This is a genomic window from Brevundimonas sp. SL130, from assembly GCF_026625805.1.
Lineage (GTDB): Bacteria > Pseudomonadota > Alphaproteobacteria > Caulobacterales > Caulobacteraceae > Brevundimonas.
The window spans coordinates 1,736,655-1,794,325 of sequence record NZ_CP113064.1; the positions used below are offsets into that span (position 1 = coordinate 1,736,655).

A 57,671-nucleotide genomic window follows, 5' to 3' on the forward strand; every position below is an offset into this window, starting at 1 on the left:
GCCGTCCTCCAGCCAGCGGTCGGGGGTGAAGGGCCGCGCGTCTGGCAGGCCGTACATTCGGCCGCTCTCGACGATCCGGTCGATCCAGAACTGATCGGCCTTCTGCGGCCCGGTGATCTGGACCCCGGTCTTCTCCTGCATCTCGGCCGCGCCGCCGGCGTGGTCCAGGTGGCCGTGGGTGATCCAGATCTGGTCCAGGGTCAGGCCGCGTCGGGCCACCTCGCCCAGAACCGCATCCACCGACCCGCCAGGATCAATCACGGCGGCCTTGTTCGTCGCAGTGCACCAGACGGTGGTGCAGTTCTGCTGAAGCGGGGTGACGGGCGTGACGAAGACGCCGATGGGGGAGGCGGGCTGGCTCATTCAGCTAACATAACCCCCGATGCGGCGCGAAACCACCGTCCGAGGCCACGCTCACGTTGACCTTTGGAGCCCTTCTCGACATAAGGGCGGGCTTCGAGGCGCCGCTCCTAACGGGGCGGCCTTCTTGCTTTATCCATTCCGCGCCGACCGTTTCGACGGTCCATGCGCCCCAGAGCGTCAGAAATCCCGACCATGCAAGTCGTCGAAAAGTCGAACGAAGGCCTCAGCCGCGTGTTCGCGGTCACCATTCCCGTCGCGGAGCTGAACCAGAAGCTCGAAGCCCGCGTCAAGGAAGTCGCCCCCCAGGTGAAGCTGAAGGGCTTCCGTCCTGGCAAGGTGCCGGTCGCCCACGTCAAGAAGACCTTCGGCCGCGAGTTCATGGGCGAGATCATCAACGCCGAACTGAACGAGACCAGCCAGAAGGCCCTCGACGAGGCCAAGATCCGTCCGGCCGCCCCGGCCGAGATGAAGCTGACCTCCGACATGGACAAGGTCATGGCCGGTCAGGAAGACCTGGCCTATGAAATGGCCCTGGAAATCATGCCGGACTTCACCCCGGTCGATCCCAAGACCCTGAAGCTGGACCGCCCGACCTATGAAGCCTCGGACGCCGATCTGGACGAGGCTCTGACCGAGCTGGCCGGCCAGGCCAAGTCCTACGAGGACAAGAAGGGCAAGACCGTCAAGGCCGCCGAGGGCGACCAACTGACCATCGACTTCCTGGGCAAGCTGGACGGCGAACCCTTCGACGGCGGCGCCGCCGAGGACGCGGACCTGGTCATCGGCTCGGGCCGTTTCATCCCCGGCTTCGAAGAACAACTGACCGGCGCCAAGGTCGGTGAAGAGAAGACCATCGAGGTCACCTTCCCCGAGAACTACCAAGCCGCCCACCTGGCCGGCAAACTGGCCACCTTCGACGTCAAGGTGAAGGCCATCAAGGCCGAGGTCGAAGCCAAGGTGGACGACGAGTTCGCCAAGCGCATCGGCTTGGAGTCGCTGGACAAGCTGAAGGAACTGCTGAGCCAGAACCTGAACCAGCAATACGCCGGCGCCGCCCGCTTCAAGCTGAAGCGCGCCCTGCTGGACCAGCTGGACACGGCCCATGACTTCCTGCTGCCGCCGAAGATGGTCGAGGCCGAGTTCGACGGCATCTGGCAACAGGTCGAGGCCGACAAGGCCGCCGGCCGCCTGCCGGAAGAGGACGCCGCCAAGTCCGACGAAGACCTGAAGACCGAATACCGCAAGATCGCCGAGCGTCGCGTGCGCCTGGGTCTGGTCCTGGCCGAGATCGGCCGCGCCAACAACGTCCAGGTCACCGACCAGGAGCTGAACGCCGCCCTGCTCCAGGAAGCCCGCAACTATCCGGGCCAGGAACAGGCCGTCCTGAACTTCTACCGCCAGAACCCCAACGCCGCCGCCCAGATGCGCGCGCCGATCTACGAGGAAAAGGTCGTCGACCTGATCGTCGGCCTGGCCGAAGTCACCGACACCCCGATCAGCAAGGAAGAGCTGCTGAAGGAAGACGAAGAGGGCTGATCGCCCTCCGTCCTCTCAGGACGAAGACGGACGGTTTCAAGGGGTTCGCGCTTGCGCGAGCCCCTTTCTTCGTTGGAATGGACGACGACGCGTCGTCATTGCCGACCCTCGTCTCCGATCCTTCCGTTGTGTTCCGTCCGATTTGAGGTAGCGTCGCCTCGGAAAAAGCGGAGGGATGCGGATGTCGTCGGCCTTGTTAGCCCTGTCTCTCGCACTTGCGATTCAGGAACCGTCCGCCGTTCTCGATGATGTGGTGGTGACGGCGGCTCCCCTGACGCCGGAGGTCGCTCGATCCTATGTCGATCACGTCGCCAATCCTCCCCTTCGCGCCTTGAGTCTGGCCACTTGGCGGACGCCCGTGTGTCTTCTGGTCGAAAACCTGGCCCCTGAGGCGAAGTCGATCGTCTCAGCGCGGATCGTCGCCCGGGCGCAGACCCTCGGAATCGAGGTCCGCGAGGGATGCCGCCCGAATCTGGTCGTGATTTTCACGTCGGACGGTGCTGCAACCGCGTCCGATCTCGTCTCTGCCATGCCGTCCCTCTTTCGGTTGAAAGCCGGCGAGCCGCAGGGCGACCGCGGTGAGCTAAGACAGTTCGAAACCACCACCGCGCCCGTCCGCTGGTGGACCATGTCCGGCGACTTCAGCACGCAGCGCGGCGCCTTTTTGACTCCGACGCAAGGCGACGGCGGTCAATTCGGTTTGGACAGCGCGCGCAGCGGCAGCGCGCCTATGGTGGCGGCTGATCCGGGAGAGATCTACCTGAACCAGAATCAGGTCCGGGCGATCATCCGGTCCACTGTCGTCGTCGATGCGCGTCAGACCGACGGCGTTTCGACTGAAGCTCTCGCCGATTACATTTCCCTGGTCGCCTTGGCGGAAGTGGACCCCGACGCAGACACGCAGAAATTTCCGACCATCCTCAATCTTTGGCGCGGACAGGCTGACCTGCCGGCTATGACGACTTGGGACTGGGCCTATCTGAAAGGGCTTTATAAGGCGGAGCTTCGGATCTCGGGCAGCATCTCCCCCGTCCGCTCGCGGTTTCAGCTCAACGAGATCGCCCGGTCCATGGCGCGCGTAGACCCGCCGTCGCCCTAGACCAGCATCCTGACCGAGATCGGTTGCGCCAATCCCGCCCAGACGCGGGCGCCGATCTACGAGGAAAAAGGTCGTCGGCCTGATCGTCGGCCTGGCCGAAGTCACCGACATGTCGATCAGCAAGGAAGAGCGGCTGAAGGAAGACGAAGAGGGGAGGCCAGTCCGACCAGTCTTACGGAAGCGTAACTGTTCTATGCTGCTGGTCTGTCTTAGGTTGTGGGCCCCGCATCCACGCGGCCCGTTTTCTTGGCACATGCGCGAGTGAGTTATGGTCAGTTCTTCCGTTATGGCGCTGGCGCTGTTGCTGGGCGGGCAAGCTTCGCCTCCTCAAACCACCCAGCTTCAGCCTGACCCTCAGCCGACTGAGGCTCAGGCCGACCTCGGCGAAGTAACGGTGCTGGGGCGGAGCCTGGACTCGCGTGTGGAGTCCTTCATCGAAGAAGTGGCGGCTCCCCCGAAAGGGGTCGGTCTGGCGCGCTGGCATAGGGATGTCTGCATAGGCGTGGCCAATCTCGCCCAGCCCTATGCTCAGTTCGTCGTGGACCGCGTATCCGAGGTCGCGCTTGACCTTGGGCTCAACACGGGCGAGCCCGGTTGCAAGGCGAACGTCATGATAATTTTCGCCAATGACGCGTCGGATGTCGCCCGTCGGATCGTTTCGGAAGATCCAGATGGATTTCGCCCAGCGCTTCAGCATACGGACCTCGGACGGGATGCGCTTGATCGCTTTCAGAACAGCGACGCTCCCGTGCGTTGGTGGCATGTGAGTCTTCCCGTGAGCGCTGACACGGGGGATCTGGCCATCGCACTCAGCAGTGATGATGAGCCGCCGTCCCTTACTGTGAGGGGAAGCAGCCGGCTTCGGAGTGGTATTCGCAACGACTTGGCTCGCGTGATCATCATTGTGGACATGACGCAGCTGGGCGAGACCAGATTTTCTGCCTTGGCGGACTATTTGGCGCTCTTGTCGATGGCGCAGATCAATCCGGATGCAGAGGTTTCGAGCGAAGCCAGTATCCTCTCCCTCTTTAATTCCGGGACGCTTCAGGACGCCATGACGGACTGGGATATGAACTATCTTCGTTCGCTCTATGAGGCGCCAGGCGATCGTCCAAATCCCGCGTATCAGGCACGCGAGATAGGCCGCGTCATGGTGCGCAGCAAACAGGCTGCATCGGACGCAGGAGGCGATTGAGTCTCCACATCTATTAACGGCGTCCGCAATGACCTTGGTCGTGTCGTCGTCATTGTGGATGTCGCTCGCTTAGGGCCTTCCGGTCGAGCCAGAATATTTCTGGCCGCGTCGGCTTAGGTCGAGCCCGCACGAACAAGGCGAGCGATTAGCGATCCTCTACTCTTTCCGAGGGGGGCAAGTGGACGCCGTAACCGGTTGAATATCAGATATTTTCGGCCACTCGGTTTTGCCCTCTTTGATCGCCCCGTTCTAAAGCTCAGAGGTGTAAAAACTTGCGGCATGATTTGTGAAATTCTGACCGCAGAACGGCTTCCCAGACCCCGCCTTGCGCCAACCCTCAGGGGACGCGATATGCTAGTCACGAAGGTCGCGATCTGAATCGCGTCCACGGCATCCCTAGAAGGCCCATATGCGCGATCCGATCGAACTGATGAACATGAACCTCGTCCCCATGGTGGTCGAGCAGTCCAGCCGGGGCGAGCGCTCCTTCGACATCTTCTCGCGTCTGTTGCGCGAGCGGATCATCTTCCTGACGGGGCCGTTCGAGGACGGCATGGCCTCGCTGATCTGCGCCCAGCTGCTGTTCCTGGAGTCGGAGAATCCCAAGAAGGAGATCTCCATGTATATCAACAGCCCCGGCGGACAGGTGTCCTCGGCGCTCGCGATCTACGACACCATGCAATATATCAAGAGCCCGGTTTCGACCGTGGTCATGGGCATGGCGGCCTCGGCCGGCTCGCTGATCCTGACGGCCGGCGCTGCGGGCCAGCGCATCGCCCTGCCGAACGCGCGCATCATGGTGCACCAGCCCTCGGGCGGTTTCCGCGGCCAGGCCTCGGACATCGAGCTGCACGCCGCCGACATCCGCTACACCAAGAAGCGTCTGAACGAGATCTACGTCCACCACACCGGCCGGACCTACGAGGAAGTCGAAAAGACCCTGGACCGCGACCACTTCATGTCGGCCGAAGACGCCAAGAGCTGGGGCATCGTCGATCACGTCTATGACCGCCGCGAACAGGCCGACGCCGACGGCGTCAAGACCCCCGGCCACTAAGGCCTTATCCAAACAAGGCGAAGGGGGCGCGTCCTGGCGGCGCGCCCTTTTCCATTTTCGACGATCGGAACCGTCATGCAGTTCACACGCGATCCCAGCGGCACGGTCGAGGTCGACGGCGAGACCTATGTGTGGGAGCTCCGCCGCCAGCCTCAGCCCAAGGGCGGCAATGTCTGGGAGGGCATGGCCGTGTCCCTGCGCCACGCCGACTTCAAACGCGAGGCCATCGTCCAGTTTCCGCCGCCCCTGCGGCCGAACGGCCGGCCCGACGTCGAGAAGCAGCGGGTCAACGTCGACGCCGTGCGCAATGCGGTGACGGCGGCCATTGAGGCGGGCTGGGATCCGACCTCGCGCGGCAAGGCCGTGGTCTTCGACGTCGACGCCGACGGCCGCTGACCCCGGCTGACGCCCAGGTTGGGCCCTGGTTGAGACTCAGGGCCGGGCCTTGAACACCCGGAACCCGGCCTCCTGCGCCATGGCCAGCATTTCGCGGTCGCCCGAGGTGTCGCCATAGGCGGCCCGCAGCGCCATGTCCTCGCCATAGGCGGTCTTCAGCCGGCGCACCTTCTCCTCGCCGCGACAATTGGGTCCGGCGAAACCGCCCGTGACCCGGTCTTGCGAATCAAACGCCAGGCCGGTGCCCAGCAGGGCGTCGGCCCCCAGTTTCCGCGCAAAGGGCGCCACGGTCGTCTCGGGCGAGGCGGTCACGATTACGCGATGGGCGCCGCGCCGGCCCCAGTCGTCCCAGACCGCCAGGGCGTCGGGCCGCATGAACCGCGGCCAGGCCTCGTCCGCGAACCGCGCCGCCTCGGCCTCCAGCCGTTCGCGGGCCTCGCCGGCCAGGAATTCCTTCACCGAGGCGGCCTTGATCCGTCCCCGGTCGCGATGCCGCCCATAGGCCGCCAGGGCAGGGGCCAGCTTGACCAGACCCAGGGCCCAGCCGCCCGGCCCGGCCTTCCAGCGCAGGAATTCGGTGAAACTGTCGCGCACCGTCAGGGTGCCGTCGAAGTCGAAGGCGACGAGGGGCGTCGTCCCCAGTCCCGACTTGGCCGAGGACTGGCGCCGATCCTGCACGCTTCCCATGTCAGACATTCGCCTTGATCCCCAACGACACTGATCCATCCACGCACTGCAACAATCCCATGCGTCCTTCGGGGTTGTCGTCGAACGTGGGATGGGTGATTGTCATTTTTTGAAGACCTTTGCGTCCAGAGTGCTGGAATCAACGTGGAGGAAGCGCGTCTCGGGCCATTTCGGTCCGCTCCGCGGGAGTGAGATAAGGGTCTATGACCAAAGCAGCCGGCACCGACGCTAAAAGCACCCTCTACTGCTCGTTCTGCGGAAAGAGCCAGCACGAGGTCCGCAAACTGATTGCGGGCCCGACCGTCTTCATCTGCGATGAATGTGTCGAACTGTGCATGGACATCATCCGTGAAGAGCACAAGATCGGGTTCAAGAAGACCACCGACGGCGTCCCCACGCCGAAGGAGATTCGCGACGTCCTTGACGATTACGTCATCGGCCAGTCGCACGCCAAGAAGGTCCTCTCGGTCGCGGTCCACAATCACTACAAGCGTCTGAACCACGCGACGAAGAACAACGACGTCGAACTGGCCAAGTCCAACATCATGCTGATCGGCCCGACCGGCTCGGGCAAGACGCTGCTGGCCCAGACCCTGGCCCGAATCATCGACGTGCCCTTCACCATGGCCGACGCCACCACCCTGACCGAAGCCGGTTATGTGGGCGAAGACGTCGAGAACATCATTCTGAAGCTGCTCCAGGCCTCCGACTACAATGTCGAACGGGCCCAGCGCGGCATCGTCTACATCGATGAAATCGACAAGATCAGCCGCAAGTCGGACAATCCCTCGATCACCCGCGACGTCTCGGGCGAGGGCGTGCAGCAGGCCCTGCTGAAGATCATGGAAGGCACGGTCGCCTCCGTGCCGCCCCAGGGCGGCCGCAAGCATCCGCAGCAGGAGTTCCTGCAGGTCGACACCGCCAACATCCTGTTCATCGTCGGCGGCGCCTTCGCCGGCCTGGAGAAGGTGATCTCGGCGCGCGGGGCAGGGGCCTCCATCGGCTTCGGCGCCCAGGTCAAGGAAATCGACGAACGTCGCACCGGCGACATCCTCAAGGGCGTCGAGCCTGACGACCTGATGCGCTTCGGCCTGATCCCCGAGTTCATCGGCCGTCTGCCCGTGCTGGCGACCCTGGAAGACCTGGACGAAACCGCCCTGGTCACCATCCTGACCGAGCCCAAGAACGCCCTGGTTAAACAGTACAAGCGCCTGTTCGAGATGGAGAATGTCGAACTGACCTTCACCGACGACGCCCTGATCGCCGTCGCCAAGAAGGCCATCACCCGCAAGACCGGCGCGCGCGGCCTGCGCTCGATCCTGGAGGGCATTCTGCTCGAAACCATGTTCGAACTGCCGACCTTCGAAGGCGTCGAAGAGGTCGTGGTCAACGCCGAAGTCATCGACGGCAAGGCCCAGCCCCTGCTGATCTATTCCGAAGCCTCGAAGAAAAAAGCCGACGGCGCCGCCTGATCTGTTCCACCTCCCCGTCGGCCTGCGCCGACGGGGAGGACAGGCGGGAGCGTCAGCGAGCGCCAGGAGGGGGCGACTCGGTGTTTGAAGCTGGTTCGGTCACCCCCACCGCCTGAGTCGCCCCCGCCTGGTCGCAAGCGCGACCGGTCCTCCCCCCGCGCCTTCGCGCGCGGAGAGGTGACGCTGTCACGCACTCACCTCCCCGTCGGCGAAGGCCGGCGGGGAGGACAGGCGGGAGCGTCAGCGAGCGCCAGGAGGGGGCGACTCGGTGTTTGAAGCTGGTCCGGTCATCCCCACCGCCAGAGTCGCCCCCTCCTGGTCGCAAGCGCGACCTGTCCTCCCCCCGCGCCTTCGCGCGCGGAGAGGTGACCCTACGCGCACAATGACGCTGGTCCCTCTTCAAGCATTTCAATGCTCTAAAAGAATCTCGCCCCGACTTCCGCGCCATAGAAGCCGGCGCCCATATGCTCCTCTCATCCCCGCCGATGGGGAGGGCGTCGGATCCAGCGCCCTGACGGCGGCGGGGCTGTGGTCGAGCGATGAAGCCGGTGGGGAGGAGACCGCCGGGGTCCTTAGGGGCGGCGATGGATGCCGTCTCCTGCTCGCCGCACGCTTAGGAAAGCGGACCGCTGTCGATTTTCAATCGGCATGTCCGCCCCGGCGAAGCCGTCGCGAGGCGGCCCGCCGATCCGGCAAGGCTCGAAGGCTAGGGCCGCCAGCCGGAGCGCGTGTGGAAAACGACCGCGTGGGACGACGACTGCGCCGAAACGGTAACTAAAACTCCAAACCCCGGGTGCAGACCCGGCGTCCCACGCCCTCCCCAAACTTCGCTGGTTTTCCGCGAAGCCGCAGCCAATTCACCCAAACCCCACGCCCCAAACCCCACACCCCAAACCCCACGCCCCGATGCTTCAGAACCACGCAGATGTGGGCGGTTCGGCCGTCACGCTTGAACCGGGGCGGTTTCAAACCACATACTCATCCGAACGCCGTCGGAATCGACGGGCCGTCATGCGCCGGTCGGGCCTCTTGCCCGGGCGACCGTGGCGGCGGGCCGGCGATCATCAATGGCCCAGGAGTACGCATCATGACTGAACCCAAGATCCTGCCCGTCCTGCCGTTGAGAGACATCGTCGTCTTCCCTCACATGGTCGTGCCGCTCTTCGTCGGCCGCGAGAAGTCGGTGAAGGCGCTCGATGAGATCATGAAGGGCGACAAGCAGATCCTTCTGGCCACCCAGAAGAACAGCGTCGACGACGATCCGTCGCCGGACGCCATCTATCCCATCGGCGTGCTGGCCAGCGTGCTGCAGCTGCTGAAACTGCCCGACGGCACCGTCAAGGTCCTGGTCGAGGGCAAGGGCCGCGCGCGCCTGACCCGCTTTACCGACCGCCAGGAGTATTTCGAGGCTGAGGCCGTCGATATCGAGGACGAGCCCGGCGACGCCTCCCAGTCCGAGGCCATGCTGCGCGCCGTGGTCGAACAGTTCGAAAACTATGTGAAGCTGAATAAGAAGGTCCCGCCCGAGGCCCTCAGCTCCATCCCCCAGATCACCGACGCCTCCAAGCTGGCCGACTCGGTCGCCGCCCATCTGTCGGTCAAGATCGCCGACAAACAGGGCCTGCTGGACACCATCGACGTGCCCAAGCGGCTGGAGAAGGTCTATGGCCTGATGGAGGGTGAAATCTCCGTCCTCCAGGTCGAGAAGAAGATCCGCTCGCGCGTGAAGCGCCAGATGGAGAAGACCCAGCGCGAATATTATCTGAACGAGCAGATGAAGGCGATCCAGCGCGAGCTGGGCGAGACCGACGACTCGCGCGACGAGGTGATGGAGCTGGAGAAGCGCATCCGCAAGACGCGCCTGTCCAAGGAGGCCCGCACCAAGGCCGAGGCCGAGGTCAAGAAACTGCGCAACATGTCGCCGATGTCGGCGGAATCGACCGTGGTCCGCAACTACCTCGACTGGCTGCTGTCCGTGCCGTGGGGCAAGGCCAAGCAGAAGCCGATCGACCTCAACAAGGCGGAGGAGATCCTCGAGGAGGACCACTTCGGCCTGGAGAAGGTCAAGGAACGGATCATCGAATATCTGGCCGTCCAGGCCCGCACCGGCAGTCTGAAGGGGCCGATCCTGTGCCTCGTCGGCCCTCCCGGCGTCGGCAAGACCTCGCTGGCCAAGTCCATCGCCAAGGCGACCGGGCGTGAATATGTCCGCATGTCCCTGGGCGGCGTGCGCGACGAAAGCGAGATCCGCGGCCACCGCCGGACCTATATCGGCTCCATGCCCGGCAAGATCATCCAGTCGATGAAAAAGGCCAAGACCACCAACGCCTTCGTCCTGCTGGACGAAATCGACAAACTGGGGTCGGACTGGCGCGGCGACCCGTCCTCGGCCCTGCTCGAGGTGCTGGATCCGGCCCAGAACTCGGCCTTCGGCGACCACTATCTGGAGGTGGACTACGACCTGTCCCAGGTGATGTTCGTGACGACGGCCAACAGCCTGAACATGCCGCAGCCCCTGATGGACCGGATGGAGATCATCCGGGTCTCGGGCTACACCGAGGACGAGAAGGTCGAGATCGCCAAGCGTCACGTTCTGCCCAAACAGCTTGAGGACCACGGTCTGAAAGCCGGCGAACTGATCGTGCCGGAAGAGACTATCCGCGACCTGATCCGCTACTACACCCGTGAGGCTGGCGTGCGGTCGCTGGAGCGCGCCCTGGGCGGTCTGGCCCGCAAGGCCGTGCGCGAGATGGCCAAGACCAAGGTCGCCTCGATCACCGTCGATGCGGACAAGCTGACCGACTATGCGGGCGTGAAGAAGTTCCGCTACGGCGAGACCGACGAGGAAGATCAGGTCGGCATCGTCACCGGCCTGGCCTGGACCGAGTTCGGCGGCGACATCCTGACCATCGAAGCCATCAAGATGCCGGGCCGCGGCCGCATGACCGTGACCGGCAATCTGAAGGAGGTGATGAAGGAGTCGATCTCCGCCGCCGCCTCTTACGTCCGGTCGCGGGCGCTCGACTTCGGCGTCAAGCCGCCGGTGTTCGAAAAGACCGACATCCACGTCCACGTGCCGGACGGCGCCACGCCCAAGGACGGTCCGTCCGCCGGCGTCGCCATGACCGTGGCCATGGTCTCGGTCCTGACGGGGATTCCCATCCGCAAGGACATCGCCATGACCGGCGAGATCACCCTGCGCGGCCGGGTCACCGCCATCGGCGGCCTGAAGGAGAAGCTGCTCGCGGCGCTTCGTTCGGGCGTCAAGACGGTCCTGATCCCGCAGGAGAACGAGAAGGACCTCGCCGACGTGCCGGACAATGTGAAGTCGGCGCTGGAAATCGTGCCGATCTCCACGGCCGACGAGGCCCTGAAATGGGCCCTGATCGGTCCCCTGACCCCGGTCGAGTGGGACGAGGCGACCGAGCCTCTGCCCGCGCCGCTCCCGCCGCTGGACGGCGCGTCTGCAACCGTCAGTCACTGACACGCGACCTAGGTCGTAGATGAAACGCCGCCGACAGTCCTGTCGGCGGCGTTTTCGCTTTTGACGCGAGCGCCAATCCGCCGTTTACTGACGGTCAAGGGGAGGATGAGATGACAAAAGCCGAACTTATCGGCCGCATGGCCGTGGCCGCGAACATCAGCCGCGATCAGGCCAAGGTCGCGCTGGACGCCTTCACCGAGGGCGTGGTGGACGCCCTGACCCATGGCCAGGACGTCAAACTGATCGGCTTCGGCAGTTTCACCCCGGTCGATCGCAAGGCCGGGGTGGCCCGCAACCCCCAGACCGGCGAGGCCATCGCCCGCGCCGCCTCCCGCACCGCCCGCTTTCGTCCCGGCGAGGGTCTGAAAAGCGCCTTGAACGGCTGACGCACGCAGGGCATAAGCCCGCTTCGGTTCAAGGGCGGCTAGCTCAGCTGGTCAGAGCATCTCGTTTACACCGAGAGGGTCGGCGGTTCGAACCCGTCGCCGCCTACCACTGTTTTGAAGTGAAATCAGCCGCGTACGTGAATCGCTGTTTGAAAAATGCTCCGTAAGGGAAGTGTTTTTGCCTCAGGGGGGCAATAGGGGGGGCAGTTTCTGCGAGATTCGATGAAACTGCCTGCACTGCGGTGAAAGAGAATCAGCGGGCGTAGGCCGTGTCGATTCGCGGAGTTCACGACTCTGAGGTCATGGGCCACTGCGCGAACCTCTTGCGCGAAACGTGCTTTCGAGCGGACGAGCGTTCACGCGGAGGGCGTCGGATCGCTCAGGTCCACGCAAAAGCGCAGAGTTCGATTGCTCGCCTGTGATCCCGTTTCGTGATTGACCTGCCCCTGAGTTTTCATCCAGCGGCGACCTAAGTCCCGGCGTTTTTTACGCGTCTCAGCGCGGCCTGTTGCGGCCAGGCTCGCGGCATAGGCCGCAGGGTGAGGTAGCCGGTCAACGCGTGCGAACCGACACACCTGCAGCCTCCGCTGCAATGGCCGTTCGCCAATCCGCCTCGATCCGTTCCGCCGGCAAGGCTCGACCAGAAGGCGTCAGCCGGGCATTCTTGTGCACGGTCATCCGAGAGGCTCCGTAGAGGGTTGATTGGCTTCGCAATCCCAGCTTCTCAGCACACCCCTCGGGTGAACAACCTTCATACCTTCGACACCTCGCCCATTGCGGTGAGACCTCGCCCTCTGTAGTGGGACTTGCGAAACGATCTCAACTTCAGGCGTGTCCCGAGACGCGCAGAGGATCGTCCCCTTTGGGAATGATTTCAGCGCGTGCCTCAGGCTAGGACAATCCTCAGCGTTTATGCGGATCATCGCGGGGATCTGGTGAATTATGCCGCCAACATCACCGGCGATCGGGTGGCGGCCGAGGATATTGTTCAGGAAGCCTGGGTTCGGCTGGGGGCGGCGAGTCGTCTTCGCCCACTGGAGGAACCGCTCGGCTATCTCTATCGGATTGTCCGCAATCTGGCTCTGGACGGGCGTCGTCGGCGGCGTTTCGAACAGGCTCATTTCATTGAGGGCGTTGAAGATCAGGTCGAACTGATCGCCAGCGACACGCCATCGCCCGAAGGGGCGACGGCGTCCCGGGACGAACTTCGTCTCGTAATGGAGGTGCTGGAGGGGTTGCCGGAGCGAATGCGGATCGCCGTTGAAATGCATCGTCTGGGCGGCGTCAAGCTGAAGGACATCGCCGCACGCCTGGGCGTGTCGGTCACCGTGGTCCATGAACTGGTGGCCGAGGGCGTGTATCGGTGCCGCATCGGATTGCGGCGGCCATCTTGATCTTGCATCGCCCATCTAATTTCCGAAAAACCCCATCGCCTATGCGTTTAATCATTAGGGGGCGGATGTGCGCCTCGGCTTTAACGATCCTGCCTCGGTTGACCGCTGGGCGCCGGTATATGAGGGGAGTGTCATGACGTCGGCATCGAATATTCCCGACCGGACGGCCCTTGACCCAGAAACTGTCGAACGCACGGACCGCGAAGCCACCGACTGGCTTATCCTGTTGCAGGACAATCCCGATGACGTCGAGGTTCGCGCTCGGTTCGAAACCTGGTTGTCGGCGTGCCCGGATAACGGCGCCGCCTGGTCGGAGACCCAGTGGGTCGTCGGCCTGATAGACGCCACGCCGCCGGCTCACCGCGCCTATTGGTCGGATATCGCCGCCCCAGATCCTGCCGCAACGCTGCAACCCAGGTCGTCGCGGCGGGCGAGGCCTGCTGTTTTTCGCCGTGCCTGGAGCCAGCGCGCTCTGGTGGCCGTCATGTCTGCGGCCGCCTGTGTCGCCATTCTGGCTGGGCCGAATGTCCTGCTGTATCTTCGGTCCGACTATGTGTCAGGCCTAGGCGAAATGCGCACCGTGCAGATGCAGGACGGCAGCGTGGCGCGTCTGGCGCCGGGTAGCGCCATCAAGATCGCCTATGCTGACGGCCGTCGCGATGTGCGGCTTCTGAAGGGCCTTGCCTATTTTGAGGTTCAGCGCGATCCGGCGCGGCCCTTCCGAGTGGAGGCAGGCGAGGTCGAGACGACGGTTCTCGGCACCGGGTTCGAGGTCGGTCGGAATGGTCAAGGCGTCGATGTCGCGGTGCGCCACGGTCTGGTGCGTGTGGATCGGAGCAAGGGCGCAGTGATCTCGACGCGTCTGTCCGCCGGCGATCGGATCAGGGTCATGCCACAGGGGACTGAACTCAGCCGGATGAGGCCGGATAAGGTCGCGGCCTGGACGCACGGCGATCTCATAGTCAACGACCAGCCGATCCGTGACGTGGTCGATGCCGTGCGCCCCTGGTATGATGGGGTTATCCTGACCACCGGCGATCGGTTGAATAAACAGCGGGTCACGGGTGTCTATGACCTGCACGACCCCATGGCCGCCCTGACGGCCCTGGGCCAGGCGCATGACCTCAAGGTGCGACGGATTTCACCCTGGATTATGGTCGTTTCCGCGAACTGAAAGATGCCGGCCAACAAAACTTGGCCGGAACGAGAGTTTTTTCCGAAAAACGCCGCAGCCCATTCGTGGAACCTTTAGGGACGATGCGCGGCTGAAAATCATTCGCAGTCTATGGCGTCTCCCACTGGTTTGACGAGATTTGGGAGCGTTATTGTGAGTTCGGGGATTGGGGCGCGGGTGTATCGGCGCCGGGCAGGGGCGGGCGGAATTTGCGCTGGACTTCTGATGGCGACGACGGCTCTGGTAGGGTTGGCTGCGCCTTCCATGGCGATGGCGCAGGCGGCGGGATCAATAGCCGACCGCAGCTTCAACATACCGGCCCAACCGCTGGGTGACGCCTTGACCGACTTCGGTCAGCAGTCGCGCATGCAGATCAGCGTTGACGCCGCCGCTATTCACGGCGTGTCGTCGCCGGGCGTGTCCGGTGCGATGTCGCCGGTACAGGCGCTCAGCCGCCTGTTGAGCGGCACCGGATTCACTTATCGCATCAACGGCAATCTGGTGACGCTGGAACGCGCGCCGGACGCCGACGGCGCCATTCAACTGGGCGCAGTTCGTGTCGTGGGTGCGACCGGTGTGGGCGCCGCAAGCGGCCTGTCGGGAGACTTTGGCCAGGATGGCGAGGGCGGTGATCCGTCCAACGCCCAATACCGCACGGCGGGGACCAGCAACTATATCTCCCAGGACCAGATCCAGCGTTTTCGCGGCTCGTCGGTCGGTGATTTCCTGAGCGGTATTCCGGGCGTCCTGAACGGCGAGAACCGGAACTCGGGCGCGCTCGACGTCAATATCCGGGGCATGCAGGGGCAGGGGCGGGTGCCCATCGTCATCGACGGGGCCATGCAGGAATCGACTGTCTATCGCGGTTATGCAGGCATGGCGGGCCGGACCTATCTTGACCCTGATCTGATCGGCGGCGTCTGGATTGAAAAGGGGCCCAGTGCAGCCGCAGACGCTTCGGGCGCTATCGGTGGTGTTGTCCGGGCGCGGACCCTGAACGCCGGCGACATCGTCGCGCCGGGCGGCAGTTACGGGTTTGTGGTGCGTGCGGGTTTGACCGGCAACAACGTCAAAGCTCCCGCCGGGGTGACCATCGGCGGCGATGAGCCGGCGGTGCGCAACTTCAACCGTCCGGATTTCCTGGATCTGCGCGGAGGCAATCTATCGGTCGCCTACGGCTATCGCTCGGATCTGTTCGACCTGGTCGCGGCGGTCGTGCGTCGTAAGTCTGGCAACTACTACGCCGGCGGGGAAGGCATCAGTCCTGACGACTGGAAGGGTGGCGCGAACCGTTTCAGCTATGACGAGCAGGTCATCAACACGTCGCACGACAACACCTCGTACCTGCTGCGGACCGTGGTCCGGCCGAACGAAGACCATACCCTGGACGTCTCCTTCATGCGTTACGAAACCGAGCATGGCGAGATGAAACCGTCTCAGCTGATGTATGGGACGACGCCGCGTCAGACGACTTCAGACATCGCCGTCGATACCTGGACGGCGCGCTATCGCTATAATCCGTCCTCGCCGCTGATCGATTTCAAGGCGGATGTCTGGCTTACCGAAATCGACAGTTTTGTCGTCGATCCAGTGCGGCTGAACTACGGGGATTACGTCTACAATGGCGATAAGTTCGCCGCGACCCTGTCCCAGCGCCGTGGTCTGACCCTGTCGAACACCTCGCGCTTTACGGGCGAGGCTGGTGAAGTTTCGATCGCCTATGGCGGGGCCTATGATTTCGAGAAGTTCGGTAAGTCGAGCGACTGGGCCAGGTTGAACGAGGAATATCCGGGCCGGGCCTGGGACAACATACGCGAGGGCTGGCGTCGACAGTACAGCGCCTTCATCGCCGGGACCTACAAGCCGGCGCCCTGGGCCACGCTGCAACTGGCCACACGCTATCTCGACAATGTCGTGCAGGACAGCAAGGCGGGCGTCAGCTGGGTTCAGGGCGGCGTCATCAATCGCGATGAGGCCTCGGGTTGGGCGCCGATCTTCTCGGCGGTCATCGAGCCGATCCGCGGCATCCAGTTCTATGGCCGATATGCTGAAGCCCTGCGCGCCGCCAGCCCGTTCGAAGGCACCGAGGGCTTCTCCGGATCGGTCAATCCCTACACCAACCTGCGGCCTGAACATGCCCATAACACCGAGATCGGCGCCAACTACGAAGGGTATGGTCTGCTGGGCGACGATGATATGTTCCAGGCTAAGTTCGGCTGGTTCCATAATGACGTCACCGACTACATCACCCTGGGCAACGAGCTGCTCACCGCCCCCAATGGAAACTCCACCAGCATTCTGGTCAGGACCAATATCCCTCGGGTCAGCCTGAAGGGGTACGAATATTCGGCCCGCTATGATCGTGGCTGGATCTTCGGCGAGCTTTCCGGCACCGAATATATCGACATCACCACCTGCAGTCGGGCGGCGGCCGGCCAGAGTGATTATTGCGAACAGGGCATGGCCTCCACGAACCAATCCTGGTTCACGGGTCATATTCCGCCACGGCGAAGCAACTCCTTCACCCTGGGCGGGCGGGCGCTGAATGAAAAGCTGGAACTGGGCGCCCGCTACAGCAAGGTTGAGCGCGAGCCCGCCTATGAGGTGGTCGATCTCTACGGCAGCTATGCGATCAATGCGCGGACCAGCGTCAACTTCACCGTGAACAATCTGATGGACGTCTATTACGTCGACGCCCTGAGCCTGGGCCAAGGCGTGGCCGTTCTGCCGGCGCCGGGGCGCACCCTCAGCCTCAATCTGGTCGCCCGGTTCGGCGACGGGGAATGGGAGAGCCCGAGTTCGACCCGGCGTCGCGCGCGCGCCGCCGCAGAAGGCTTGAGCGCCGACCCGCTGCAGGGCTTCGACGGCGACTGGACGGGCTTCTACGTCGGCTCCCACATGGATTGGGGACAGTATAGCGCCAGGGGGAACACGACCTCAGCCACGGGTGTCGCCAGCGCTGTCGCCGCCTCTGAACGGGTTGATCGTCAGGCCCGTGCGGCGACCGGCGGCCTACAGTTCGGCTACAATCGTCAATTCGCCGGTCGTTGGATAGCGGGCGTCGAGGTCGATGGCGGCGCCAGCCCGGCCAAGGGCCGTGAAATCTATGTCGCGACGGAGCTTGATACAGGGCGCTATGCAGACAAGGAGATCATTCAGGCCGAGTACCGCTATGAGTACAACTGGAATGCCTCAGCCCGTCTGCGTCTGGGCCAGAGCTTCGGTCGAACCCTGGTCTATGGCTCCGGCGGTCTGGCGTTGCAGAACGAACGGCAGACACGGATACAGAGCCGGTCGAGCTCGGCCAGCGCCGCCTTACCGTTCGGCTTGGTCACGCGCCCTTATTTCAGCGAAGAGACCGAAGAATTGCGCCTGGGCTGGGTGTGGGGCGGCGGCGCTGAAATCGCCTTCAGCGACCATGTCTCGCTGAAGGCCGAATACCTCTATAGCCACTTCGGCGACGAGGATTTTCAGTTCGACCGCGCCAGCCGCAACATCAATCGCGGCTACACCTCCGGCGGAGTCACTGTTCCAAGTGGGGCTGATGACGCGATTGGCCGTATCTCGACCAGCGAGTTGCACCTGCACACGGTTCGTTTCGGCCTGAACTATCGATTCTAGCCACGGATGGTGTCCGGCCGGCGATGCCGTCGGCCGGACTTCTGTACGATCACGCCCCCATCCCTCGGTCGAGGGTGCGACCTCGTTCTCGACCGAGGCGAATACGAGTGAGACATGACTGACTTAATCGAAGAACGCAGCCGTTCGAAGCGGCTGAAGGATATGACACACGAGACCCACGACCGCCTCGACAAGGCGATCGTCGCGCAGCGTCCGTTCGAGAACCTGGAACGCTATGCGCGCTTTCTGGCGGTGCAGTATGGGTTCCACCGCGACATCGACGCCCTTTATGATGATCCGGCCCTGGACGCGTTGTTGCCTGATCTTTCGGGGCGCAGACGCTTTAGTCAGATCGTGCAGGATCTGAAAGACGTGGGCGGCGAGGCGCCGCTCATTGTCACATCGCCGCGTTTCACCCACGGCGAGATTGATCTGCCGACCGCCATGGGGTGGCTCTATGTCGCGGAGGGCTCCCACCTGGGTGCGGCGTTCTTGCTGAAATGGTCGGCGGCCCTTGGCCTGAACGAGACACACGGCGCGCGTCACTTGGCGGCGTCACCCGAGGGGCGGGCGCGGCACTGGCGTGAGTTCACGGCAGCCTTGGACAGTATCGATCTGACGCCGGTCGAAGAGGCGCGAGTGATCGAGGGCGGCAAGGCGGCCTTCGTGCGCGTTCACGGGCTCGTTCGTGATGTCTTTGGCGACGTTTGAGGTCATGGCCCAGACGCACGGTCGTGCGCGCGCGCGCACGACCGCTGGACGTGGGAAGGCGTTAGAACGAGCGTGCGCCATGGCGGGCGCCGTCATTCTGCATGTCCTGCCTTTCGCGGGGTTGATGTTGATCCGGCACTCTCCATCGACCATCCCTGTGGAAGAGCCTGCGATCCTGGTCGAATTGGTGCGCGCTCAGGCGCCACCGGAGCCGGTTTCCGAACGTCCTGCCGGTCTGCTTCAGGTGGAGGCCGCGGCGTCCAAACCTGTGCCGCGTGAGGTCGAGAAGGTGCGTCTGAAGGCGCCGCAGGACGAGGTCGAGCCGCTCGTTATTCCAGATCGAACACCACAGCCGACGGCCTCGGTTCAGGCGACGCCTGCGCCGGCGACCACGGCGCCTCTGTCGCGACCTGCGCCGCCTGCTGCTTCCGCCTCTTCGGCGCCTTCGACCTGGCAGGCGCGGCTCCTGGCGCATCTCGAACAGAACAAGCGGTTTCCAGCCGCCGCCCAGGCGCGGCGACTACAGGGCGTGGTCCATGTGCGGTTCACGATGAACCGGGATGGACGGGTGCTGACCTCACGCATCGAGCGTGGGTCAGGCCAGGCGTCCCTGGATCGCGCTGCGCTTGACATGTTGACGCGCGCCCAGCCCCTGCCTGGACCTCCAGCCGAGGTCGCGGGGGATCGGATCGAATTGGTCGTGCCGGTCGAATTCTTTTTCGGGAAGTGAGGGTTGGGGCGGCAATTCGACTTTCGTCCTCGGCAGCCTTCGTCGCACGCGCCTGCGCCGTGCGCACGAGTCCCGACCCTAAGGCGTGATCCTTTCGTGTTGAATCAGGGTGTCTTTGGTCGCCGGGCTCTTGTTTCAGCGCCGCCGACCGTTTCCGCCGGAGCTCCAGATCGCCCTCTCGTCCTGCGGCCTCCGACTATGGCCGCAGGACGAGAGGGGGACGTAAATCACGTCACACGCCTGACGCGGGCTTGTGAGGCGCTTCTAAATCTAGGGCTGCGCCTGGGCCATCGGCAGGTCGATGAAGGTCTCGGCGTCGCCGCCGTGGTACACGCGCTGGGTCGCGCGGCGATAATCCTCAGGCTTGGCGAACATGATGTTCGACACGAAGGTCTGGGGATTGCGGTCGTAGAGCGGGAACCAGCTGGACTGGACCTGCACCATGATCCGGTGGCCCGGCAGGAAGGTGTGGCTGGCCGCAGGCAGGGCCCACTTGTACTCTAGCGGCTTGTTCGGCGTGACGGCCTTGGGCGTGCTCAGGCTTTCGCGATAGCGGCCGCGGAAGATGTCCATCGACACCGCCAGCTGATAGCCGCCCATCTCGGGCTGCAGATAGTATTCGTCCGGATAGACGTCGATCAGCTTGACCACCCAATCCGAGTCCGTGCCGGTGGTCGAGGCGAACAGGTGAACCTGCGGATTGCCCGAGATACGCACCGGTTCATTCAGCGGCTCCGAGACATAGGTCACGACGTCGGCGCGATCACTATAGGGGCGCTGGTCGGTCGCCAGCCAGCCCCGCCAATCGTCCCCTCTGACGGGCCGGGCGATGTAGGGCACGGGATGGGCGGGATCGGCCGTATACTCATCGAAGGCGGGGCCGCTATCGCTCGGGGGTGTGAAGGCCAGTCCGTTGCCGGACTGGAGGTAGAGGCGGCGGGTCGGCGCCTCGGTCGGCCAGGCCGTTTGGAAGCGCCACTCGTTGATCCCGGATTCGAACAGGCTGACCGGGGCGATCTGCGCCGGTGCGCCGTGTGTCTTGAGACGCGCGTCGAGGAAGGGCAGCAGGATGTGGCGCTGGAAGTACAGCGACGTCGAACTGTCGAACTGGACCGGGCCGATGTTCGCCCCGCTGTCGCGATAGGCGCCCCCGTGCATCCACGGCCCAGCGACCAGGAAATTCATGTCGTTGTCCACGTCCTTGGTCTCGGTCGCGCGATAGGCGGCGAGGGTGCCGTAGATGTCCTCCTGGTCCCATAGGCCGTGCACCCACAGGGTCGGCACGCGCAGCGGCTGGTCGGCCAGAATCTTGTCGACCGCCTGCGCCTGCCACCACTCGTCATAGGCGGGGTGGCGCAACAACTGGTTCCAAAAGCCCGTCTGGTTCACGCCCATACGCTCGCCCAGCTGCGCCGCAGATCCGGCGCGCAGGGCGCAGTCGTAGTCGTCATGGCAGGCGGTGGGCCAGGACGGGCCGCCGGCGCGACCGCCTTCCTGCCCCAGGGTATAGTTGATGGCCGCGAGCCAGCGGAAGGCGCCGTTATGGAACCAGTCGTCGCCCATCCAGCCATCGACCATGGCCATCATCGGCACGGCGGCTTTCAGCGCCGGGTGGGGATTGATCAGGCTCTGTGTGACGGTGAATCCATCGTAGGAATTGCCCATGGTCGCGACGCGGCCGTTGGCCTCCGGCACATTGTGCACCAGCCATTCGATGGTGTCATAGGCGTCGGTGGCATGATCGACGCCGGTGGTGTTCAGCGGCCCGGAGAGGGGGCGGTTCATCACATAGTCGCCCTCGGAGCCGTATTTGCCGCGCACATCCTGAGCGGCGAGGATGTAGCCGTGCTGCAGCAATGTGCCGTAGCCTTGGCGCACGCCCATCTCGGCATGGACGCTAGAGCCCCCGCCCGTAAGGCGGCTGGCGTTATAGGGCGTGCGGTCCAGAATGATCGGCGCGTCGCTCAAGCCTTTGGGAATGATGAGGACGGTGTGCAGACGCACGCCGTCGCGCATCGGGATCATCACTTCGCGACGGACATAGTCGTAGTCCGGCGTGGCGGGCTGGAAGGTCTGGGGGATTTCGCTTTGTGAGGCCGTGGCGGCGTCTGCCAGCGGCGGCGGCGTCTGCTGGGCCGCAGCGCTTACGGCGCCGATGACGGTTGCCGCGGCCAGGCCGCCCGCCACGGCCGAGAGTGTGAAACGAGACATAGAAATCTTCCCCTGTGCTTAGGTAGTGTTACATACTAACGAGCGAGGGCCGCAAGGGGGAACGCCGCGTCGGTAGGGCCCTGCGGTTCAGTCTCTATTGCTCGAGCGCGCTGAAAGAAGAAACCGGCATCGCCGCCAAGTCTAAGGGATTGTCCGGATGAGATCCTTGATGTCCCGGCTGAACTGCAGTCGCGATGTCGCATCGCGATAGAACATGTGGCCGCCGGTGTAGCAGCGATAGATGATGGCCGAGCGAAGCGAGGGCGGCAGGCGTCGGTGGAGTTCGTCGTTGACGGTGCAGCTGGACAGGGAATCATAGAGGCCGGCCGCGACCAGAACCTTTAGTCCAGGCGCCAGAGCGATAGCTTCCTCGGTTCCGGGCAAGGGCGGGCCGATCCGGGGCGGGCCGCCGCCGCGCTGAATGGCCTCGCGGATCGCCGCGTCGATCTGTTCCGGAGAGGCGTCGATGGTGGCGTAGTTCCAGCGTGCGCCGACGCTGGCCGGATAGCGATCGCCGGGCGCGTAGCCGATGTCCGCTTCGCTGAGGCCCACATAGGGAAGATCGGTCACATAGCCGAGGTCGCGACGCAGATAGCGGTCGATGGCGCCGGTGAACTCCGTCGGCGAAGACTCGGTCAGACGCATGTCAAAGATGTTCAGGACGCGGCCCTCCGGCTGGAGGACGCCACGCAGATACTGACGGGGCGTGAAGGTCAGGCTGGTCCGGTCGATGAGTTCGATGGGGACGCCCGTGAAACGCGAGAGGTCGGTCACGACCTTCGTGCGCTCGGTTTCAGACAGGTCTCCGGCCTTGGTCAGGGCCGGGAGATAGACGTCGCGCGCCCAGGCCTCGGCGGCGCGTCGGGCGGTTTCAGCGTCGCCGCCGAGCGTCGGATCAAGCTTGCCGTGGAAAAGGGCCACGGGCGCCAGGTCGACGATGCGCAGGGCGGTTGCTGTCTCCTTGGTCAGATAGGGCGTGTTGAGGCCGTCCCCGCCTGAAATCAGGATCAGGCCCTTGATCGGAACGCCTTGGCGCAGAAGGCGATAGCCGACGCTGGCGGCGCGGCCGGCGCCCCAGCTTTCGCCGGCGAGCAGCACGGGACGATCCTGGGCGTCGTGCAGCAGAAGCCAGGCGCGGACGAACTCGGCGACCGAGGCGACGTCGCCGACTGTGCCGTAGTGATCCTCCCTCGTTTTGGTGGACACCCATGCTAGCTTTTCGGAGCTGGAGAGGAGTGTCTGATGAGTGCTCAACGCCGGGTGTTTCCGGAATCGTTCAAGCGGGAGGCCGTTGATCGGGTCGCCAACAGTGGGCTGACCGCCGGCGCGGTCGCCAGAGAGTTGGGACTGCACGAGACGGTGCTGCGTCGATGGATGACGCAGTTCGGGGTGCAGGCGACGGGGACGTCGCGGCGCCCCACAACGCAGGCGTCGTCCCCGTCGCCGTCGGATCTGGCGGCGGAGGTGGCCCGGTTACGACGGGAGAACGGTCAGCTTCGGATGGAGCGAGATATCCTAAAAAAAGCCGCGCTCATCTTCGGAGCGGCCTCCCGATGAAGTTCGGGTTCGTCGATCGGCATCGTCAGCTCTGGCCGGTTCGCGTGATGTGCGCGGTCCTGGGGCTGTCGGCCAGCGGATACTACGCCTGGCGCGGTCGCCCCGAGAGCCCGACGTCCGTGGCCAATCGCGAGCTGACCGAGGACATCCGGCTGATCCATGCCGAGAGCAGCGGCTGCTACGGCTCGCACCGCGTCTACGCCACCCTGCGGCGGCATGGGCGTCGGGTCGGTCGATCCCGCGTGGAACGGCTGATGCGCTGCGCCGGCCTGCGAGGATTGGCGGCCCTGCCGCGTCGCGCCCGGACGACGAACAGCCGCCACGGCTATCCCATCGCGCCCAACCGGCTGGCCCGGAACTTCGAGGCGGCGGCGCCCAACCAGGTCTGGCTCGCCGACCTGACATACATCCCGACGGGCGAAGGCTGGCTCTACCTCGCCGCCATCCTCGACATGTACACCCGTAAGATCGTCGGCTAGTCGATGCGCCAGACCCTGCACACAGAGATCGCCCTGGACGCCCTCAACATGGCCGTCGAACGTCAGAAACCCGCGGCCGGCCTGATCCACCACTCGGACCGTGGCATCCAATACGCAGCCGAAGCCTATCGATCAGCCCTGGCCCGATCAGGCATCACCCCGTCGATGAGCCGCAAGGGCGACTGCTGGGACAATGCCCCGATGGAAAGCTTCTTCCACACCCTCGAAACAGAGCGCGTCCATCACCGCGTCTACGCCACCAGAGACCAAGCCCGGCGAGACCTGTTCGGATACATCGAGGGCTTCTACAATCCCTGTCGCCTGCACTCGTCACTGGGCTATATCAGCCCCGCCGAGGCCGAACGCAGAGCGGCTTAACCCCGTCCACTTTTGCGGGGGAAGATCAGTCCTCAGCGACGACCGCCGTCTGGACCCCGGCGGCGCAGCTTCCGAGCTGGGCCAGAGACGGCCAGCATCGACGTTGACATGATTGTGCGCGGCGGCCAGTTCTGGCGGATCGGAGGCTATATGATGAAACCTGCTGTATGGGCTTCGGTCTTGATTGGAGCCTGGCTGACGGTGTCTTCCGTTCAGGCCGGCGATTGGGTCACGCATCCGCAAGCGCGCGGCGCAGCGGCCCAAACTGCGGTCAATCTCCAATTCCAGTCTGTGCTTTCCCTGGACCGCCGCCCTGCGGAGCTGAAGGTCGCGGTGACGGCGGACAATCGATTTGTACTTTACGTGAACGGCCGCCGCGTCGCCGCTGGCCCTTCACGGGGCGACCTGGCCCACTGGCGCGTGGCCTCGGTCGATTTGGCGCCCTACCTCGAAGCTGGACCGAATATCATCGCCGCCGAGGTTTGGAATGACGGGCCGAACAAGCCCATGGCGCAGGTGTCCGCCCGTACCGGCTTTCGCCTGGAAGCGATGGACGCCGTCTGGGCAGACCGGATCGATACGGGACGCGGCGATTGGCGTGTGCGTCGCAACGACCGCCGGACGGTCGGCGACGGACGGTCTCAGATGGCCGCCGCCGTCGGGCCGAGCGGCTATTATGTCGCCGGCGCGCCTGAGACGATCCAGGGGCAGTTTCAAGCCGACGCCTGGCTGACGACGCCAAAAACAGATGCGGAATGGGTGGCGCCGGCGCCGGCGCTTCAGGCTGGCGAAACGTCGCCCTGGACCCTAGGCGCAGATGTTCTGCCCGCCATGCGACACGACGAGGTTCCGATCGGCGCGGTGGTGCGCGCGACGGGTGTCGACGCCTCGGCCTTTCCGGCTCGTCCAATCCGCGTGCCGGCCCATAGCGAGGTCGAACTGCTGATCGACACTGGGCGCGTGCTGGGCGCCTATCCGGAGTTCGATCTGGCGGGGGGAGCCGGCGCCACGATCGAAGCGACCTATGTCGAGGCGCTTTATGACGCCAATGGCCGCCGGTTGAGCGACCGCGCCGCGGTTGGAGACGGACGCGCCTTGGGCTTGACGGACAGGTTCCTGCCGGTCGGCGGCGAACAGATCTTTCGACCGGCCTGGTGGCGGGCATGGAGGTTCATGCAGGTCAGGATCAAGACCGATGATCAACCGTTGATGCTAAACGCCGTCAAAGCCTATGAGACCGGCTATCCGTTCGAAACCCGGGCGTGGTTTGACAGCGATGACGTGCAGTTGAACCAGATCTGGCGGATCGGCTGGAACACGGTGAAGTTCGACGCCCACGAAACCTATATGGACACGGCCTACTGGGAGCAGCTTCAGTATATCGGCGACACCCGTATCCAAGCCCTGGTCAGTTATGACGTGTCCGGCGACAGTCGGCTTGCGATCCAGGCCATCGACGCGTTCGACGCGTCTCGCGTGGTCGATGGCCTGCCGCAGGCGGCCTGGCCTTCAAGCGGTCAAAACTCGATCCCGCCGTTCGCTCTCCTTTGGATCGGAATGATCCATGATTACTGGATGAACCAGCCTGACCTGTCGGTGGTGCGTCGCAATCTGGACGGGGTCCGTGCTGTGCTCAACTGGTATGCGCCCTATGTCACGGACAAGGGGCTGGTGCGCCAAACGCCGGGCTGGCTGTTTATTGACTGGCGCGCCGGGCTGAGCGAACAGCCGCGCAGTGACGATCCCGTCAAGCCGGACTCCTGCATCATCAGCTTGCTCTATCTCGGCGCTCTGGTTCAGGCGGCGGAGTTGGAGGGCGCTGCGGGCGAGCCTGAGCGAGCCGACGCGGACCGCCGGGAGGCGGAACGGCTGCGCCTGGGGATCAGGGATCAATGCTGGGACGCGACCCGGGGCCTCTATGCGGATTCTCCCCTCAAAGATCGGTTCAGCCAGCACGCCAATCTGCTTGCGGTTCTTTATGACGTTGAGCCGACGTCCGGTCAGGCCGCCTTGATCGAAAAAATCGTTGCACGGAACGCTTCTCGGTCTTTTCCGGAGATCACGCCGGTCACCTATTATTTTTCATTCTATCTGTCTCGAGCCGTAGAGCATGCTGGTCTAGCCGACGCCTATCTTGCCCTGTTGCAGCCGTGGCGGGATATGTTGGGCCAGAACTTCACCACCTGGCCCGAAGAGCCAGATCCGACGCGCTCTGACAGCCATGCGTGGAGCGCTCACCCGACCAGTGATCTGTTGCGTCTGGTTGCGGGCGTGAAGCCCGACGCGCCAGGCTATGCGCGGGTCAGGATCGAGCCGCACCTCGGGGGGTTGAGACGGTTGGATGCGGCCACGGTTCACCCCCAGGGGGTGATCGAAACCCGCTATCGGGTGGATGAACGAACCGGGCGGCTGTCGGCGGACGTGCGGCTTCCGCGAGGACTGAGCGGCGTTTTCGTCTGGCAAGGACGACAGCGGCTCCTGCGACCAGGGCGGAACCTGATCACCATGGCCCCGGCGAAGCCCTGAGCGGGGCAGTCGCCGGGGCTCGCCGCGCGCCGCGTCAGGGTTTGAACCCGCCAATGCCGGCGATGGCGAGGCGGACGGCGGGGACGGCGGTCTCGGCGAAGATGAAGCGCATGTAGCGGGCCGAGCGGGGGGCGGCGAAGGCCACCCTCTGGGTGGAGAGGGCGTAGGCGATGTTGGACAGTTCGCCGGTCGCCTCGGGCGTCCAGCGGGTTCCGTCGGTGCTGAGTTCGACACTGTAGCCGCGCGGGGGCGCCGCGCCGGCGATCGGGTGGCGGGCCGGGGTCAGGCTGAAGCCGCCCAGATCCTGAACCGCGCCCAGGTCGAGAGTGACGGTCGCCGGTTTCGACGGCGTCGGCGCAGGCTGGATCCAGGCGGTGGAGACCTCGGCATCCAGCAGGGCCTCGGCGCCCGGGGCGCTGGCTTCGACGATGCGCCAGCCGGCGGTGGACAGGACTTTCGCGTCACTGGACGCCACCGGCGGGACGGCGACGGGCGCGACCGAGCGGAAGACGGCGAACTCGCTGATGGCGGGGCAGGCCGGAGCCTCCAGCACGCGCAGCCGCAGACGACGGGCCTTGATCGGCTGGTCCAGGCGGATGATGCGCTGGGCCGAGATGCACTCGTGCTCGGCCAGGACGCGCCAGGCGCCCTCCACCTCGGCTTCGACAGCGAAACGGGTGACGCGCACGCCGAGCGGCAGGTATTCGCGCAGACGGATCAGGTCGAAGCTCTGTTCCGAGGCCAGGTCCAGCGTCAGGGTGGGGGTGACGACGTCGTCGGGCGTGGACCAATAGGTTTCGCGGTCGCCGTCCAGCACCCGGGCGGGCTCATAGCCGGGGCCGCGCACATGGCTGGCCGAGACGGCGGCGCCGTCCGCCAGATTGACGGCGAAACTGGCCCGGATCGCATCGCCGAAGCTTTTCAGGATGCGGACGTCCTGATCCGGGATGCGGCCGCGCCGGTCGGGCGGGATGTTCAGGTTCATATTGGTGCCGCGCCCGACCGAGGTGTCGAAATAACGGACCAGATTGGCGGGGCTGCGGACCTTGGCGTCCTCGTCGGCGTGGAAGAACCAGCCGGGGCGGATCGAGGTGTTGGTCTCGGCCGGCCACCACAGGGGGGCGCCGCGCACGCCGGAATTGCCCTCGCTTTGGACATAGGGGTGGTTGGGCATGGTGGGCCAGCAGGGATCGCCGGCGATCCCGTCCTCATTGCCGACCCAGCGAATGTCGGCGCCCAGGGGGTCGAAGGTGCAGGCCATGGGCTGATGGCTGTGGACCAGGGCGACGATCGAGGGCCAGTTGTAATAGGCGGGGGCGTCGATCTGGCGCGTCTCGCGCGCACCGCCATAGTAGCCGTCGCCGCCGTTGGCCCCGTCAAACCAGAACTCGAACAGCTCGCCGTAGCGGGTGCACAGCTCGACCACGTGCTTGCGGAAGTACTCGATATAGGCGGGGCGGCCGTATTCGGCGTGGTTGCGATCCCACGGCGACAGATAGATGCCGAAGCCCATGCCTGCCCGGCGACAGGCGGCCGCAACCTCGCCGACGATGTCGCCCTTGCCGTCCTTGTAGGGGCTGTTGCGGATGCAATGCTCGGTCAGCATCGTCGGCCACAGGCAGAAGCCGTCATGGTGTTTGGCCACCAGGATGACGCCTTTCAGATTGCCGGCCTGGGCGGCGGCGACGATCTGGTCCGCATCGAAATCGGTGGGGTCGAACATCGACGGGGATTCGTCGCCATAGCCCCATTCCTTGTCCGTGAAGGTGTTCATGGCGAAGTGGACGAAGGCGTATTGCTCGCGCTGGTGCCAACGCCACTGGCGGGCAGAGGGGACGGCGCCCCAGGGTGCGGGCGGGGGTGCGGGCGCGGCTGCGGACGCTCGGTTGGCGGCGAGCGCCGGCAGGGCCGGCAGCGTCGATGCGAGCACGCCCGAGGCGATCAGGGTTCGGCGGGAAATCTCGGTCATTTGAGGCTCCGGATCAGGCAGGTGTGCGGCCGTTGGAGGGAGGACGATCGGCCAGGGTGCGGCCAAAGGCGGGGTTCGGCGTGGCGGCCATGGTGAAATGCAGCGTGCCGCCCCGGGCCAGTTCAGCGTGGGAAATCCAGCTCTTGGTCCAAGGCCGGCCATTCCAGGCGACGGCGGCGACATAGGGGGTGTCCGGCCGGTTGCCCGGCGCATCGATGATCAGGGTGCGCCCCTCGCCGAGGCGCAGCTCGGCCCGCTCGAACAACGGCGACCCGAAGACATAGGCGGCCTCGACCGGATCCACAGGATAGAAGCCCAGGGCGGAGAAGATGAACCATGCGCTCATCTGGCCGCAGTCGTCATTGCCGATGATGCCGTCAGGATCGTTCTTGTACATCTCGGTGCACAACCGGCGAACCATGGCCTGAGTCTTCCACGGCGCGCCGACATAGGCATACAGATAGGCGGCATGCTGATCGGGCTCATTGCCATGAGCATACTGGCCGACCAGGCCGGAGATGTCGGGCGGAGCATTGTCAGGAAGAGTGGACGGGGCGTTGAACAGGGCGTCGAGCTTGGCCTCATAGCGAGCGTCGCCCCCCATATGGTCGATCATGCCGTACAGGTCGTGCTGGTTCAGGAAGGTGGCCTGCCAGCCGTTCGCCTCGGTATAGTCGCGCCACCACGGCTTGGGCATATGGCCGAGCTGGATCGGATCATAGGGCGCCCACCAGCTTCCGTTCTCGAAGCGTGGGCGGGCGAAGCCGATGTCGCCGTCGATGACGTTGCGCCAGTTGCCCGACCGTTTGGCCAGCCGCTCTGCGTCGTCCGCCTGGCCCGCCGCCAGGGCGAGGCGGGAGGCCGCCCAGTCGTCATAGGCGTATTCCTGGGTGCGGCTGACGCTTTCGAACACCTTGTCGGCCGGCACATAGCCCAGGCGGTCGTAGGGCTCGCGGCCCAGACTGTTGTCCTTGTCCGGGGCGGAGAAATCAAAACTGCGCTTGGCGATGGCGGGCCAGGCGGCGGCGTAGTCGGCAGGTATCCCCTTGGCCAGAGCTTCGGCCAGCACCGGGACGGCGTGCCAGCCGATCATCGTGCCGGTTTCCTTGCCCTGCAGCGGCCAGACAGGCGGTCCGTAAGGCGACTGAACCGTCTGGCGGATCAGGTCGTCGACGAACTGTTTCGTTCGAGCCGGCGCGATCAGCGTCAGCAGCGGGTGCAGGGCGCGGTAGGTGTCCCACAGGGAATAGGTGCTGAACGCGGCCTGGCCGGAGGCCGCAGCGTGCATCTGTCCGTCCAGTCCGACGTAACGCCCATCGACGTCCGAAAACAGGGTCGGCGCTAGTTGGGCGTGATAGAGGGCGGTCGTCAGGATGACCCGTTGATCCTCCGTGCCGCCCCGCACCTTCACGGTGTCCAGATGCTCATGCCAAAGGTTTGCGGCCTTGCGGCGGACCTGATCGAAGTCCCATGCCTGGGCCTGGGCCTGGGCCTCGGCTGCCAGGTTCGCGCGAGCTCCGGCCGCATCGACGGCGGACAGGCCGCAGCGCACCAGCAGCGGCGCGGAATCGGCGTCGTCAAAATGGAGCACGGCTTTCAGCCGCTTGCCCGCCACGCCGTCGCTGCCGGCCGGCTGGGGGGCGTCGTCGTCGCCGTAGAAGTCGATCCGATCCGGCGCGCGTGAGAATTGCATCGCAAAGAAGATGCGTCGGCCCTTGGCCCAACGGAACACGCGTCGCGTTCCCGTAAGCGTCCCGTCGGCCTCCATATTCAGCAAGGCCTCGTCGATCAGCGGTCGGGTGTCGGACGAGTCGAGCACGAGGTGCGACAGGTCCAGCAGAAGATGGCCCTGACCCGCAGGAAAGCGATAGCGGTGCCAGCCGACCCGATGGGTGGCGGTCAGCTCGGCTTCGACGCCGGACTCCAGCAAGACGCGATAATAGCCGGGTTCGGCCTGTTCGCCGCTGAAGTGCTGACGATAGCCCGATGCGGGATCATCCTCGGCGCCCGGCAGCAGTTTGACCGGGCCGACGCGCGGGGTAACCAGGACGTCGAGCATGTCGCCGATACCGGTCCCCGACAGGTGGGTGTGCGAGAAGCCCAGGATGGTCTTGTCGTCGCGATGGTAGCCGGAACAGGTCTCCCAGCGTTCGACGCCGGTGTCAGGGCTGAGCTGGACCATGCCGAAGGGCAGGGTGGCGCCAGGATAGGTGTGGCCGGTCCCGCCGGTGCCGATGAACAGGTTGGCGACAGAACGCGAGCGGCGGTCGCCGGCTGCGGCCGGTAGGGCGGCCAAGGCGAGGCCTGCGCCCGTGGTGGCGAGGAGTTGGCGGCGCGAGGGGGTCATAGCGACTCCGACAACAGCTGGGGGTGGGCGTCGGCGAGGTGGACGATCAGTTCGCCGAACAGGCCGTTGGCCCAGGCGAACCAGGACCGTGTGAACCGGGTCGGATCGTCCTGGTCGAAGGCCTCGTGCATGAAGCCGGTGGCGGCGTCGGTGTCGCGCAACTGGCGCAGACAGGCCCGGATCACGGCGGGATCGTCGGACGACAGGGCGCGGATGATCAGGGACATGGGCCAGACCTGGCCCTGGCCGACATGGGGGCCGCCTATGCCCTCGGCCGCGCGGCCCTTGAAGAACCAGGGATTGTCGGGGCTCCAGGCCGCATCGCGGGTGCGGCGCCACAGAGGGTCGGCGGGACTGACGCAGCCCAGATAGGCGAGGCTGGACAGGGAGGGGGCGTTGGCGTCGTCCATGAAGACGGCGTTGCCGAAGCCGTCGACCTCATAGGCCCAGACCTCGCGCCCGTCGCGTAGGCGCATGGTCCCCCATTGGCGCAGGGCGGCCTCGACCTCGTCGGCCAGGGCCGTTGCCTGGGCGGCCAGGACGGGATCGGGACGGGCCTCGACGGCCAGAACGGCCAGCTCGCGCAGGCTGGTCACGGCGAACAGGTTGGCGGGGATCAGGAAGGGATAGAGGCAGGCGTCGTCCGATGGGCGGAAGGCGGAATGGATCAGCCCGACCGGCCGGGTCGGATTGCCATGGCCCCACAGCAGGGTCTCGGTCGGCTGGTTGGCCTTGCGCCGGAAACGATAGGGTCCGGGACCGTCCTTGCGCTGCTGTTCGCGCAGGGTCCGCACAGACGCCGCCGCCGCCGCCGCCCAGGTGGCGTCGAACGGGCGCGGGTCGCGGGTCTGGCGCCAATAGCCGTAGGCGAGACGGATCGGATAGCAGAGGGAATCGATCTCCCATTTCCGCTCGGCCACGCCGGGCTTCATCTCCGTCTCGTCGGACAGGGCCCATTCAAGATTGGAGGCGGCCGACGGGTCTTCCATGAAGGCGTTGGCGTAGGGGTCGATCAGGATCGAGCGGGCCTGGCGGGCGATCAGGCCCCGGAAGACGTCGGCCAAGGCGGGGTCGCGGTTCGCCAGATGCAGATAGGGCTTCAGCTGCGCCGCCGAGTCCCGCAGCCACAGGCAGGGGATGTCGCCGGTGATGACGAAGGCGTCGGGCGCGCCGTCCACCTGGGACATCCGCACGGTGGTGTCGAGGGTGTTCGGATAGCAGTTGGCGAACATCCACCGCAGTTTCGGATCGGCGATCCGGGCCGAGACGCGCTGGATTTCCGCCTCGACGGCGACGCTGGTGAAGCGGCGATCCGACACGGCGGGGCGGCGGCTGATCAAGGGGGCGGCGGGGGCGGCAGCGAGCGCCGGAGCGGCGGCGAAGGCGGCGCCCGTGGCGAGAAGGGTGCGTCGGGTCGGGATCATTTCGGCAACTCCACAGCCTGGCCGGTGACGACGAACTGGGCCCAGACGCCGTCGGCGTCGCCCGGCTGACCGCCGCCCAGCCACAGACGATAGGCGCCCGGCAGGACGCGGCGCGTACCCGTGCGGTCCACGCTGCTCATGGCGCGCGGGTCGATGGTCAGTCTGACCTCGCGGGTCTGGCCCGGCGCGGTGGACACCCGTGCGAAACCGGCGAGCTGACGTTGCAAGACCGGGTCGGTCAGATTGCCTTCGCGCCCGGCGTCCGGCGGCAGCAGATAGGCCTGAACCACCTCCTCGCCCGGCCGCGCGCCGATGTTGCGGACAGAGACGGCGACCTCGACCGGCTGGCCCGCAGCGATGGTGGCGGGCAGGCGGGGCGGCTGATAGGCGAAGCGGGTGTAGCTGAGGCCGTGACCGAAGGACCAGGCGGGCGTGCCCGTGAAGTAGCGGTAGGTCCGCTCCTTCATGCCGTAGTCGGTGAAGGCCGGCAGGTCGGCGCTGGAGGCGTAGACGGTCACCGGCAGGCGGCCGGACGGATTGACGTCGCCGCTGAGCACGGCCGCCAGGGCGGTCCCGCCTTCGACACCGGGGTACCAGAGTTGCAGCACCGCCTCGGGCTTGAGGTCGCCCAGGGAAACGGCGCTGCCCGAGGCGATGACCACGACCAGGGGCTTGCCGGTGGCGGCGAGCGCCTTCAGCAGGTCTATCTGGGGTTCGGGCAGGATCACCTCAGAGCGGTCGCCGCCGACGAAGCCGGGGGCCGAGACGCGCAGGGCCTCGCCTTCCAGATCGGGCGACAGGCCGACCACGGCGACCACGACGTCGGCCGCCGCCGCTGCCGCCACGGCCTCGGCGCGTTGAACCTCGGCGGGGGCGATCCAGCGCAGCCGGATCCCTTCGTCGCCGCCGTTGTGATCCAGCTCCAGCCGGATTTCAGAAGGTCGGTCGCCGTTGACTTCGACCTCAAGGCCGGAGCCGCCGATGATGCTGTCGATCTGTTTGACGCCATTGACCCAGAGCCGCACCGCGTCATGCGCCGGGCAGGCGTGCCAGCAGGCGGGGCCGTCGATCATCAGGCGATAACGGCCGGGCGCGGGGGGCGTGAACAGGCCGGTCCAGCGCGCCTTGAACGGCGCGGTCTTGGTCAGGTTCAGGTCGATGCGGCGGTCGTGGCCGCTGCGGATCACGCGGCCGTCCGCGTCGCGGACCTCGACCTCCAGCCCCGGTCGGCCGCCGCTGCTCAGCGCCGTCTCAGGCACGACCACCGGGGTGTTTTCGGCGAGAGGACCGCCCTGGGCGTAAGAGATCCGCGCCGCGCCGAAGCGCGCCCGCAGACCCTCCAGCGGCGTGACCGGATCAATGGCCGCGCCGTGGTAATTGCCCTCGAGCACATTGAGATCGTCGGCGTTGGCGCCGATGACCGCGATCTTCTGGTTCTTCAGGGGCAGAAGGTCCGTGCTGTTTTCCAGCAGGACGATCGACTTCTCGGCGGCTTCGCGCGCCAGGGCGCGGTGTTCGGTCGTGCCCACGGCGGTCGCGGGGATCGAGTCCCAGGGCGAACGGCCATCGACGACAGCGCCCAGGGCGCGTCGGGCGGCCAGCGCGCGATCCAGGGCGGCGTCCACCAGGGCTTCATCGACCAGGCCCGCGCGCACGGCGGCGGGCAGGGCGCGATAGGCGCCGCCGCAGTTGATGTCGGTTCCGCCCTTCAGAGCGGCGGCGGCGGCGTGGGCCGCGTCGGGCTGGCTGTGATGGAACAGATAGATGTTGGCCACGGCGTCGCAGTCCGACACCGTTACGCCGGTAAAGCCCCAGTCGCCGCGCAGGCGGTCGATCATCAGGGCCGAGGAGGCGCAGACCGGCGTGCCGTGGATGGCGTTGTAGGCGCACATCAGGGACTGGGCCTTGCCGTCCACCACCGAGGCGCGGAAGGCGGGCAGATAGGTGGCCTCGAGGTCATGCGGCGAGACATTGACCGAGAAACTGTCGCGACCCGCCTCCGGTCCTGAGTGAACCGCCAGATGTTTGGGCGCTGCGATGACCTTGGGATGGTCCGGGTCCGGGCCTTGGAGGCCCTGGACGAAGGCGACGCCGAGGCGGCCGGTCAGATAGGGGTCTTCGCCATAGGTTTCCTGGCCCCGGCCCCAGCGCGGATCGCGGAAGATGTTGATGTTGGGGGACCAGATTGTCAGGCCCTCGAACAGGTCGCGGGCGGCGTTGGTCGGGCGGGCGTTCCACTTGGCGCGGGCCTCGGTCGAGGTGACGTCGCCGACGCGCTGCACCAGATCGACGTCCCAGGTCGCGGCCAGGCCGATGGCCTGGGGGAAAACCGTCGCCTGGCCGTTGCGGGCCAGGCCGTGCAGGCCCTCGTTCCACCAGTCATAGGCGGGCAGCCCCAGCAGGGGCTCGGCCGGAGCGGCGTTCATAAGCTGGGCCGCCTTGCGCTCCAGGGTCAGGCCTTCGCCCGAGGCTGCCTGAGCGGGGGCGTCCGAGGGGGCGCAGGCGGCGCAGTTGACCGATTGGGCCGCTGCGGGGGCGGCGAGGCCGGCCGCCATCGCCAAGGCCAGAATCGCGGTGCTGTGTTTCATGGTCGGGCCAGGGTGCGAAGGGTGAGGGCCTGGCGCAGAGCCTGCGGATCTGCGGCGCTGTCCACCGTCACCGTCACGCTCTCGCCGGGCAGAAGATCGAAGCCATTGTCGGACGGGGTCGCCGCGACGACGCCGAAGTCGATCATGACGGCTCGTGCCAGATTGGCGGCGGTCACGGTCAGGCGGTCGCCGTCCCAGCGGGTCGATAGACCGGGGTCGGGATAGGCCATGTCCTTGGGCTCGGCCCGTTCGATGACGGCGCGGCTGACGCGGCGTCCGTCCAGGCTCAGTTCGGCGACGGCGTAGCTGCTCGAGGCCGGGGCGGCGCCGAACAGCTCGGCATCGTCAATATTGACGACATCGACGGCGGACAGCGGATCCAGGGTCACAGCGCCGCCGCGCTCGGCCAGAACCCGGCCGTCCATGCTCAGGGGGCGCAGCGTCCAGCGGCCCGCGACCGGGGTCGTGGCGTCGGACACCAGGGCGATCCGGGTCTGTTCGGCGCGGCGCTCGGCGACGATGGCCTGGGGCGCGAAGAAGCGGCGGGCGGCATGGTGCAGCAGCTTGGGCCGGCCGTACCAGTCGATGCTGGACCAGGAGATGGCCGGCCAGGTGTCGTTCAGCTGCCAGTACAGCGAGCCCATGGTCACGGGACGGCAGGCGCGATGGTGCAGGGCCGCCGTTCGGATGGCGTCGGCCTGCATCACCTGGCTGAGATAGACCAGGTCGGCGAAGTCGCGCGGCGTGCGGTGATGCTGGGCCAGATAGAAGAGGATGCGGGCGTTGCCTTCACCCGAGAGGAATTTCTGGTGGGCCTTCATCACCGGACTGTCGGCGGTCAGGTCCGTCGTCCCGGCGAAGGCGGCGATGGTGGCCAGGCCTGGCATGGCCTGGAAGCCGTACTCCGACATGAAGCGCGGGCAGCTGTCGGTATAGCGTTCGATGGGCTTTGAGCCCGACCAGACGTCCCAGAAGTGGCGGTCGCCGTCGCGGTCGGTGTCGGTGGGGGTCTCGTAGTCGGTCGAGGGCGAGCCCGGCCAATAGGGGACGTCGGCGTCGCCGCGCGTCACCGCCTCACGCAGCACCCGGTCGAACAGAACCGCCATATGGGTTCCGATCCGTTCCTGCTCGTCGGGGCCGACGGCCTGTTTGAAGGCCTTGCGGTCGGACCAGTTCTCCCAGCCGGACAGGACTTCGTTGTTGCCGGCCCAGATCACCAGCGACGGGTGGGCTTGCAGGCGTTCGACCTGTTCCGTCGCCTCGACCGCCACATTGTCGCGGAAGTCGGCGCCGGGGGGCGTGACGGCGCCGCCGAACATGAAGTCCTGCCAGACCATCAGACCCAGTTCGTCGGCGACCTCGTAGAAGGCCTCGTCGGGATAATAGCCGCCGCCCCAGACGCGGATCATGTTCATATTGGCGTCGGCCGCCATGCGCAGCACGTGCGCCTGGTCCTCGCGGCTCACGCGGGCGGGGAAGTTGTCGAACGGGATCAGATTGGCGCCCTTCATGAAGATGGGCACGCCGTTGATCTTGAGCCCGAAGCCGCCGTCCTCGCGCATCAGTTCGACAGTGCGAAGGCCGGTTCGCTTCGACGCGCGGTCGCTGTCGCGGCCGTCTTCGACGATTGTCGCTGTGACGGTGTAGAGCGGCTGGTCGCCATAGCCGATGGGCTGCCAGCGACGCGGGGCCGAGATACTCACCGGGACCGAAAGCCGGTTGGCGCCGGGGGCCAGGCCGGCGGGGCGGGTCTGGGTCTGGGTCCGACCGTCGGGGCCGGTCAGATCGACACGGACCAGCACCGAGGTCGCGGTGTCCGCCGTGATGTCGAGGCGGGCGTTGATCCGCGCCTCGGCGTCGGTCACGGCCTCCTGGTCTATCGTCAGGGTGTCGATCCGGGCGTCGTCCCAGGCGTCCAGCGACACCGGCCGCCACAGGCCGATGTTGACGATGCGAGGGCCCCAGTCCCAGCCGTAGTGATATTTGGGCTTGCGGATATAGGGGGAGGTCTGGCGCCCCTTGGGCTCGTCGCCGAAGGCGCTGTCATACTCGCCGGGCAGGGGATGAGCCTCGGCCAGGACCATGGGCTGAAGCGTGTCGATGGGCGAGGCGAAGGTCACGGTGATCGTATTGGCCCCCAGCTTCAGCAGGGGCTTGGCGTCGGCCCGCCAGCGCCGATGGGCGTTGTCCGCCGTCATCAGGACCGCGCCGTTGACGCGAACCGTGGCGAAGGTGTCGAGCCCGTCGAACACCAGATCGAGATGGCCGCGCGCCATCATCTCGGGTGTGACCTCAAGCGTGCGTCGGTATTCCCAATCGGTCAGTCCGGCCCACTGGATGTCCGCCTCGTTCAGCCCGACGAAGGGGTCGGTGACGAGACCGGCGGCGATCAGGTCCTGCTGCACGCTGCCGGGCGTCCGAGCCGGCAGCCAGCGGGCGGCGCGGGGGTGGGCGCCGACGGCCTCGAGGTCGGCCGGATCGATCCTGAACGACCAGCCGCTGTCGAGCGGAGTCGTCTGGCGTTCGCCGGCGAAGGCGGGGGCCGTGATGGCCCAGGACAGGGCGATGCCTAGTGCGAGTGCGCTGACGCGATTCGATTTCACTGGGCCGCCTCCAGGGTGACGCCGCCGACGGCGTAGAAATAGTCGCCGATGGGGGAGGTGAAGGTCATGCACAGGTCGCTGTCGATCAGACCGGCGGGCAGGGGCCCGGCGAAACGCATCTGCACCGGCGCGGCGGCGGGATCGGGCAGGGGGAAGGTTCCGACCGGCGTTCCTTCGCATCCGCCGGCACGAACGATCAGTTCGCCGAACTGGGTTGCGGCGAAATAGTGTTTCATCCGCTTGAAATCATTGGCGATGCCGAAGTTGTAGGGCAGGCGCGCCACCTCGATGTCAAAGCCCTTGGCGACCGAGAGCGGAGCGTTCCGCCAGTTCATGCAGTCGTCGAAGATATTGGCGTTATAGGCCGGGGCCACCGCGCCGGAATCCGGATCCAGCGGCAGGCGCAGTTCGATCCCGCCCATACAGGCGGACAGGGCGTTGACGTCGGCCGTGAGCAGGGCGGACGTGCGGGTTTCATAGGTTCGCGGCGCGGCCAAGGCCTGGTCGCCGGCGCCGAACGACGTCGCGCGGATGGTCACGCCCAGGGGCGTAGTCAGGGGCTGGGCGTAGGCCGCCGAGGTCGGCGAGGGTTCGGAGCCGTCCAGGGTGTAGTGGATCACGCCCTGTCCGGTCTGGCTGGCCAGGGCCACGGTCGCCTGGCCGGTGCGGACGGCGTCGGAGCGGGCGCCTTGAAGCGTGTAGCCGACGGCGAAGGCGCTGTCGGCGGCGGGCACGCCGGCCCGTTTCCAGCGGGCCATCTGGGGCTCCAGCCGGTCGAGGAAGCCGGGGAAGTCGCGGGTCGGGGCGCCCGACCAGATATTGTCGGCGAAGGCGGCCAGGCGCGGGAAGGTGGCGTGCCACACCAGGGCCGGGGTCGAGAGATATTCCGACCAGGCGTTCATCTGGGCGCCCAGCACATGGTGGCGATCGGCGGGCGCGATGGCCTGGGGCATGGGGTCGTAGCCATAGACCCGTTCCAGGCTCATGGCCGGATTGGCCGGCCGCATCGGCGGCTCGCCCGGCAGCCAGGACTGGATATTGTCGAGATACAGGATGGGCGCGGGCGACAGGACGACGTCATGCCCCTCGGCCGAGGCTTCGATCGCGCCCTTCTCGCCCTGCCAGGACATGACGGCGGCGGACTGCGGCAGGCCGCCGCCCTCGAGGATTTCGTCCCAGCCGATCAGCACCCGGTCATGGGCCCGTAGATAGGCGTCGAACTCGCGGATCAGCGCGGATTGAAGAGCGTTCTCGGTGGCGATGCCTTGCTCGCGCATCAGGGCCTGGACGCGGGGCGAGCGTTTCCACTGGTCCTTGATCGCTTCGTCTCCGCCCAGATGGATGTACTGGCCGGGGAAGATGTCCATGATCTCGTCCAGCACCGCCTTGACGAAGGCGATCCCTTCCGGGCCGGGGTCGAGCAGATAGGGATTGACGCCCCAGTCGCCCGAGACCGGCGGACGGTCGCCGAAGACGCCCAGCTCGGGATAGGAGGCGACGATGGCCTGGGCGTGACCCGGCAGGTCGATTTCGGGGACGATGGTGACGCCCCGCGCGGCGGCGTAGGCGACCAGATCGCGCATCTCGTCCTGAGTATAGAAGCCGCCATAGCGTTTGGGCGGTTCGTTTCCGGCCGACGGCGTGGTGCGCCAGGCGCCGATCCGCGTCAGCTCAGGGTAGCGCTTGATCTCGATGCGCCAGCCCTGGTCGTCGGACAGGTGCAGGTGGAGGACGTTCAGCTTCAGCGCCGCCATCTGGTCGATGGAGGTCTTCAGCGCCGAGACCGGTTGGTAGTGGCGCGCCACGTCGGCCATATAGCCGCGCCAGCGGTAGGCGGGACGATCCTCGATGATCATGGCCGGGACGGCGACGGACTGGCCGAAGGCGGTGTCGGGCGACAGCAGTTGAGCCAGGGTCATGGCGCCGTACAGCAGGCCCGAATCCGTCGAGGCGGTGATCCGCACTCCGGCGTCCGACACCTCGAGCCGATAGGCGCCCTCGCCGACGACGCCGGCGTCGCGTTCAAGACGGACGGCGCCATTGGTCGCTGTGCGAAGCTCAAGCCCCCGCGTCGTTCGAACCTGATTGATCAGCAGTCGCGCCACGGCGGTCGCGCCCGCGTCCGAAGCGACGACGCCGGCGCCGTTCGTGATGGAGACGCCGCCCGCCGTCCGTGTGACCGAGGCGGGCATGGGAATCAGCGGCAGGGGAGAGGCGGTCTCGGCAGTGGCCGAGGCTGACGATGCCTGAAGAAGGGCTCCCGCCCAAACCGCAGCAATCATGGCTTTCTGCATCATCCCACCCTCTTTGGTCCGATTTTGGTACTGTCGCACGATGGCGCCCTCTCAACGGGGCGTCCAGCCCTATCCGGTGTGACGAATCGTCGTTTTCCAGTCGCTATGCCGCTTAATGGTATTGTGAATTCCCTATTCGCCATGCGAGGACGAACATGGATCGGTTCTGAACCGGTGGCAGGAAGATCGAGAGAGGCATGTCGTTTTCGGAACGGATCGGCGCACTATCGCCGAGCAATGTGGCGCCACTTTACATCCAATTGCGCCAGCTGATCCGCGACGCGATCACTGCCGGAACCCTGGCGGAGGGCGACGCCTTGCCGGCGGAGCGGGATCTGGCGACCGAATACGACGTGTCGCGCATCACGGTGCGCCGCGCGATCGGCGATCTGGTGGAAGACGGGCTGCTGAGCCGCCGTCGCGGCGCCGGCACCTTCGTCGCCGGACGGGTCGAAAAGAATTTCTCCAAACTGTCCTCCTTCTCGGAGGACATGGTGGCGCGGGGCCGCGTGCCGAGCAGCCGCTGGGTGGCGCGCGCCTCGGGCACGGTGACGCCGGAAGAAGCCATTGCGTTCGGCGTGTCGCCGGGCGTTCCGGTCCATCGGTTCCAGCGTATCCGGTTTGCGGACGAGACGCCGATGGCGCTGGAGTTCTCGACCATTCTCGGCACGGCCCTGCCGTCGCTGGAGGCCGTGGAGGATTCGCTTTACGCCGCGCTGGAAGCCAACGGGATGCGCCCTGTCCGCGCCCTTCAGCGCCTGAGGGCCGTTCCGTTCGGCGGCGAACATTCGAAGATGCTGGGCGTGTCATTGGGCAGCCCTGGGCTGTTGATCGAACGACGGGCCTTCCTGAGGGACGGGCGGACCGTCGAGCTGACGCGGTCCTATTATCGCGGCGACGCCTATGACTTCGTCGCCGAGCTTTCGGACATCTGAACTCTATTCGCCGGCGCGTTGCGGCGGCCCAGTCTTCGCGTGGAGCCGCCATGATCGTCGATCGCCGCAACCTTTTGATCGGCAGTGCGAGCACGGCGGGGTTGATGATCCCCGGCGTCGCGTCAGCGGAAGCCGCCGGAGTGGGCTCCCTGCCGATGCCTGCGCCACTTCGCGCCTTGCCGGAGCCCCTGCCGGTCGAGGATCCGTCCCGCATCAGTCTGGATCTGGGGTGGCTGTTTCACGAGGGCGACATTGTCCCCCCGCCGCCGGCCGACCATCACGCCACCTATCTGAACGCCAAGGCCGGCAATGCGCGGGGCGCAGCCGCCATGGACTATGACGACAGCGACTGGAGCCGCGTGCGCCTGCCGCACGACTGGGCGGCGTCCCAGCCCTTCGTCGAGACGGCCAACATCTCCCAGGGTTTCCGGCCGCGCGGGATCGGCTGGTATCGGCGGACGATCCGGCTGGACCCGGCCGATCGCGGCAAGACCATACTGCTGCAGTTCGGCGCCATCGCCACCCACGCCACCATCTGGGCCAACGGCAGTATCGTGGCGCACAACTGGTCCGGCTATAACAGTGTCGAGATCGATCTGACGCCGTTCGCCCGGTTCGGCGACGAGCTGAATGTGATCGCCATCCGCGTCGACGCCGACGCCATGGAGGGGTGGTGGTACGAAGGCGCGGGCCTGTATCGCCATGCCTGGCTGACGGTGCGCGCACCGGTCGCCCTGATCACCGACGGCGTCCACTGCGATCCACGTCAGAATGCGGACGGAGGTTGGAGCGTGCCCGTCGAGGCGACGCTGTTCAACGTCGGTCGTACCCCGGGCCAGGTCGAGGTGCAGGCGAGCCTGCTGGACCCTCAGGGCCAGACCTTGGCGACGCGGCGGGTGCCGCTCGAGGTTCCTGCGCTGGAGCGGGCCGTGACGTCGGTGTCGATTCCCGTCGCCGATCCGGCCCTGTGGTCCGTCGATCAGCCGACGCTCTACACGGTCCTGACCCAGGTGCTGGTCGATGGGCGCGTGGTGGATGAGCGGCGTATCGCGGTCGGTTTCCGCACCCTGAGATTCGATGCGGACCAGGGCTTCTTCCTCAACGGCCGGCCGCTGAAGCTGAAGGGCGTCTGTATCCACCAAGATCACGCCGGAGTCGGGGTGGCCATGCCCGACGGGCTGGTGCGCTGGCGGCTGGAGCGGCTCAAGGCGATGGGCTGCAACGCCATTCGCAGCGCCCACAATGCGCCCGCCGTGGAGTTCCTGGACCTTTGCGACCGGATGGGCTTCCTGGTCATGAACGAGAACCGGGTGTTCAACCCGGCGCCGGACTATATGGCGCAGCTGGAGTGGCTGGTCCGGCGTGACCGCAACCATCCCAGCGTGATTCTGTGGTCGGTCTTCAACGAGGAGCCGATGCAGGGCTCCGAAGCCGGGGTCGAGATGGTGCGCCGCATGGCCCATGCGGTGAAGGCGCTGGACGACGCGCGGCCCGTGACGGCGGCGATGAACGGGGCCTTCTTCGAACCGATCAATGTGTCGAGCGTCGTCGATGTGACCGGCTTCAACTACTATCAGGGCGACTACGACCGCTTCCACGCGCTTCATCCGACGCGGCCGATCACCAGTTCGGAGGACACCAGCGCCTTTGAGACACGGGGCGCCTTCGCCAGCGATCCGCGGGCCAATGTCATCACCTCCTATGACACCGAGGCGGCGAGCTGGCTGGGGCGATACGCATCGCAAGACCTGGAAGGCGATCATGGATCGGCCCTTCGTCGCCGGCGGCTTCGTCTGGACCGGGTTTGATTATCATGGCGAGCCCACGCCGCACGTCTGGCCCACCATCGCCAGCTTCTTCGGCATCATGGATCTGTGCGGCTTCCCCAAGACGGCCTTCGATATTCACCGGGCGCACTGGGTCGATGACCAGGACGTGGTTTCGATCACGCCGCACTGGACCTGGCCGGGGCGCGAGGGACAGCCGGTCCCGGTGCTGGTCATGTCGAACGCCGATGAGGTCGAACTGAAGCTGAACGGACGCTCGCTGGGCGTCGTGGCCTGCGACCGGATCATGGGGGCGGAATGGACGGTGCCCTATGAGCCCGGTCGGATCGAGGCGGTCGCCCGGCGCGCCGGGCGGGTCGTCGCCACGGCGGCGCACGAGACGACAGGTGCTCCCGTTCGGCTGCGGCTGACGCCCGCAAGGACCGTGATGGCGGGCGATGGAGAGGATGTTCAGCCGATCACGGTCGATGCGGTGGACGCCGCCGGACGCCATGTGCCGACCGCCAACCTGCCCGTGACCTTTGACGTGGCGGGGGCGGAAATCATCGGTCTGGGCAATGGCGATCCCAACAGCCATGAGCCGGAAAAAGGCGCGGCGCGGTCGCTGTTCAATGGGCTGGCGCAGGTGATCGTTCAGGCGGTGGCGGGGAAGGGACGGATCGTCGTGACGGCCTCCGCGCCTGGACTGCGGCCCGCGCGGCTGGCGGTCGAACGGCTGGATCGGGCGGCGCCCCGGTACGCGCCTATTTTAGTTCCCGCGCAGCCGATCCTGGGCTGGCGGCGGTCGCCGGCCCTGGCCCAGCGTCCAGATCCGAGCCTGGCCCCGACCGACGGCGACAACAACAGCTGGGCCTTCGTGCGCAGCGGCGTGACGACCGGTGCGGAGCCGACGCGGAACTGGCGCGTCTATCGCACGGCGGTGAAGCCCTGGCGCGCCGTCGCCCAGGAGGGCGGGGTGTTGCAGTTCGAAGGTCTGTCTGGCGCGGTCTCGCTGTGGATCGACGGCCAGGCGACGCCCCTGAGGGACGGTGTCGCCGCGTTCGGTCCCGGCGCCGGCGAACGCCGTGTCACGCTGATCATTGAGGCGGCGCCGGGCGAAGCGTCGGGCGTGACCGGGCCGGTCAAGCTGAAGGCCCTTCGCTGAAGATCGACCAGACGGCGGCCCTTGCGGGCGCCGTCTGGCTTGCTGCGATCTAACTCAGCAGATGCACGACGGCGGGCGAGGGGCGGCAGGCGCCGCGCGGGCCGGCCATCGCCAGAGCCTGGTCGTCGATCAGGGCCGGTTCAGCCACGACCACGCGGACGCGTCCATGATGTCGGGTGCTGGACAGGATATTGTCCACGCCGCCCAGAGCCTTCACCAGAGCTGCGGACAGGGTCGGCGCGTCCGGAGCGCTGTCGGAAGGCGCGGCCGAGACGGACGGAACAGCGACCTGATCCGGCGCCGCAGTGACCGGACGCGCCAGGGCGTCGCGGATCTCGACAGCCACGATATCCGCCACGGGGCCCAGCACGACCTGGAGCGCATGGTCCGACGGGCGCACGATCCCGAGCGCGCCCAGGGTCTTCAGGGCCGCCGCATCGACGGCGTCCTGACGCGCCACGATCAGGCGCAGGCGGGTGGCGCAGGCGTCGACCTTGGTGATGTTCACCGCGCCGCCCAGGGCGGAAATGAAGGCCGTGCCGCGATCGGTCAGGGCTGCGTCCTGGGTCGGGGCGGTCGGCTCGTCCTTTTCGCGTCCCGGCGTCGGCAGGTCGAAACGCTCGATGACCAGGCGGAACAGGCCGTAATAGATAGCGAAATAGACTAGGCCGACCGGGATGAGCAGCAGGGGCCGCGTCGCCTTGCCGAAGCTGAGCACATAGTCGAACAGGCCGGCCGAGAACCCAAAGCCAAGCCTCACGTTCAGCAGGTCCATCACCGCCATGGACACGCCGGTCAGCACCGCGTGGATGACGTAGAGGGCCGGCGCCAGGAACATGAAGGTGAACTCGATCGGCTCGGTCACCCCTGTCAGGGCCGAGGTCAGGGCCAGGCTGAACAGCAGGCCGGCGACCGCGCGACGCCGTTCAGGACGGGCGGCGTGATACATGGCGAGACAGGCGGCGGGCAGGCCGAACATCATCACCGGGAAGAAGCCGGTCATATAGCCGCCGGCGGTGGGGTCGCCCGCGAAGAAGCGCCGCAGATCGCCGCTGACGCCCTGATAATCGCCCTGAACGAAGAAGAAGAAGTTGTTCAGGACGTGGTGCAGGCCGGTGACGAGGAAGAGGCGGTTGAACATCCCGTACAGGAACAGGCCAACGCTGCCGCTCTTGGAGATGGAGTCGCTCATCGTCGCAATGCCGGCGCTGATCCCGGCGTTGCCCAGGCCGACAATGGCCGCCAGCGCCAGACCCGCGACGCCCGCCGCGATCGGCACGAACCGGCGGCCGCCGAAGAAGGCCAGATAGGACGGCAGTTTCAAGCCCGAGAAGCGGTTGTAGAAGACGCCGCCGATCAGACCCGACAGGATGCCGATGGGCACGTCCAACTTGGCCATGGCCTTGGCCTTCCAGGCGGCGACGGCTAGATCGGCGCCGGGGCCCGTGAGGCCGGCGGCGGCCTCGGGCGGCACGGCCAGCAGGGCCTTTCCGGACTCGGTCGCGACCAGGAAACAGACTACGCCGCCGAGACAGGCCGCGCCGTCGCCGTCTCGCGCGAACCCGGTCGCCACCCCGATGGCGAACAGCAGGCCCAGGTGGGCGAAGATGGCGTCGCCGGCGGCGGCGAGGAAGGGAATGTCGAGCAGGTCGGCTTGGCCCAGGCGCAGCATCAGCCCCGCGACAGGCAGGACGGCGATGGGCAGCATCAGGGCGCGGCCCAGGGGTTGGAGGGCCTCGAGAAGCGACTTCATGCGGCGAACTTCCGTGCGAGCGCCCGCACCTCGGCGGCGGAGGCGCAATTGAGGGCGGCGGCGGCGTGGGCGCGGCAGGTCACGGCGTCGAGGCCGGAGACCAGGGCCTTGATCGCGGTGACGCGTGCGGGGGCGGCCGACAGCTCGGTCACGCCCAGGCCGATCAGGATGGGAACGGCCAGACTGTCGCTGGCCAGGCCCCCGCAAACCCCGACCGGTGTCTGGTTGCGGGCGGCGCCGCGACAGGTTTCGGCGATCAGGCGCAGCACGGCGGGATGCAGGCCGTCGACGCCCGCCGCGACCGCCGGATTGCCGCGATCCATCGCCAGAGCGTACTGGGTCAGGTCATTAGTGCCGATGGAGAGGAAGTCCGCCTCCTCCGCCAGCAGATCTGCGGTGACGGCCGCAGCCGGCGTTTCCACCATGACGCCCAGGGAGACCTGGGAGGTGATGGAGAGCTCGGCTTTCAGCCGGTCCAGCACGGCGCGCACCTGGCGCAGTTCGTCGAGGCTGGCGATCATCGGCGCCATGATGTGGAGCGGACCGGCGGAGTCGACGGCCAGGATGGCGCGCAACTGGGCCTCGAGAACCTCGGGATGGGCCAGGCCGACGCGTATGCCACGCAGACCCAGGGCCGGGTTTTCCTCGGCCGCGATCGGCAGATAGGGGGCGGGCTTGTCGCCGCCGATATCCAGCAGCCGGACGATAAGCGGGCGCGGCGACAGGGCGTCGGCGATGGCTTGATAGGTGGCGGTCTGTTCCGAGACCGTCGGTTGAGTGTCCCGTTCGAGAAACAGGAACTCGGTGCGCAGCAGGCCGCAGCCTTCCGCCCCAGCCTCGACCGCCGCGCGGGCGTCGTCCACCGAGCCGCAGTTGGCATAGGCCTCGATCCGCACGCCGTCGTGGGTGCGACAGGGGACGTCGCGGGCGTCGCGGGCGGCGGCGATCCGTTGTCGCTCCGCCTCGATCTGCGCGCGCGCCTGGGTCAGGCGGGCGTCATCGGGCGCCGGCTCGACCACGCCCTCGTCCCCGTTGACGATCAGGCAGACGCCGTCGGTCACGCTGTCCAGCACCTGGCCCAGGGCCACGACCATGGGCAGACCCGCCGTCGCCGCCAGTATGGCGGCATGAGAGGTCGGGCCGCCGCCTTCGACGCACAATGCCACCGCGCCGCGACGCGCCAGATCGACGACGTCGGACGGCAGGAGATCGCGGGCCACCACAACGGCGTCAGGGGGCAGGGGTGCGCCGGCGGTCTCGGCTGTGCCAGTCAACTGTTGAAGGACGCGCCGTTCCAGATCGAGCAGGTCGTCCGCGCGTTCCGCCATTCGGGCGTCGCCGCCGGCGCGAAGGACCGCCGCCTGTTCGCGAATCGCCGCGCGCCATCCGGCGCAGGCGCTGCCGCCGGCCTTGATGACCGATACGGCCGCTTCGACCAGCGATGGGTCGGTGAGCATGGAGGCGTGGGCGGTCAGGACCGCCTGTTCATCGGCGTTCGCCCCGATCTTGGCCTGGGCCAGGCGGACGCCGACCGCGTCGAGCGCCGCGTCCAGGGCGGCCTGCTCCGCCGCAGCGTCCGTCGCCGTCTCGGTGAAGATGATTTCCGCCACCTGCAGCCGATGGGCGATCCCGATGACCCGCCCAGGCGCTGCGGCGACCCCGACAAGCCGCCCGTCGTCCGGGATGGTCCGGGGCGGAACGGGGGCGACGACGGACGGGGCCGGATGGAGCGGCTCGCCGCGTTCGCCCATGCCGTCCTCGATCAGGCCGGCGACAAGGGCGACCGCCCGTTCGGCGTCACGACCGGTGGCGGACACGACAATGGTGTCGCCATGACGAACGCCCAGCGCCATCACGGCGATGGGGCTGGTCAAGGCCGCCCGGCGTTCGCCATGGACCAGCGCGACTTCCGCCTCCAGATCCACCGTCGCCTCGCGCAGGCGGGCGGCGGGGCGGGCGTGGATGCCGTGCATCATGGCCACATGGACGCTGACTTGCGCCCGGTCCGGCGACGTAGACTGATCCGGCGAAGCCGCGGCGGCGTCGGTCGAAGTTTCTTCCGACAGGGTCAGGATCGGGGCGCCCGCCGCGACCAGACCCTCGGTCGCGCGCGACGAGATCGAAAACCGCTCGGAACTGGTGATGATCACCGGCGTCACCGCCGCGCTGGCGCTCTGGACGATGTCGTCGAGATCCAGCGTGATCAGAAGATCGTTGCGAACGACCCGGTCGCCGACCGCGACGCTGGCGGTGAAGGCGCGACCGCCCAGGGCGACCGTGTCGATGCCTACGTGGATCAGCACCTCGACACCCTCGTCCGTCAGGATGGCGATGGCGTGTCCGGCCGACTGCAGGCTGGAGACGACGCCATCGCAGGGCGCCAGAACCCGATCGCCGGTGGGGTCGATGGCGACGCCGTCACCCAGGATCCCGCTGGCGAACACGGGGTCTGGAACGGCGGCCATCGGGGTCAACCAACCCTGGATCGGCGCCGTGATGATGATGTTCGCCATGCTGTCTTCCCCCGAAAATCAAGCGCCGGTCAGTGAAGCCGTTGACCGCCGACCCATACGCCCGCCGGCTGGAGGTCTGACGTCAGCCAGACCCAGTCGGCGCGCAGTCCGGGGATCAGCGCGCCTCGCTCTTCAGACAGTCCCAGGAAGGCGGCTGGATTGGTCGAGGCCATGGCGACCGCCTGGGGAACTGTGACGCCCGCCCGGGCGACGATCTCGCGAACCGCGCCGGCCATGTCCAGATCCGAGCCTGCAAGCGTGCCGTCGGCGCTGACGCAACGGCCGTCGCGAACCGTGATCGGCCGGCCTTGCAACATGAAATCCTTGGTCTCGGCGCCGACGCAGGGCATGGCGTCGCTGACCAGCATGAAGCGATCCAGCGGCCGGCTCCTCAAGGCGATCCGCAGGGCGGCGTCATGCACATGATGGCCGTCGGCGATGATCCCGCACCAGACCTTTTGATCGTCCAGGGCGGCGCCCACGAGCCCGGGCGCGCGATGGTGCAGGGGCGTCATGGCGTTATAGAGATGGGTGACGCCGGTCATGCCTGCGGCGAACGCGGCCTTCGTCGTCTCATAGTCGGCGTCGCTGTGGCCGGCGGAGACACGAACTCCGGCTTGCGCCAGGCGCGCTATGTCGGCCGGCTGGACGCGTTCCGGGGCCAGGGTAAGGACCACCTTGCCCCGACGGGGACGCGTCAGAAGGGCGATCAGGTTTTCGTCCAAGCGGCTGAACCGGCTGGCGTCGTGGATGCCTTTGCGGGCGAGACTGATAACCGGGCCTTCGATATGGACGCCGACGACGCCGGGCACGCCGGCCTCGATCGCGGCGTCGATGGCGTCCAGCGCCGCGGCGATGACATTGGGCGTATCGCTGATAATCGTCGGGAGCAGGGCTGTGGCGCCGAAACGTTGGTGCGCTTGGGCGATGGCGACGATGCCTTCCACGGTCGGTTCGTCGTTGAATAGGACGCCGCCGCCGCCGTTGCACTGGGTGTCGATGAAGCCGGGCGTCAGCCAGCCTCCGGCCAGGTCGATGGTCGCGTCAGCCGAAGACGGGGCGGCGTCGAAATCCAGGGCTGTGATGCGGTCGCCATCGACCGTGATCGTCCCCTGAGCATGAACACCGTCCGAGGCGACGATGGAGCCGCCGGTGAAGTGAAGGCGCGTCATACGGTTTCCGTCACCTTGCGCAGATGGGGCGGCGCGTCCGGGTTGAGGCCACGCGACACGGATAGATGGGCGGCCAGCCGATAGAAACTCTGAATCATCAGTATGGGCTCGATAGCCGGGTGGGCGGCGAAGGTCGGAAGCGGCCCAGCGCCGGTTTGAGCGTCAGCCAGCAGGATGTTGGCGTTGCGGGACGCGAACTCGGCGGCGACGGCGCGGACGGAATCGCCCGCCGTGTCGGACCCTGCCATCAGCAGGACGGGGAATCCGTCGCCAACGATAGCCATGGGGCCGTGGCGGACCTCCGCTGCGCTGAAGGCCTCGGCCTGGATGCCGCAGGTCTCCTTGAGCTTCAGCGCCGCCTCCTGGGCGACGCCCAGGCCGAAGCCGCGACCGATGACGAACAGCTGGTCGGCGTTCATCAGGGCGGCGGCGGCGGCGCGCCAGTCCATAGACGCGGCGCGTCGCAGATCATCCGGCAGTCGGGCGACGGCCGCCTGAAGCTCGGCGTTGTCGGACCAGGCGGCCACCAGGGCCGCCACGCCCGCCAGGGAGGCGATGAAGGATTTGGTCGCGGCGACCGCGAGCTCAGGCCCGACGTTCAGGCCCGCCAGCGTATCCGCGCGCTCAGCCAGGGGCGAGGCTTCGTCATTGACCAGGGCCACGACCTGGGCGCCGGCGGCGCGCTGCGCATCGACGGAAGCCAGCAGGTCCGGGCTGCGTCCGCTTTGCGAGATCGCCAGGCACAGGGCGTGGCCGGGGGCGCTGGGGGCGCCGTAGACCGAAGCGATCGACGGGGCCGCCGATGCGACCGGCACGCCGATGAAAGCCTCGATCAGATATTTGGCGAAGGTGGCGGCGTGATCGGAGGATCCTCGTGCGACTGTGACAACCACGGTCGGAGGCGTCGCGCGCAATTGAGCGCCCAGAGCCTGGAAAGCCGCTGCGTTTTTCTGGAGCATTCGCTCCACGGCGTCGGCGGCTTCCAGCGCCTCGCGTTCCATGACGGTCGCCGTCAGCGCCATTTTGACCACGAAAAATTCAACCTCTGATGCCAGATCACTGGAGGTTGATAGGTAATATATTGGTATTGTTCAAGGGCTATTTGTCGCGCCCGTTCAAGGCTTGGCGCAGGGCCGCCACCTGGGCGACGGCGGTCCTGCGGGTCGTCGGCGAGACGAAGCCGAACTCGAGCAGACGGGAATTCTGACCCTCTGCGCCGACAGGTTCGCTGCACGAGGCGTGGAAGGCCGTCAGGCCGCCCGCCAGGAGGGGGGCGACGTTGGTGGCGTTGACCCCGCCGCCGGGCATGACCGTCAGACGACCATCGGCCTGCTTATGCAGAGCGGCAAGGGCGGATACGGCGTCCGGGGCGCGTGGCCGGCCGCCCGAGGTCAGGATGCGGTTGAATCCAAGGGACGCAGCCTCTTCCAGCGCCTGGTGGAGATCGGGGCAGAGGTCAAAGGCGCGATGCAGGGTGACGTCGGCCGCGCTGTTGATCCGGCGGGCGAGGCCGATCCAATCTTCGAGGCGGGCCAGATCCAGTCGGCCGTCCGGGAGGCCGGCGCCGATCACAACGCCGGCGGCGCCCAGATCCAACGCCCGTGCAATATCGTCGGCGATCAGGGCCGCGTCCTGGTCATCGTAGGTAAAGCCGCCTTCGCGGGGCCGGATCAGGACATGGACGGGGCAGGAGCCGAGCACGGCGGCGGCGATGGCCGCTGCAGAGGGTGTGAGCCCGCCGACGGACGTCGCCGCGCACAGTTCCACCCGGTCCGCGCCGCCGGCCGCGGCGGCCTCGATATCGGCCGTGCTTCCGACGCAGACCTCAAGCTGGGGCTTCATCAGCCGGCGAACAGCGAGGGCGCGGTCCGGACCTGGGTCACGCCGGACGTGTCCGTCACCGCATAGACGAAGCCGGGCAGGAGGCAGAAGGCGCCGACCCGCCCGTGTCGGTCCATCGCCAGAAAGCCGACCTGAACCCCCCGGATCGCCTCGCCGCGCAGGCCGGCGATATGGCGCACCACCTCTTCGCAGGCGGCCTGAGGCGAGGCGCCGGCGCGCATCGAGGCCACGACCCGGGCGCTTCCGGCCACGCGGGTGACCTCCTCGCCGACCCCGGTTGCGGTCGCTCCGCCCACGTCCTTCTCGACGTAGAGGCCAGAGCCGACCTGGGGCGAATCGCCGACCCGTCCGCGCATCTTGAAGGCCATGCCTGATGTGGTGCAGGCGCCGGCGAAGCGACCGTCGGGGTCGCGCATCAGAAGCCCGATGGTGTCGTGATCCAGGGCGCCGCCGGGGGTGCGGTACCCGGTCCGCTCGACATTCGCCTGGGGGCTGTAATGCGCCGTCTTCAACCAGTCGCGCCAGGCGGCCTCGGTCTCGGGGGTCAGCAGGTTGGTCTGAGGAAAGCCCTGATCGCGCGCGAACCGGGTTGCGCCCTCGCCGACCAGCAGGGTGTGCGGCGTCTTTTCCATTACCGCGCGCGCCACCGAAATGGCGTGGACCGTATCTTCCAGGGCTGCGACGGCGCCGACGCGGCCCGCATCATCCATAATGACGGCGTCCAGGGTGACATGGCCGTCCCGGTCGGGATAGCCGGAGAAGCCGACGGAATGATTGTTAGGGTCGGCCTCAGGCACCATGGCCCCGGCCTCGACCGCGTCCAGCAGGGAGCCGCCCGCGCGCCGACGGGCGTAGGCCGCGTCATTCGCCGCCGCACCAAAATCCCAGGTCGAGACGATGAGGGCGCCTGTGTCCGTCGACGTCGATGAGCCTGCCGACGCGGTGCGCGCACCTGCGGCGAGGCATCCGACGGTCGCCATCACAGACATGATGGAGCGCCTGCTGATCATAATCGACCTCGTTCTATCCGGTGGAATCGCGACCTTGCCGTCGGTCAAGCTAAGAGGATAGAGGTATCTCGAAGGATATTTATTGGCAATAGATTGGGTCTACCGCGCGTGAGGCGCACGGTAGAATAGTCGATCGACTTGGGAGCCTTGTCCCTCCCAGCAGTTGATATCGACTCAGGCTCTATGCCGAGCGCCCCGGGTGGCGCCTAAAGGCGTCTGGACCGCCTTGCCGGAAAACGGCCAATATTCCAATCGGCAGCCTAGAGCGCAGACGCGTGGAGCGTCTATGATCGTGATGCCTTCCGCGAAGAGAAAGTCCAACGCGAAGTCGCGATTTCGCTCGCCGACATTGTAAAATGACTCAAAGGTGCTTGCTCCACCGAAGACGACCGCCTCCAGCCGCGCCAGTTTGGCGCCCTTGGCGATCAAGGCATCGATCAGACTGGGCATGAGATGATCGCCGTAACGGTAAGGATCACAATGTTGCGGCGGGGGCGTAGGCGACTTGGGGAGGACGAAATGGTTCATCCCGCCGATTCCTCTGTGTGGATCACGAATACAGGCGGCGACGCAGGAGCCCAGGACCGTCGTGATCACGGCGTCGGGATCGTCGCTGATGCAGTATTGCCCCTGCGCGATGGATTTGTGGCGAACGGGGCGGCCTTCGTCGTCCCAGGCGCGACTGCAACTATTGTGTTTCATGACGCCTGGGCCAGATTGACCCGAGGGGTCAAGTCGCAGACGACGATGACAAATATTGGTTTATAGATAGTGTAGTGGACGCGTTTAGATTGCGTGGACAGGGGCGCCCCCCAGGCATGAAGGCGAGGTGCGCGAAAATGGCGGACGACGGGGCTTTCGCCGGAGCGTTGCACTGACTAGCTAAAGGGCGACGAAGCTGAGGAGAAGCATCATGGCCACCGCACGTGAAAAACGTCTTGCGCCGCTAAGAACCCCAACGAGTCTGTCCGAGGATGCGACGCGCGATATTTCGGCTGCCCTGACCACCGTGCTGGCGGACGTCTTCTCGCTCTATATCAAGACCAAGAATTTCCACTGGCACGTGTCGGGTCCGCATTTCCGGGACTATCACCTGCTGCTGGATGAACAGGCGGCCGAGATCCTGGCCATGACCGATCTGATCGCCGAGCGTGCGCGCAAGATCGGGGGGACCACTCTGCGTTCCGTCGGCCAGATCGCCCGTGAATCGCGGGTGCTCGATAACGACGCCGACTATGTGGATCCGCTCGACATGCTGGCCGAGCTGCGGGACGACAACAACGACCTAGTAAGCCGGATGCGCGAGGTCCATGATCTGTGTGACGAGTACAAGGACATCGCCACCGCCAGCCTGTTGGAGAACTGGGTCGATGAGACCGAGAAGCGGGTCTGGTTCCTGTTCGAATCGGGCCGTCGCGGCAACGGCTGACTTGATCGTCTGGCGTGCGGACTTGTCCCTTCTTGCCAAATCTTAACGGACGGTAATAATCCCGCCCGGACAGGCGGGAGGGGTGAGATGCGGATTGCGCTGGTCGGCTGTGGCCTGGCTTTAGGCGTCGTCGTTGCGGCGGCGCCGGTGCGGGCAGGCATGTCGGAGGCCTTTGGCAACACGATCGTGTCCCACTATCCCAACGGCCAATGGGTGAAGCATTTCTTTGAGCCGGACGGTCGGTACACGTCCCAGTTCTCGGACGGTCGACATCTGACGGCGCGCTGGAGCCGGGAGGGCGACAAGATCTGCCTGACGGAGTTTCGTCCGCGTCAGATTCTGCCGCGCTTTTGCAGCCGTATGGTCGAGGCGGATATCGGCCAAAGCTGGCAGGCTCGCGATCCCTTGGGCCGCACGATCCGCAACGAACTGGTGGCCGGGCGTCTTTGAAGCCGATCTGGCTCTTGTCAGGCGCGGCCCGGCCCTCTAGAGCCGACCGCCTGCCCATGCGGATGTGGCGGAACTGGTAGACGCACTGGATTTAGGTTCCAGCGCCGAGAGGCGTGGAGGTTCGAGTCCTCTCATCCGCACCAAGCAAAAAAGGCCCCGGATCGCTCCGGGGCCTTTCTTCGTTGTTGGCCTATCGCCCTCGCGGGCTACTTGAGGCCGATTTTGGGCTGGTCGCCCTCAGGGCTTAGGGCCGACTTGGTTGGCCTGCCTGAGGACGTCAGTGGGTGTCTTAGCTGATCGGCGGGACAGGCGGCGGGGGCAGGTCGCTGTCGGTCTCGTGGACCTCGACCAGACCGCGGCCCAGGTGGCTCTTGCGATAGCCGTAGGCGAAATAGATCAGCAGGCCGATGCCGCCCCAGATCGGCAGCACCATCTTGGCGTCGTGCGGCAGGTTCCAGAACAGGGCGGCGCAGCCGACGGCCGACAAGGGGGCGATGATCCAGACCAGCGGCGTCTTGAACGGGCGATGCCGGTTGGGATCGGTCTTGCGCAGGATCAGGACCGCGATCGACACCATGAAGAAGGCGAACAGGGTGCCCGAGTTCGAGATGTCGGCCAGTTTTCCAACCGGGAACAGGGCGGCGGCGATGGCGACGGCGACGCCGGTGAAGATGGTCACGACATAGGGGGTCTTGAACCGCTTGTGCATCTTGGTCAGGCCTTCCGGCAGAAGACCGTCGCGCGCCATGACGAAGAAGATGCGGGTCTGGCCGTAGATCATCATCAGGATGACGGAGGGCAGGGCCAGCATCGCGGCGATGCCCAGGGCGTTCCCGACCTGCGGATGGCCGATGACGCGCAGGACGTGGGCCAGGGCCTCGTTCGAGCAGACCAGGGCTTCGGCGTTGGCCGGCAGGGCGCAGGCGGCGACGAAGGCGGCCGACCCAGGCTCAACCGCTTGGCCGGCGGCGCCGAGAACCGGCTGGGCGCCGATGGCGCCGGCCGCGCCCAGGGCCACCAACAGATAGAAGACGGTGCAGAAGGCCAGCGAGCCGATCAGGCCGATCGGCACGTTCTTTTGCGGATTCTTGGTTTCTTCGGCGGCGGTCGAGACGGCGTCGAAGCCGACATAGGCGAAGAAGATCGAGGCGGCGGCGCCGACGACGCCCATGCCCGAATAGGCGCCGAACAGGCCGTTGGGCGTGAAGGGCGACAGGTTGGCGGTGTCGATCACCGGCAGCGTCAGGACGATAAAGACCGTCAGGGCGACGACCTTGATCGCCACCAGGACAGCGTTGACGCGCGCCGACTCCGTTGTTCCGACGATCAGCAGGGCGGTCACGGCAAGGGCCACAACGATGGCGGGGATGTTGACGATCCCGGCCGAGAAGTCAGGCATGGGGATGAAACCGTTCATCACCCAGGTCGGTCCGGCGGAGAGAAGATCCGGGAAGTCGAAGCCGAATCCGTTCTCTATCAGCCCCAGCACGTATCCCGACCAGCCCACCGAAACGGCCGAGGCCGCCACGGCGTATTCCAGGATCAGGGCCCAGCCGACGCACCAAGCGAGCAACTCGCCCATGACGGCGTAGGTATAGGTGTAGGCCGAGCCCGAGACCGGGGCCATGGCCGCCAGTTCCGAATAGCAGAGCGCCGCGACGGCGCAGACCGCGCCGGCGATGACAAAGCTGACCATCATGCCGGGGCCGGCCTTCTGCGAGGCCGCAGCCGTCAGAACGAAGATACCGGTGCCGATGATGGCGCCGATCCCCAGCAAGGTCAGTTGAACAGGTCCGAGCGACCGATGAAGCGACTTCTTCTCGGCCGTGGCCAGAATCGCATCGAGCGACTTAACGCGCCACATAGATTATCCCCACGTTTACAGCGGCCCCTCGGCCGCGTCGGCGGGACGCTAGCGGTGGATCGCCGGCCGCGCAACGCGCATGACGACGGGGTTAAGCGCTCACGACGCTTTCGTGATCGTCACGCATCGGGCTAGACGCGGGTCATGTTGCCGCTTCACGCCGTTCTCGAACCGCTGAAAGCCGCCCTTGCGCGCGGGAATACGGCGGTTCTGGCCGCCCCGCCGGGGGCCGGGAAGACCACGGTCGTGCCCCTGGCTCTGCTGGATCAGGCCTGGCTGGACGGCGGCCGGGTGCTGGTGCTGGAGCCGCGCCGTATCGCCGCACGGGCCGCCGCTGACCGAATGGCGAGCACTCTTGGCGAGGTGGCGGGTGAGACGGTCGGCTATCGCACGCGGCTGCAAAGCCGGATCGGGCCTAAGACGCGGATCGAGGTGATCACCGAGGGGGTCTTCACCCGGATGATCCTGGACGATCCCGGCCTGGAGGGCGTGGGCGCCGTCCTGTTTGACGAATTCCACGAGCGCAGCCTGGACGCCGACCTGGGGCTGGCCCTGGCGCGGGAGACGCAAGGGGTATTGCGTGAGGACCTGCGGCTGCTGGTCATGTCGGCGACGCTGGACGTGGCGGGGGTGTCGCGCCTGCTCGAGGGCGCGCCGGTGATCGAGGCGGAGGGGCGGGCCTATCCGGTCGAGACCCGCTATCTGGGGCGCAATCCCGCCGAACGGTTCGAAGAGGCGATGGCGCGGGCCTGTCTGACGGCGCTGGGCGAAGAGACGGGGTCGGTGCTGGCCTTCTTACCGGGGCAGGGCGAGATCCACCGGGTGGCGCGACTGGTCAACGAGCGGCTGCGGCTGCCCAACGTCGATGTGGTTCCGCTGTACGGCGGTCTGGACCGGGCCGAGCAGGACCGGGCCATCGAACCGGCGGCGGCCGGACGGCGCAAACTGGTGCTGGCGACCTCGGTGGCGGAGACCAGTCTGACGATTAGCGGGGTGAGGGTGGTGCTGGACGGCGGCCTGTCGCGCGTGCCCCGGTTCGAGCCGTCCAGCGGCCTGACGCGCTTGGCCACGGTGCGGGTCAGCCGGTCCTCGGCCGAACAGCGGCGGGGACGGGCGGGGCGGACCGAACCGGGCGTCTGCTATCGCCTGTGGGACGAGGAACAGACACGGGGTCTGGTTCCGCACCAGCGGCCGGAGATCCAGGAGGCGGACCTGACCGGTCTGGCGCTGGATCTGGCGCGGTGGGGCGCGCGGTCGGTCGAAGGGTTGGCCCTGCTGGACCCGCCGCCGGCCGGAGCCATGGCGGAGGCGCGCAAGGTGCTGAGCCGTCTCGGAGCGCTGGATGCGGAGGGCGGGCTGTCGGCGCATGGGCGGCGGCTGACGCGCATCCCCCTGTCGCCGCGGTTGGCCCATATGGTCGCCGTGGCGTCAGACGCCGGGGACGCTATGACCGGGGCGCGGATCGCGGCGGTGCTGAGCGAGCCGGGGCTGGGTGGAAACGGGATCGATCTGGCGGATCGGCTGGTCGGGTTGGAGCGGGATCGGTCGCCGCGCGCGCGGGACGCCTTGAAGTTGGCCGACCGTTGGGCGCGGGCCGCAGGCGGCGGCGCTGGGGGCTCGGTTGAACCGGGCCTGTTGCTGGCCGAGGCCTTTCCCGAACGGGTCGCCAAGGCGCGCGGCAAGACGGGCGAGCTGTTGCTGGCCAGCGGGCGCGGGGCCGTACTGGACGCGACGGATCATCTGGCGCGCGAGGCCTGGCTGGCGGTGGCGGAATTGGGTGGAGGCGAGGCGCGCGACCGGGTGCGGCTGGCGGCGGCGCTGGACGGCGCGCGTATCGAGGCGGACCTGGGGCGATTGATCGAGATCGAGGATCGGCTGGTCAAGGAGCCGTCCGGCCGGATGGTGATCCGGCGCGCGCGGCGAATCGGCGCCCTGGTGCTGGATGAAAAGGTGATCGGGGCGCCGGACGCCAAAACCATGACGGCGGCCCTGCGTGCCGAGATCGAGGTCGAGGGGGTGGGCGCTCTGCGTTGGGGCGAGCAGGCGACGGGGCTGCGGGCGCGGCTGGCCTTTCTTCATAGGCTGGATCCG

General features: G+C 66.6%; 39 protein-coding genes, 2 tRNA genes and 1 pseudogene (2 of these 42 cut by a window edge). 23 read left to right on the forward strand and 19 right to left on the reverse strand.

What is annotated here, in order from left to right:
- A protein-coding gene (locus OU998_RS08605; RefSeq protein WP_287926258.1) for an MBL fold metallo-hydrolase crosses the window boundary here: on the reverse strand, positions 1–363 show its 5' portion. The gene continues 339 nt to the left of window position 1, outside the view; the window shows 363 of its 702 coding nt (coding positions 1–363); the start codon lies at positions 361–363; the stop codon falls past the left edge of the window.
- Positions 364–555: 192 nt separating this feature from the next.
- On the opposite strand from OU998_RS08605, the gene tig reads away from it, so the two are divergent.
- The 5 genes from tig to OU998_RS08630 all read left to right on the forward strand — a co-directional run bounded on the left by tig (position 556) and on the right by OU998_RS08630 (position 5,646).
- Positions 556–1,899, forward strand: a complete 1,344-nt coding sequence (gene tig, locus OU998_RS08610) for a trigger factor (protein ID WP_267516648.1) — start codon at positions 556–558, stop codon at positions 1,897–1,899.
- Between the two features lie 181 nt (positions 1,900–2,080).
- Complete coding sequence (locus tag OU998_RS08615) at positions 2,081–2,998, forward strand: hypothetical protein (protein ID WP_267516650.1); 918 nt, start codon at positions 2,081–2,083, stop codon at positions 2,996–2,998.
- A 268-nt stretch (positions 2,999–3,266) separates the two neighbouring features.
- A complete protein-coding gene (locus tag OU998_RS08620) occupies positions 3,267–4,193 on the forward strand; it encodes a hypothetical protein (protein ID WP_267516651.1) in 927 nt (308 codons plus the stop codon).
- 409 nt (positions 4,194–4,602) lie between these two features.
- Positions 4,603–5,250, forward strand: a complete 648-nt coding sequence (locus OU998_RS08625) for an ATP-dependent Clp protease proteolytic subunit (protein ID WP_267516654.1) — start codon at positions 4,603–4,605, stop codon at positions 5,248–5,250.
- Between the two features lie 75 nt (positions 5,251–5,325).
- A complete protein-coding gene (locus tag OU998_RS08630) occupies positions 5,326–5,646 on the forward strand; it encodes a hypothetical protein (RefSeq protein WP_267516655.1) in 321 nt (106 codons plus the stop codon).
- Between the two features lie 36 nt (positions 5,647–5,682).
- Here OU998_RS08630 and OU998_RS08635 read toward each other — a convergent pair whose 3' ends face one another.
- On the reverse strand, positions 5,683–6,342 hold the full coding sequence (locus OU998_RS08635) for an HAD-IB family hydrolase (protein WP_420709823.1): 660 nt from the start codon (positions 6,340–6,342) through the stop codon (positions 5,683–5,685).
- Between the two features lie 194 nt (positions 6,343–6,536).
- Between OU998_RS08635 and clpX the strand changes: the two genes are divergently transcribed.
- The 4 genes from clpX to OU998_RS08655 all read left to right on the forward strand — a co-directional run bounded on the left by clpX (position 6,537) and on the right by OU998_RS08655 (position 11,784).
- A complete protein-coding gene (clpX, locus tag OU998_RS08640; protein ID WP_066551632.1) occupies positions 6,537–7,805 on the forward strand; it encodes an ATP-dependent Clp protease ATP-binding subunit ClpX in 1,269 nt (422 codons plus the stop codon).
- Between the two features lie 1,087 nt (positions 7,806–8,892).
- A complete protein-coding gene (gene lon / locus OU998_RS08645) occupies positions 8,893–11,289 on the forward strand; it encodes an endopeptidase La (protein WP_267516657.1) in 2,397 nt (798 codons plus the stop codon).
- Positions 11,290–11,399: 110 nt separating this feature from the next.
- Positions 11,400–11,675: an HU family DNA-binding protein gene (locus OU998_RS08650; protein WP_267516659.1), complete on the forward strand. Its 276-nt coding sequence runs from the start codon at positions 11,400–11,402 to the stop codon at positions 11,673–11,675.
- Positions 11,676–11,707: 32 nt separating this feature from the next.
- Positions 11,708–11,784 (forward strand) — tRNA-Val (locus OU998_RS08655).
- Between the two features lie 443 nt (positions 11,785–12,227).
- Here the strand turns inward: OU998_RS08655 and OU998_RS08660 are convergent.
- Entirely contained in the window at positions 12,228–12,353 is a 126-nt protein-coding gene (locus OU998_RS08660) for a leucine zipper domain-containing protein (RefSeq protein WP_267516661.1), read from the reverse strand.
- Positions 12,354–12,556: 203 nt separating this feature from the next.
- On the opposite strand from OU998_RS08660, the gene OU998_RS08665 reads away from it, so the two are divergent.
- The 5 genes from OU998_RS08665 (at position 12,557) to OU998_RS08685 (ending at position 19,305) form a co-directional block, all read left to right on the forward strand.
- Entirely contained in the window at positions 12,557–13,069 is a 513-nt protein-coding gene (locus OU998_RS08665; RefSeq protein WP_267516663.1) for a sigma-70 family RNA polymerase sigma factor, read from the forward strand.
- A 133-nt stretch (positions 13,070–13,202) separates the two neighbouring features.
- Complete coding sequence (locus tag OU998_RS08670) at positions 13,203–14,243, forward strand: FecR family protein (RefSeq protein ID WP_267516664.1); 1,041 nt, start codon at positions 13,203–13,205, stop codon at positions 14,241–14,243.
- A gap of 225 nt (positions 14,244–14,468) precedes the next feature.
- The gene (locus OU998_RS08675) at positions 14,469–17,864 is read left to right on the forward strand and encodes a TonB-dependent receptor domain-containing protein (RefSeq protein WP_267512962.1); all 3,396 of its coding nucleotides are present in this window, start codon (positions 14,469–14,471) and stop codon (positions 17,862–17,864) included.
- Positions 17,865–17,978: 114 nt separating this feature from the next.
- Positions 17,979–18,575, forward strand: coding sequence for a biliverdin-producing heme oxygenase (locus tag OU998_RS08680; RefSeq protein WP_267512963.1), 597 nt, complete (start codon positions 17,979–17,981; stop codon positions 18,573–18,575).
- 79 nt (positions 18,576–18,654) lie between these two features.
- The gene (locus OU998_RS08685; RefSeq protein ID WP_267512965.1) at positions 18,655–19,305 is read left to right on the forward strand and encodes an energy transducer TonB family protein; all 651 of its coding nucleotides are present in this window, start codon (positions 18,655–18,657) and stop codon (positions 19,303–19,305) included.
- A 270-nt stretch (positions 19,306–19,575) separates the two neighbouring features.
- On the opposite strand, the gene OU998_RS08690 is transcribed toward OU998_RS08685, so the two are convergent.
- Both OU998_RS08690 and OU998_RS08695 read right to left on the reverse strand, forming a co-directional pair.
- A complete protein-coding gene (locus OU998_RS08690) occupies positions 19,576–21,516 on the reverse strand; it encodes a CocE/NonD family hydrolase (protein ID WP_267512967.1) in 1,941 nt (646 codons plus the stop codon).
- Positions 21,517–21,657: 141 nt separating this feature from the next.
- Positions 21,658–22,722 carry a peptidase S10 gene (locus OU998_RS08695; RefSeq protein WP_267512968.1) on the reverse strand — a complete coding sequence of 355 codons (1,065 nt, stop codon included), beginning with the start codon at positions 22,720–22,722 and terminating at the stop codon, positions 21,658–21,660.
- A 36-nt stretch (positions 22,723–22,758) separates the two neighbouring features.
- Between OU998_RS08695 and OU998_RS08700 the strand changes: the two are divergent.
- Together OU998_RS08700 and OU998_RS08705 are read left to right on the forward strand one after the other, a co-directional pair.
- Positions 22,759–23,930, forward strand: a pseudogene (locus OU998_RS08700) (IS3 family transposase).
- A 150-nt stretch (positions 23,931–24,080) separates the two neighbouring features.
- Complete coding sequence (locus OU998_RS08705; protein ID WP_267512970.1) at positions 24,081–26,456, forward strand: alpha-L-rhamnosidase C-terminal domain-containing protein; 2,376 nt, start codon at positions 24,081–24,083, stop codon at positions 26,454–26,456.
- A gap of 34 nt (positions 26,457–26,490) precedes the next feature.
- Here the strand turns inward: OU998_RS08705 and OU998_RS08710 are convergent, their stop codons facing one another.
- Genes OU998_RS08710 through OU998_RS08735 form a run of 6 tightly spaced genes read right to left on the reverse strand, consistent with a single transcriptional unit; the run spans position 26,491 to position 39,684 of the window.
- Positions 26,491–28,425, reverse strand: coding sequence for an alpha-L-fucosidase (locus OU998_RS08710; RefSeq protein WP_267512971.1), 1,935 nt, complete (start codon positions 28,423–28,425; stop codon positions 26,491–26,493).
- Between the two features lie 13 nt (positions 28,426–28,438).
- On the reverse strand, positions 28,439–30,772 hold the full coding sequence (locus OU998_RS08715; RefSeq protein ID WP_267512972.1) for a GH92 family glycosyl hydrolase: 2,334 nt from the start codon (positions 30,770–30,772) through the stop codon (positions 28,439–28,441).
- Positions 30,769–32,196, reverse strand: a complete 1,428-nt coding sequence (locus tag OU998_RS08720; protein WP_267512974.1) for a glycoside hydrolase family 125 protein — start codon at positions 32,194–32,196, stop codon at positions 30,769–30,771. Before OU998_RS08720 ends, OU998_RS08715 begins: the two co-directional genes overlap by 4 nt.
- Positions 32,193–34,784 carry a glycoside hydrolase family 3 C-terminal domain-containing protein gene (locus tag OU998_RS08725; RefSeq protein ID WP_267512976.1) on the reverse strand — a complete coding sequence of 864 codons (2,592 nt, stop codon included), beginning with the start codon at positions 34,782–34,784 and terminating at the stop codon, positions 32,193–32,195. Before OU998_RS08725 ends, OU998_RS08720 begins: the two co-directional genes overlap by 4 nt.
- Positions 34,781–37,387: a beta-mannosidase gene (locus OU998_RS08730; protein WP_267512978.1), complete on the reverse strand. Its 2,607-nt coding sequence runs from the start codon at positions 37,385–37,387 to the stop codon at positions 34,781–34,783. Before OU998_RS08730 ends, OU998_RS08725 begins: the two co-directional genes overlap by 4 nt.
- A complete protein-coding gene (locus OU998_RS08735; protein WP_267512980.1) occupies positions 37,384–39,684 on the reverse strand; it encodes a beta-N-acetylhexosaminidase in 2,301 nt (766 codons plus the stop codon). The genes OU998_RS08730 and OU998_RS08735 overlap by 4 nt, the downstream gene beginning before the upstream one ends.
- Before the next feature lie 194 nt (positions 39,685–39,878).
- On the opposite strand from OU998_RS08735, the gene OU998_RS08740 reads away from it, so the two are divergent.
- Genes OU998_RS08740 through OU998_RS08750 form a run of 3 tightly spaced genes read left to right on the forward strand, consistent with a single transcriptional unit; the run spans position 39,879 to position 43,547 of the window.
- Entirely contained in the window at positions 39,879–40,616 is a 738-nt protein-coding gene (locus OU998_RS08740) for a GntR family transcriptional regulator (RefSeq protein ID WP_267512981.1), read from the forward strand.
- A gap of 50 nt (positions 40,617–40,666) precedes the next feature.
- Positions 40,667–42,424: a glycoside hydrolase family 2 TIM barrel-domain containing protein gene (locus OU998_RS08745; RefSeq protein ID WP_267512984.1), complete on the forward strand. Its 1,758-nt coding sequence runs from the start codon at positions 40,667–40,669 to the stop codon at positions 42,422–42,424.
- Positions 42,378–43,547, forward strand: a complete 1,170-nt coding sequence (locus OU998_RS08750; RefSeq protein ID WP_267512986.1) for a DUF4982 domain-containing protein — start codon at positions 42,378–42,380, stop codon at positions 43,545–43,547. The genes OU998_RS08745 and OU998_RS08750 overlap by 47 nt, the downstream gene beginning before the upstream one ends.
- Positions 43,548–43,596: 49 nt before the next feature.
- Here OU998_RS08750 and nagE read toward each other — a convergent pair whose 3' ends face one another.
- The 7 genes from nagE to OU998_RS08785 all read right to left on the reverse strand — a co-directional run bounded on the left by nagE (position 43,597) and on the right by OU998_RS08785 (position 52,539).
- Positions 43,597–45,300 (reverse strand): N-acetylglucosamine-specific PTS transporter subunit IIBC, encoded by a 1,704-nt coding sequence (nagE, locus tag OU998_RS08755; RefSeq protein ID WP_267512987.1) that lies wholly within the window; start codon positions 45,298–45,300, stop codon positions 43,597–43,599.
- Positions 45,297–47,813 carry a phosphoenolpyruvate--protein phosphotransferase gene (ptsP, locus tag OU998_RS08760; RefSeq protein ID WP_267512988.1) on the reverse strand — a complete coding sequence of 839 codons (2,517 nt, stop codon included), beginning with the start codon at positions 47,811–47,813 and terminating at the stop codon, positions 45,297–45,299. Before ptsP ends, nagE begins: the two co-directional genes overlap by 4 nt.
- A gap of 29 nt (positions 47,814–47,842) precedes the next feature.
- Positions 47,843–48,985, reverse strand: a complete 1,143-nt coding sequence (gene nagA / locus OU998_RS08765) for an N-acetylglucosamine-6-phosphate deacetylase (protein ID WP_267512989.1) — start codon at positions 48,983–48,985, stop codon at positions 47,843–47,845.
- A complete protein-coding gene (locus OU998_RS08770) occupies positions 48,982–50,007 on the reverse strand; it encodes an SIS domain-containing protein (protein ID WP_267516751.1) in 1,026 nt (341 codons plus the stop codon). The genes nagA and OU998_RS08770 overlap by 4 nt, the downstream gene beginning before the upstream one ends.
- Before the next feature lie 76 nt (positions 50,008–50,083).
- Positions 50,084–50,827: a copper homeostasis protein CutC gene (locus OU998_RS08775; RefSeq protein WP_267512990.1), complete on the reverse strand. Its 744-nt coding sequence runs from the start codon at positions 50,825–50,827 to the stop codon at positions 50,084–50,086.
- Positions 50,827–51,816: a N(4)-(beta-N-acetylglucosaminyl)-L-asparaginase gene (locus tag OU998_RS08780; RefSeq protein ID WP_267512991.1), complete on the reverse strand. Its 990-nt coding sequence runs from the start codon at positions 51,814–51,816 to the stop codon at positions 50,827–50,829. The genes OU998_RS08775 and OU998_RS08780 overlap by 1 nt, the downstream gene beginning before the upstream one ends.
- 195 nt (positions 51,817–52,011) lie before the next feature.
- On the reverse strand, positions 52,012–52,539 hold the full coding sequence (locus tag OU998_RS08785; RefSeq protein WP_267512992.1) for a chemotaxis protein CheD: 528 nt from the start codon (positions 52,537–52,539) through the stop codon (positions 52,012–52,014).
- A gap of 211 nt (positions 52,540–52,750) precedes the next feature.
- Here OU998_RS08785 and OU998_RS08790 point away from each other — a divergent pair, with 211 nt between their 5' ends.
- The 3 genes from OU998_RS08790 to OU998_RS08800 all read left to right on the forward strand — a co-directional run bounded on the left by OU998_RS08790 (position 52,751) and on the right by OU998_RS08800 (position 53,859).
- Positions 52,751–53,266 carry a Dps family protein gene (locus tag OU998_RS08790; protein ID WP_267512993.1) on the forward strand — a complete coding sequence of 172 codons (516 nt, stop codon included), beginning with the start codon at positions 52,751–52,753 and terminating at the stop codon, positions 53,264–53,266.
- A gap of 87 nt (positions 53,267–53,353) precedes the next feature.
- On the forward strand, positions 53,354–53,716 hold the full coding sequence (locus tag OU998_RS08795) for a hypothetical protein (RefSeq protein ID WP_267512994.1): 363 nt from the start codon (positions 53,354–53,356) through the stop codon (positions 53,714–53,716).
- 58 nt (positions 53,717–53,774) lie between these two features.
- Positions 53,775–53,859, forward strand: a tRNA-Leu gene (locus OU998_RS08800).
- Positions 53,860–54,005: 146 nt separating this feature from the next.
- On the opposite strand, the gene OU998_RS08805 is transcribed toward OU998_RS08800, so the two are convergent.
- Positions 54,006–55,580 carry an amino acid permease gene (locus OU998_RS08805; protein WP_267512995.1) on the reverse strand — a complete coding sequence of 525 codons (1,575 nt, stop codon included), beginning with the start codon at positions 55,578–55,580 and terminating at the stop codon, positions 54,006–54,008.
- Positions 55,581–55,724: 144 nt separating this feature from the next.
- Between OU998_RS08805 and hrpB the strand changes: the two genes are divergently transcribed.
- Positions 55,725–57,671: the 5' portion of an ATP-dependent helicase HrpB gene (hrpB, locus tag OU998_RS08810; protein ID WP_267512996.1), read on the forward strand. The gene runs 489 nt beyond the window's last position; only the first 1,947 of its 2,436 coding nucleotides appear in the window; it begins with the start codon at positions 55,725–55,727; its stop codon lies off the right edge, out of view.

Excerpts from the sequence above, each read along its gene's own strand:
- tig (WP_267516648.1), top strand. The coding sequence starts at position 556 with ATGCAAGTCGTCGAAAAGTCGAACGAAGGCCTCAGCCGCGTGTTCGCG.
- OU998_RS08615 (WP_267516650.1), top strand. The coding sequence starts at position 2,081 with ATGTCGTCGGCCTTGTTAGCCCTGTCTCTCGCACTTGCGATTCAGGAA.
- OU998_RS08620 (WP_267516651.1), top strand. The coding sequence starts at position 3,267 with ATGGTCAGTTCTTCCGTTATGGCGCTGGCGCTGTTGCTGGGCGGGCAA.
- OU998_RS08625 (WP_267516654.1), top strand. The coding sequence starts at position 4,603 with ATGCGCGATCCGATCGAACTGATGAACATGAACCTCGTCCCCATGGTG.
- OU998_RS08630 (WP_267516655.1), top strand. The coding sequence starts at position 5,326 with ATGCAGTTCACACGCGATCCCAGCGGCACGGTCGAGGTCGACGGCGAG.
- OU998_RS08635 (WP_420709823.1), bottom strand. The coding sequence starts at position 6,342 with ATGTCTGACATGGGAAGCGTGCAGGATCGGCGCCAGTCCTCGGCCAAG.
- clpX (WP_066551632.1), top strand. The coding sequence starts at position 6,537 with ATGACCAAAGCAGCCGGCACCGACGCTAAAAGCACCCTCTACTGCTCG.
- lon (WP_267516657.1), top strand. The coding sequence starts at position 8,893 with ATGACTGAACCCAAGATCCTGCCCGTCCTGCCGTTGAGAGACATCGTC.
- OU998_RS08650 (WP_267516659.1), top strand. The coding sequence starts at position 11,400 with ATGACAAAAGCCGAACTTATCGGCCGCATGGCCGTGGCCGCGAACATC.
- OU998_RS08660 (WP_267516661.1), bottom strand. The coding sequence starts at position 12,353 with ATGACCGTGCACAAGAATGCCCGGCTGACGCCTTCTGGTCGAGCCTTG.
- OU998_RS08670 (WP_267516664.1), top strand. The coding sequence starts at position 13,203 with ATGACGTCGGCATCGAATATTCCCGACCGGACGGCCCTTGACCCAGAA.
- OU998_RS08675 (WP_267512962.1), top strand. The coding sequence starts at position 14,469 with ATGGCGACGACGGCTCTGGTAGGGTTGGCTGCGCCTTCCATGGCGATG.
- OU998_RS08680 (WP_267512963.1), top strand. The coding sequence starts at position 17,979 with ATGACTGACTTAATCGAAGAACGCAGCCGTTCGAAGCGGCTGAAGGAT.
- OU998_RS08685 (WP_267512965.1), top strand. The coding sequence starts at position 18,655 with ATGGCGGGCGCCGTCATTCTGCATGTCCTGCCTTTCGCGGGGTTGATG.
- OU998_RS08690 (WP_267512967.1), bottom strand. The coding sequence starts at position 21,516 with ATGTCTCGTTTCACACTCTCGGCCGTGGCGGGCGGCCTGGCCGCGGCA.
- OU998_RS08705 (WP_267512970.1), top strand. The coding sequence starts at position 24,081 with ATGATGAAACCTGCTGTATGGGCTTCGGTCTTGATTGGAGCCTGGCTG.
- OU998_RS08710 (WP_267512971.1), bottom strand. The coding sequence starts at position 28,425 with ATGACCGAGATTTCCCGCCGAACCCTGATCGCCTCGGGCGTGCTCGCA.
- OU998_RS08715 (WP_267512972.1), bottom strand. The coding sequence starts at position 30,772 with ATGACCCCCTCGCGCCGCCAACTCCTCGCCACCACGGGCGCAGGCCTC.
- OU998_RS08720 (WP_267512974.1), bottom strand. The coding sequence starts at position 32,196 with ATGATCCCGACCCGACGCACCCTTCTCGCCACGGGCGCCGCCTTCGCC.
- OU998_RS08725 (WP_267512976.1), bottom strand. The coding sequence starts at position 34,784 with ATGAAACACAGCACCGCGATTCTGGCCTTGGCGATGGCGGCCGGCCTC.
- OU998_RS08735 (WP_267512980.1), bottom strand. The coding sequence starts at position 39,684 with ATGATGCAGAAAGCCATGATTGCTGCGGTTTGGGCGGGAGCCCTTCTT.
- OU998_RS08740 (WP_267512981.1), top strand. The coding sequence starts at position 39,879 with ATGTCGTTTTCGGAACGGATCGGCGCACTATCGCCGAGCAATGTGGCG.
- OU998_RS08745 (WP_267512984.1), top strand. The coding sequence starts at position 40,667 with ATGATCGTCGATCGCCGCAACCTTTTGATCGGCAGTGCGAGCACGGCG.
- OU998_RS08750 (WP_267512986.1), top strand. The coding sequence starts at position 42,378 with ATGGATCGGCCCTTCGTCGCCGGCGGCTTCGTCTGGACCGGGTTTGAT.
- nagE (WP_267512987.1), bottom strand. The coding sequence starts at position 45,300 with ATGAAGTCGCTTCTCGAGGCCCTCCAACCCCTGGGCCGCGCCCTGATG.
- ptsP (WP_267512988.1), bottom strand. The coding sequence starts at position 47,813 with ATGGCGAACATCATCATCACGGCGCCGATCCAGGGTTGGTTGACCCCG.
- nagA (WP_267512989.1), bottom strand. The coding sequence starts at position 48,985 with ATGACGCGCCTTCACTTCACCGGCGGCTCCATCGTCGCCTCGGACGGT.
- OU998_RS08770 (WP_267516751.1), bottom strand. The coding sequence starts at position 50,007 with ATGGCGCTGACGGCGACCGTCATGGAACGCGAGGCGCTGGAAGCCGCC.
- OU998_RS08775 (WP_267512990.1), bottom strand. The coding sequence starts at position 50,827 with ATGAAGCCCCAGCTTGAGGTCTGCGTCGGAAGCACGGCCGATATCGAG.
- OU998_RS08780 (WP_267512991.1), bottom strand. The coding sequence starts at position 51,816 with ATGTCTGTGATGGCGACCGTCGGATGCCTCGCCGCAGGTGCGCGCACC.
- OU998_RS08785 (WP_267512992.1), bottom strand. The coding sequence starts at position 52,539 with ATGAAACACAATAGTTGCAGTCGCGCCTGGGACGACGAAGGCCGCCCC.
- OU998_RS08790 (WP_267512993.1), top strand. The coding sequence starts at position 52,751 with ATGGCCACCGCACGTGAAAAACGTCTTGCGCCGCTAAGAACCCCAACG.
- OU998_RS08795 (WP_267512994.1), top strand. The coding sequence starts at position 53,354 with ATGCGGATTGCGCTGGTCGGCTGTGGCCTGGCTTTAGGCGTCGTCGTT.
- OU998_RS08805 (WP_267512995.1), bottom strand. The coding sequence starts at position 55,580 with ATGTGGCGCGTTAAGTCGCTCGATGCGATTCTGGCCACGGCCGAGAAG.